At 69.8% G+C, this 57,671-nt stretch carries 46 protein-coding genes (1 of these 46 running past the window's edge); 27 read left to right on the forward strand and 19 right to left on the reverse strand.

Annotated features, from left to right (window positions below; genetic code table 11):
• Positions 1-113: 113 nt before the first annotated feature.
• Positions 114-524 (reverse strand): hypothetical protein, encoded by a 411-nt coding sequence (locus ACZ48Z_RS07560; protein ID WP_468734876.1) that lies wholly within the window; start codon positions 522-524, stop codon positions 114-116.
• A 161-nt stretch (positions 525-685) separates the two neighbouring features.
• Here ACZ48Z_RS07560 and ACZ48Z_RS07565 point away from each other — a divergent pair, with 161 nt between their 5' ends.
• On the forward strand, positions 686-2,722 hold the full coding sequence (locus ACZ48Z_RS07565) for an NAD(+) synthase (RefSeq protein ID WP_468734877.1): 2,037 nt from the start codon (positions 686-688) through the stop codon (positions 2,720-2,722).
• Positions 2,723-2,791: 69 nt separating this feature from the next.
• Here the strand turns inward: ACZ48Z_RS07565 and ACZ48Z_RS07570 are convergent, their stop codons facing one another.
• A complete protein-coding gene (locus ACZ48Z_RS07570; protein WP_468734878.1) occupies positions 2,792-3,337 on the reverse strand; it encodes a VOC family protein in 546 nt (181 codons plus the stop codon).
• A 200-nt stretch (positions 3,338-3,537) separates the two neighbouring features.
• Positions 3,538-4,404 carry a 3-methyl-2-oxobutanoate hydroxymethyltransferase gene (gene panB, locus ACZ48Z_RS07575; protein ID WP_468734879.1) on the reverse strand — a complete coding sequence of 289 codons (867 nt, stop codon included), beginning with the start codon at positions 4,402-4,404 and terminating at the stop codon, positions 3,538-3,540.
• Between the two features lie 182 nt (positions 4,405-4,586).
• Between panB and ACZ48Z_RS07580 the strand changes: the two genes are divergently transcribed.
• From ACZ48Z_RS07580 to ACZ48Z_RS07605, 6 genes are all read left to right on the forward strand, one after another.
• Positions 4,587-6,173: an MFS transporter gene (locus ACZ48Z_RS07580; RefSeq protein WP_468734880.1), complete on the forward strand. Its 1,587-nt coding sequence runs from the start codon at positions 4,587-4,589 to the stop codon at positions 6,171-6,173.
• Between the two features lie 97 nt (positions 6,174-6,270).
• Entirely contained in the window at positions 6,271-6,903 is a 633-nt protein-coding gene (locus ACZ48Z_RS07585) for a TetR/AcrR family transcriptional regulator (protein ID WP_468734881.1), read from the forward strand.
• Positions 6,904-7,152: 249 nt separating this feature from the next.
• A complete protein-coding gene (locus ACZ48Z_RS07590) occupies positions 7,153-8,202 on the forward strand; it encodes an endonuclease/exonuclease/phosphatase family protein (RefSeq protein ID WP_468734882.1) in 1,050 nt (349 codons plus the stop codon).
• A gap of 104 nt (positions 8,203-8,306) precedes the next feature.
• Positions 8,307-9,527, forward strand: a complete 1,221-nt coding sequence (locus ACZ48Z_RS07595) for an MFS transporter (RefSeq protein WP_468734883.1) — start codon at positions 8,307-8,309, stop codon at positions 9,525-9,527.
• Between the two features lie 142 nt (positions 9,528-9,669).
• Positions 9,670-10,695, forward strand: coding sequence for an ATP-binding cassette domain-containing protein (locus ACZ48Z_RS07600; protein ID WP_468734884.1), 1,026 nt, complete (start codon positions 9,670-9,672; stop codon positions 10,693-10,695).
• Positions 10,692-11,519: an ABC transporter permease gene (locus ACZ48Z_RS07605; protein WP_468734885.1), complete on the forward strand. Its 828-nt coding sequence runs from the start codon at positions 10,692-10,694 to the stop codon at positions 11,517-11,519. The genes ACZ48Z_RS07600 and ACZ48Z_RS07605 overlap by 4 nt, the downstream gene beginning before the upstream one ends.
• A 19-nt stretch (positions 11,520-11,538) precedes the next feature.
• On the opposite strand, the gene ACZ48Z_RS07610 is transcribed toward ACZ48Z_RS07605, so the two are convergent.
• Together ACZ48Z_RS07610 and ACZ48Z_RS07615 are read right to left on the reverse strand one after the other, a co-directional pair.
• Positions 11,539-14,868 carry an AfsR/SARP family transcriptional regulator gene (locus ACZ48Z_RS07610; protein WP_468734886.1) on the reverse strand — a complete coding sequence of 1,110 codons (3,330 nt, stop codon included), beginning with the start codon at positions 14,866-14,868 and terminating at the stop codon, positions 11,539-11,541.
• Between the two features lie 46 nt (positions 14,869-14,914).
• The gene (locus tag ACZ48Z_RS07615; protein ID WP_468734887.1) at positions 14,915-16,144 is read right to left on the reverse strand and encodes an RNA-guided endonuclease InsQ/TnpB family protein; all 1,230 of its coding nucleotides are present in this window, start codon (positions 16,142-16,144) and stop codon (positions 14,915-14,917) included.
• Between the two features lie 495 nt (positions 16,145-16,639).
• Between ACZ48Z_RS07615 and ACZ48Z_RS07620 the strand changes: the two genes are divergently transcribed.
• Positions 16,640-17,440 (forward strand): site-2 protease family protein, encoded by an 801-nt coding sequence (locus tag ACZ48Z_RS07620; protein ID WP_468734888.1) that lies wholly within the window; start codon positions 16,640-16,642, stop codon positions 17,438-17,440.
• Here ACZ48Z_RS07620 and ACZ48Z_RS07625 read toward each other — a convergent pair.
• Both ACZ48Z_RS07625 and npdG read right to left on the reverse strand, forming a co-directional pair.
• Entirely contained in the window at positions 17,430-17,609 is a 180-nt protein-coding gene (locus ACZ48Z_RS07625) for a hypothetical protein (RefSeq protein WP_468734889.1), read from the reverse strand. The genes ACZ48Z_RS07620 and ACZ48Z_RS07625 overlap by 11 nt on opposite strands.
• Before the next feature lie 61 nt (positions 17,610-17,670).
• Positions 17,671-18,375: an NADPH-dependent F420 reductase gene (gene npdG / locus ACZ48Z_RS07630; protein WP_389107398.1), complete on the reverse strand. Its 705-nt coding sequence runs from the start codon at positions 18,373-18,375 to the stop codon at positions 17,671-17,673.
• 202 nt (positions 18,376-18,577) lie between these two features.
• Between npdG and ACZ48Z_RS07635 the strand changes: the two genes are divergently transcribed.
• Positions 18,578-19,180 (forward strand): hypothetical protein, encoded by a 603-nt coding sequence (locus ACZ48Z_RS07635; RefSeq protein WP_468734890.1) that lies wholly within the window; start codon positions 18,578-18,580, stop codon positions 19,178-19,180.
• A 139-nt stretch (positions 19,181-19,319) separates the two neighbouring features.
• Positions 19,320-20,642 (forward strand): MFS transporter, encoded by a 1,323-nt coding sequence (locus ACZ48Z_RS07640; protein WP_468734891.1) that lies wholly within the window; start codon positions 19,320-19,322, stop codon positions 20,640-20,642.
• A 53-nt stretch (positions 20,643-20,695) separates the two neighbouring features.
• Here ACZ48Z_RS07640 and ACZ48Z_RS07645 read toward each other — a convergent pair whose 3' ends face one another.
• Complete coding sequence (locus ACZ48Z_RS07645) at positions 20,696-20,923, reverse strand: hypothetical protein (RefSeq protein ID WP_468734892.1); 228 nt, start codon at positions 20,921-20,923, stop codon at positions 20,696-20,698.
• 58 nt (positions 20,924-20,981) lie between these two features.
• Here ACZ48Z_RS07645 and map point away from each other — a divergent pair, with 58 nt between their 5' ends.
• The gene (map, locus tag ACZ48Z_RS07650; protein WP_468734893.1) at positions 20,982-21,839 is read left to right on the forward strand and encodes a type I methionyl aminopeptidase; all 858 of its coding nucleotides are present in this window, start codon (positions 20,982-20,984) and stop codon (positions 21,837-21,839) included.
• 128 nt (positions 21,840-21,967) lie between these two features.
• Positions 21,968-22,615: a biliverdin-producing heme oxygenase gene (locus ACZ48Z_RS07655; RefSeq protein WP_468735222.1), complete on the forward strand. Its 648-nt coding sequence runs from the start codon at positions 21,968-21,970 to the stop codon at positions 22,613-22,615.
• Between the two features lie 45 nt (positions 22,616-22,660).
• Here the strand turns inward: ACZ48Z_RS07655 and ACZ48Z_RS07660 are convergent, their stop codons facing one another.
• Both ACZ48Z_RS07660 and ACZ48Z_RS07665 read right to left on the reverse strand, forming a co-directional pair.
• Positions 22,661-22,861: a hypothetical protein gene (locus ACZ48Z_RS07660; RefSeq protein ID WP_468734894.1), complete on the reverse strand. Its 201-nt coding sequence runs from the start codon at positions 22,859-22,861 to the stop codon at positions 22,661-22,663.
• A gap of 112 nt (positions 22,862-22,973) precedes the next feature.
• Positions 22,974-23,618, reverse strand: coding sequence for a PhzF family phenazine biosynthesis protein (locus tag ACZ48Z_RS07665; RefSeq protein ID WP_468734895.1), 645 nt, complete (start codon positions 23,616-23,618; stop codon positions 22,974-22,976).
• A 244-nt stretch (positions 23,619-23,862) separates the two neighbouring features.
• Between ACZ48Z_RS07665 and efeO the strand changes: the two genes are divergently transcribed.
• From efeO to ACZ48Z_RS07685, 4 genes are read left to right on the forward strand one after another with little or no spacing between them, the layout of a single operon-like run.
• Positions 23,863-25,008: an iron uptake system protein EfeO gene (gene efeO, locus ACZ48Z_RS07670; RefSeq protein WP_468734896.1), complete on the forward strand. Its 1,146-nt coding sequence runs from the start codon at positions 23,863-23,865 to the stop codon at positions 25,006-25,008.
• A gap of 10 nt (positions 25,009-25,018) precedes the next feature.
• Complete coding sequence (gene efeB / locus ACZ48Z_RS07675; RefSeq protein ID WP_468734897.1) at positions 25,019-26,257, forward strand: iron uptake transporter deferrochelatase/peroxidase subunit; 1,239 nt, start codon at positions 25,019-25,021, stop codon at positions 26,255-26,257.
• A gap of 3 nt (positions 26,258-26,260) precedes the next feature.
• A complete protein-coding gene (gene efeU, locus ACZ48Z_RS07680; RefSeq protein ID WP_468734898.1) occupies positions 26,261-27,133 on the forward strand; it encodes an iron uptake transporter permease EfeU in 873 nt (290 codons plus the stop codon).
• On the forward strand, positions 27,093-28,094 hold the full coding sequence (locus ACZ48Z_RS07685) for an SCO2278 family lipoprotein (protein WP_468734899.1): 1,002 nt from the start codon (positions 27,093-27,095) through the stop codon (positions 28,092-28,094). Before efeU ends, ACZ48Z_RS07685 begins: the two co-directional genes overlap by 41 nt.
• A 40-nt stretch (positions 28,095-28,134) precedes the next feature.
• Here ACZ48Z_RS07685 and ACZ48Z_RS07690 read toward each other — a convergent pair whose 3' ends face one another.
• The 5 genes from ACZ48Z_RS07690 to ACZ48Z_RS07710 all read right to left on the reverse strand — a co-directional run bounded on the left by ACZ48Z_RS07690 (position 28,135) and on the right by ACZ48Z_RS07710 (position 33,213).
• Positions 28,135-28,869, reverse strand: coding sequence for a bifunctional DNA primase/polymerase (locus ACZ48Z_RS07690; RefSeq protein WP_468734900.1), 735 nt, complete (start codon positions 28,867-28,869; stop codon positions 28,135-28,137).
• A gap of 106 nt (positions 28,870-28,975) precedes the next feature.
• Entirely contained in the window at positions 28,976-29,593 is a 618-nt protein-coding gene (locus ACZ48Z_RS07695; protein WP_468734901.1) for a TetR/AcrR family transcriptional regulator, read from the reverse strand.
• A 63-nt stretch (positions 29,594-29,656) separates the two neighbouring features.
• Entirely contained in the window at positions 29,657-30,640 is a 984-nt protein-coding gene (locus tag ACZ48Z_RS07700; protein ID WP_468734902.1) for a small ribosomal subunit Rsm22 family protein, read from the reverse strand.
• 138 nt (positions 30,641-30,778) lie between these two features.
• Positions 30,779-31,954, reverse strand: coding sequence for a serine hydrolase domain-containing protein (locus ACZ48Z_RS07705; RefSeq protein ID WP_468734903.1), 1,176 nt, complete (start codon positions 31,952-31,954; stop codon positions 30,779-30,781).
• Entirely contained in the window at positions 31,906-33,213 is a 1,308-nt protein-coding gene (locus ACZ48Z_RS07710; RefSeq protein WP_468734904.1) for a multidrug effflux MFS transporter, read from the reverse strand. The genes ACZ48Z_RS07705 and ACZ48Z_RS07710 overlap by 49 nt, the downstream gene beginning before the upstream one ends.
• Positions 33,214-33,301: 88 nt before the next feature.
• Between ACZ48Z_RS07710 and ACZ48Z_RS07715 the strand changes: the two genes are divergently transcribed.
• A complete protein-coding gene (locus ACZ48Z_RS07715; RefSeq protein WP_468734905.1) occupies positions 33,302-34,324 on the forward strand; it encodes a Gfo/Idh/MocA family protein in 1,023 nt (340 codons plus the stop codon).
• Here ACZ48Z_RS07715 and ACZ48Z_RS07720 read toward each other — a convergent pair.
• Positions 34,311-35,954, reverse strand: a complete 1,644-nt coding sequence (locus tag ACZ48Z_RS07720; RefSeq protein WP_468734906.1) for an alkaline phosphatase D family protein — start codon at positions 35,952-35,954, stop codon at positions 34,311-34,313. The two genes, ACZ48Z_RS07715 and ACZ48Z_RS07720, sit on opposite strands and share 14 nt — an antisense overlap.
• 150 nt (positions 35,955-36,104) lie before the next feature.
• Between ACZ48Z_RS07720 and ACZ48Z_RS07725 the strand changes: the two genes are divergently transcribed.
• From ACZ48Z_RS07725 to ACZ48Z_RS07735, 3 genes are all read left to right on the forward strand, one after another.
• Positions 36,105-36,863, forward strand: coding sequence for an SDR family oxidoreductase (locus tag ACZ48Z_RS07725; RefSeq protein ID WP_468735223.1), 759 nt, complete (start codon positions 36,105-36,107; stop codon positions 36,861-36,863).
• A 360-nt stretch (positions 36,864-37,223) separates the two neighbouring features.
• Positions 37,224-38,693: an ABC transporter permease gene (locus ACZ48Z_RS07730; RefSeq protein WP_468734907.1), complete on the forward strand. Its 1,470-nt coding sequence runs from the start codon at positions 37,224-37,226 to the stop codon at positions 38,691-38,693.
• Positions 38,694-38,803: 110 nt separating this feature from the next.
• The gene (locus ACZ48Z_RS07735; protein ID WP_468734908.1) at positions 38,804-39,514 is read left to right on the forward strand and encodes an ABC transporter ATP-binding protein; all 711 of its coding nucleotides are present in this window, start codon (positions 38,804-38,806) and stop codon (positions 39,512-39,514) included.
• A gap of 184 nt (positions 39,515-39,698) precedes the next feature.
• Here ACZ48Z_RS07735 and ACZ48Z_RS07740 read toward each other — a convergent pair whose 3' ends face one another.
• On the reverse strand, positions 39,699-40,691 hold the full coding sequence (locus ACZ48Z_RS07740) for an aldo/keto reductase (RefSeq protein ID WP_468734909.1): 993 nt from the start codon (positions 40,689-40,691) through the stop codon (positions 39,699-39,701).
• 54 nt (positions 40,692-40,745) lie between these two features.
• The gene (locus ACZ48Z_RS07745) at positions 40,746-41,072 is read right to left on the reverse strand and encodes a nuclear transport factor 2 family protein (protein WP_468734910.1); all 327 of its coding nucleotides are present in this window, start codon (positions 41,070-41,072) and stop codon (positions 40,746-40,748) included.
• Between the two features lie 150 nt (positions 41,073-41,222).
• Between ACZ48Z_RS07745 and ACZ48Z_RS07750 the strand changes: the two genes are divergently transcribed.
• The 4 genes from ACZ48Z_RS07750 (at position 41,223) to ACZ48Z_RS07765 (ending at position 44,167) form a co-directional block, all read left to right on the forward strand.
• Positions 41,223-41,795, forward strand: a complete 573-nt coding sequence (locus tag ACZ48Z_RS07750; RefSeq protein WP_468734911.1) for a DoxX family protein — start codon at positions 41,223-41,225, stop codon at positions 41,793-41,795.
• Positions 41,796-41,818: 23 nt separating this feature from the next.
• The gene (locus ACZ48Z_RS07755) at positions 41,819-42,166 is read left to right on the forward strand and encodes a MazG-like family protein (protein ID WP_468734912.1); all 348 of its coding nucleotides are present in this window, start codon (positions 41,819-41,821) and stop codon (positions 42,164-42,166) included.
• 126 nt (positions 42,167-42,292) lie between these two features.
• Positions 42,293-43,369 carry an aminopeptidase P family protein gene (locus ACZ48Z_RS07760; protein WP_468735224.1) on the forward strand — a complete coding sequence of 359 codons (1,077 nt, stop codon included), beginning with the start codon at positions 42,293-42,295 and terminating at the stop codon, positions 43,367-43,369.
• Between the two features lie 396 nt (positions 43,370-43,765).
• On the forward strand, positions 43,766-44,167 hold the full coding sequence (locus tag ACZ48Z_RS07765) for a hypothetical protein (RefSeq protein WP_468734913.1): 402 nt from the start codon (positions 43,766-43,768) through the stop codon (positions 44,165-44,167).
• Between the two features lie 36 nt (positions 44,168-44,203).
• Here the strand turns inward: ACZ48Z_RS07765 and ACZ48Z_RS07770 are convergent, their stop codons facing one another.
• Positions 44,204-47,521, reverse strand: coding sequence for a type ISP restriction/modification enzyme (locus tag ACZ48Z_RS07770; RefSeq protein ID WP_468734914.1), 3,318 nt, complete (start codon positions 47,519-47,521; stop codon positions 44,204-44,206).
• A gap of 711 nt (positions 47,522-48,232) precedes the next feature.
• Here ACZ48Z_RS07770 and ACZ48Z_RS07775 point away from each other — a divergent pair.
• The 3 genes from ACZ48Z_RS07775 to ACZ48Z_RS07785 form a co-directional block, all read left to right on the forward strand.
• A complete protein-coding gene (locus tag ACZ48Z_RS07775; RefSeq protein WP_468734915.1) occupies positions 48,233-49,516 on the forward strand; it encodes a serine/threonine-protein kinase in 1,284 nt (427 codons plus the stop codon).
• A gap of 229 nt (positions 49,517-49,745) precedes the next feature.
• Positions 49,746-52,661 (forward strand): helicase-related protein, encoded by a 2,916-nt coding sequence (locus ACZ48Z_RS07780; RefSeq protein ID WP_468734916.1) that lies wholly within the window; start codon positions 49,746-49,748, stop codon positions 52,659-52,661.
• A gap of 65 nt (positions 52,662-52,726) precedes the next feature.
• On the forward strand, positions 52,727-57,671 hold the 5' portion of the coding sequence (locus ACZ48Z_RS07785; protein ID WP_468734917.1) for a class I SAM-dependent DNA methyltransferase. 305 nt of this gene lie beyond the right edge of the window; the window shows 4,945 of its 5,250 coding nt (coding positions 1-4,945); its start codon is at positions 52,727-52,729; its stop codon lies off the right edge, out of view.

Raw genomic sequence — 57,671 nt, forward strand, 5'->3', positions numbered from 1 at the left:
CCCCCCCCCCCCCCCCCCCCCCCCCCCCCCCCCCCCCCCCCCCCCCCCCCCCCCCCCCCCCCCCCCCCCCCCCCCCCCCCCCCCCCCCCGGGCCCCTGATGTGTGCCGGTCCCCTACCGTTCCGCCACGCGGTCGCCTCCCCCTACCCGGCCGGCCATCACGTGGATCACGACGCCGGCGACCAGCAGCAGGGCCCCGATGACGAGGAACGGGACCGGGGTGTACTCCTCGGTGCAGGTCTGCCCGCCCGACACCGACCGGCACACGTCTCCCGGGCCGCCCCGGTTCAGGTACGCGAGGTAGAAGAGCGGCAGAGCCACTCCTGAGACGGCTCCCACCACAGCGCGCCGGGGCCCCTTGCGGAGCAGGAACACCGCGGCCGCGGCGGCGAGTGCGAGGAAGGCCGCCCCCACCGTCAGGATCGCGGCGAGACCGATGCCGCCGCATGCGCCCACGAGGGCCCAGCCCAGGAACCAGCCCCAGCGCGCTCCACGGGCCGTCCGGCCCGCATCATCATGATTCATGCCCTTATTCAAGACAAGTTCATGACAATACGGCAATGGGTGGCGGAGGATCCTTACCCGACCTTCAAGCACTGATGACCTTGGCGGCCGTCCCGCCTCCCGTGAAGTGACCCACACATCCCACCCCCACATTGCGTCGCTCTGACGATTACACTGCCCGTGTGCCTGCCTTGAACTTCTGGTCGATCTATCAGCACGGGTTCGCACGCGTCGCCGCGTGTACGGGTCACACCGTCATCGCGGACCCGCCCGCCAACGCCGAAGCGGTACTGCGCCACGCGCGCCGGTGCGCCGAGGAGGGAGTCGCCGTCGCCGTCTTCCCGGAGCTGGGGCTGTGCGGCTACTCCATCGAGGACCTGCTGCTCCAGGACGCGCTGCTCGACGAGGTCGAGACGGCCCTCGGGGAGGTGGTCGCCGGGTCGGCCGAGCTGCTCCCGGTGCTGGTCGTCGGGGCCCCGCTGCGCCACCGCAACCGGATCTACAACTGCGCGGTGATCGTGCACCGCGGCCGGGTCCTCGGTGTCGTACCGAAGTCGTACCCGCCCAACTACCGCGAGTTCTACGAGCGTCGGCAGATCGGCGACGGCGCCGACGAGCGCGGCGGGTCGATCCGGGTCGGCGGCGAGAGCGTGCCGTTCGGCGTGGATCTGCTGTTCGAGGCGGCCGACGTCCCCGGTCTCGTCCTGCACGCGGAGATCTGCGAGGACATGTGGGTGCCGGTGCCGCCCAGCGCGGAGGCCGCCCTCGCCGGTGCGACCGTCCTGGTCAACCTGTCCGGCAGCCCGATCACGGTCGGGCGGGCCGAGGACCGCAAGCTGCTGTGCCGCTCGGCGTCCTCCCGCTGCCTCTCCGCGTACGTCTACGCGGCGGCCGGACTCGGCGAGTCGACCACCGACCTGTCCTGGGACGGACAGGCCATGGTCTACGAGAACGGCGTCCTGCTCGCCGAGACGGAGCGGTTCCCGCAGGGCGACGAGTACGCGGTGGCCGACGTGGACCTGGACCTGCTGCGGCAGGAGCGGATGCGGATGGGCACGTTCGACGAGAACCGGCGCACCCACCGGACGCGCACCGGGGACTTCCGGACGGTGTCGTTCGAGCTCGACCCGCCGTCGGGCGACCTGGGCCTCAAGCGCCGCCTCGAACGGTTCCCGTTCGTGCCGGCCGACGCCGAGCGGCTCGCCCAGGACTGCTACGAGGCCTACAACATCCAGGTCGCCGGACTGCAGCAGCGGCTGGCGGCGATCGGCGGCCCGAAGGTGGTCATCGGGGTATCAGGCGGCCTCGACTCCACGCACGCGCTGATCGTCGCCGCCCGGGCGATGGACCGCGCGGGCCGCCCCCGCAGCGACATCCTCGCCTGGACCCTGCCGGGCTTCGCCACCAGCGACCACACCAAGGACAACGCCCACAAGCTGATGGCCGCCCTCGGCGTCACCGCGGCCGAGCTGGACATCACACCGACCGCGCGGCTGATGCTCCAGGAGATGGACCACCCCTTCGCCGCCGGCGAGCCCGTGTACGACGTCACCTTCGAGAACGTCCAGGCCGGGCTGCGCACCGACTACCTGTTCCGGCTCGCCAACCAGCGCGGCGGCATCGTGCTCGGCACCGGTGACCTCTCCGAGCTGGCGCTCGGCTGGTCCACGTACGGCGTGGGCGACCAGATGAGCCACTACAACGTCAACTCGGGTGTGCCGAAGACGCTGATCCAGCATCTGATCCGCTGGGTCATCAGCAGCGGCCAGCACGACGAGGAGACCGGCGAGACGCTCGCCGCGATCCTCGACACCGAGATCAGCCCGGAGCTCGTACCGGGCGAGGAGATGCAGTCCACCGAGTCCAAGATCGGGCCGTACGCGCTGCACGACTTCACGCTCTTCCATGTGCTGCGGTACGGCTTCAGGCCGTCGAAGATCGCCTTCCTGGCCTGGCACGCCTGGCACGACGTCGATGCCGGTGCCTGGCCTCCGGGCTTCCCCGGGGCCAAGCGCGGCACGTACGACCTGCCGGAGATCCGGCGGTGGCTGGAGGTGTTCTGCCGGCGCTTCTTCGGGTTCGCTCAGTTCAAGCGCTCTGCCATGCCGAACGGGCCGAAGGTCTCCGCGGGCGGGTCGCTGTCGCCGCGCGGTGACTGGCGGGCGCCCAGCGACGGCTCTGCGCGGGCGTGGCTGCGGGACCTGGAGCGGTTCGACTAGGCCGGTCGGGGCGCGCGTCCCTGGGGGCTGCGCCCCCAGACCCCCATCGGCCCTCAAGGGGCCTCGTCCTCAAAGGCCGGACGGGCTGGAGGGGGCGACCGGCGCGCTGCTGCGCCCGCTCCCCCGTCCCGTCATCTCCGCGTCGAACGTCTCCTGCGCCACCCGCATGACCTCCGCGTACCCGGGCTCCCGAAGCCGCTTCCACATCTTCTCCTCGGAGACGTCCTCGACGTGGGCGACCACCCACCAGATGGTGCCGAACGGGTCCTTGATCCGGCCGCCGCGCTGCCCGAAGGCGTCGTTCGCAAGGGAGGTGACCACCACGGCACCGGCCTTCAGGGCCCTGGCGAACGTGGCGTCCGCGTCCTCGACGAACACCCGCAGCAGGCTCGGCATCACCGGCCAGTCGACGCCCCGGTCGAAGGCCAGGACGACCGTGTCGCCGATCCGGATCTCGCCGTGGCCGATCGCACCGGACTCGGTGGCCACCCTGCCGAGCTCCACACCCCCGAACACCTCGGTGACGAAGTCGAGGAAGGCTCCCGTGTCGTCGGTGACGACCCAGGGGGCGACAGTGGTGTACCCCTTGGGCGCTGCGCTTGTCTGCTCGGTCATGTCGGCCCCTTCGCTGACGTCGGTCGCCGACGACGCTAAGCGCGCAGTAGGTCTGTTCCTGACCTAGACGTAGTGAGTCTGTTCCTGATCTGGAAGCAGACGATCCGGAAAACGGGGCGCCCCGCCGACGGGGGAAGATCGGCGGGGCGCTTGGTGCCGCTATGGCTCTGACGGGCCGTCGGCCCAGGGGCCTGTCGGCCCTAGTGGACGGAGTGCTCCTCCAGCGGGAACGTCCCGCCGACGACGTCCTCCGCGAAGGCCTTCACCGCGCCGGTCATGACCTCGCGCAGGTTGGCGTACTGCTTGACGAACTTCGGGACCCGGCCGTCGGTGAGGCCGAGCATGTCGGTCCAGACGAGGACCTGCGCATCGGTCTCAGGACCGGCGCCGATCCCGACGGTCGGGATGTGCAGGACCCGGGTGACCTCGGCCGCGAGCTCCGCCGGGACCAGCTCCAGGACCACCGCGAACGCGCCCGCGTCCTGGACGGCCTTGGCGTCGCGCAGCAGCTGCTGGGCCGCCTCCTCGCCACGGCCCTGGACGCGGTAGCCCATGGAGTTGACGGACTGGGGGGTCAGGCCGATGTGGGCCATGACCGGGATGCCGGACTCGACCAGCAGCCGGATCTGTTCGTGCGAGCGCTCGCCGCCCTCCAGCTTCACGGCGCCGACGCCCGCCTCCTTGACCAGGCGGGTCGCCGAGCGCAGCGCCTGCACCGGGCCCTCCTGGTAGGAGCCGAAGGGCAGGTCGCCGACGATCAGGGCGCGCGAGGTGCCCCGTACGACGGCCGCCGACAGCATGGTCATCTGGTCCATCGTGACGGGCACGGTGGTCTCGTAGCCGAGATGGCAGTTGCCCGCCGAGTCGCCGACGAGCATGACCGGGATGCCGGCCTCGTCGAAGACGGACGCGGTCATCGCGTCGTAGGCGGTGAGCATGGGCCACTTCTCGCCGCGTTCCTTGGCGAGGGCGATGTCCCGGACGGTGATGCGGCGGGTGCCCTTCCCTCCGTACAGCGCCTTGCTGCCGTCGGAAGGCTTGCTGTGGACAGCCGAAAGCTGCGTCATTGCAACGGCTCCTTACGTCATCTCGAGGCACCCTCACGGCGTCCCCGGATCACCTCCATGGTGGCACCTCGTGCCAGGGAGGGCCAGAGGCGGTCGGTGTGACCGTTCAGGCACGTAAGGTCTCGGTAAAGGATTTACGATACGAGACGGTTCCGTATCGTAATAGGGCTACGCTCGCCCCTATGACTACCGCAGTCCCTGATTCCCGCGTACCGGAAGCGGTGCACCGGCGCCGCTGGGCGATTCTCGGCGTGCTGATGCTGAGCCTGTTGATCGTGGTGCTCGACAACTCGATCCTGAACGTCGCCATCAAGACGATCTCGACGCCCGCCCCGACCGGCCTCGGCGCCACCCAGAGCGAGCTGGAGTGGGCGATCAACGCCTACACCCTGGTCTTCGCGGGTCTCCTGTTCACCGCGGGCCTGCTCGGCGACCGGCTCGGCCGCAAGAAGGTCCTGCTCGGCGGGCTGGTCGTCTTCGGCGTCGGCTCCGCACTCGCGGCCTCCTCGGGTTCGCCGGGCGAGCTCATCACGTTCCGCGCGCTGATGGGCCTCGGTGCCGCCTTCGTGATGCCCGCCACCCTCGCCGTGCTCATGAACGTCTTCGAGCGCGAGGAGCAGCCCAAGGCCATCGGCATCTGGGCGGGCGGCGTCGGACTCGCCATCGCCATCGGGCCGATCACCGGCGGTGTGCTCCTCGACCACTTCTGGTGGGGCTCGGTCTTCCTCATCAACGTGCCGATCGTGGTGCTCGCCCTCGGCCTGATGCTGTGGCTGGTGCCCGACTCCCGTGACCCGAACCCCGGCCGGCTCGACCCCGTCGGGGTCGTGCTGTCGGTCATCGGACTGGTCCTGCTCGTCTACGGCATCATCAAGGGCGGCCAGCTCGCCGACTTCACGGACGCGACCGTACTGGCCACCATCGGTGCCGGTCTCGCCGTGCTCGTCGCGTTCGTGGTGTTCGAGAAGCGCAGCGACCACCCGTCGATCGATGTCACCTACTTCAAGAACAAGGTCTTCTCGGCCGCGATCGGCGCCATAGGGCTGGTGTTCTTCGCGCTGATGGGCGTGACCTTCTTCTCGGTCTTCTACACCCAGAGCGTGCGGGGCTACTCTCCGCTGCAGACCGGACTGCTGATGCTGCCGCTGGCAGTGGCGCAGCTGGTCTTCGCACCGCGGGCCCGGCTGGTCGTCGACCGCTTCGGGAACCGGGCCACGACCACCGGCGGCATGCTGCTGATCGCCGCGATGCTGATGGCGTTCGCCACGCTGGAGGCCGACACGCCGATCTGGCTCCTCGAGGTGATCTTCTTCCTCATGGGCACCGGCATGGCGCACATCATGACGCCGACCAGCGTCGTCATCATGCAGGCCCTGCCGCGCGAGAAGGCCGGCTCCGCGTCCGCGCTCAGCAACACCTTCCGCCAGGTCGGCGGCGCGCTCGGCATCGCCGTCCTCGGCTCGGTGCTCTCCACGGCCTACCGCAACGGCATCGAGGACAAGCTCGGCGTGGTTCCGGCAGGCGTACGGCACACCGCGGGCGAGTCCATCGAGGCCACCCTCGGCGTCGCCGAGAAGCTCGGTCCGCGGGGCGACGCCCTGGTCGGTTCGGCCAACGACGCCTTCCTGCACGCGATGCACGTCACCGCGCTGTGCGGAGCGGGCGTGGCAGTGGTCGGCGCCCTGGTCGTGGCGCTGTTCCTGCCCGGCCGGCCGGCGGATCCTCAGAAGGGCTCGGACGAGCAGGAGTTGGTCACCGTCACGGAGTGAGGCGTGCCCGGGGGTGGGGGCGCGGGGGGCCGCGGGGCGTCGGCGGGCTCGTACGCGGGGGAGAATCACCTCAGCGAAGTGAGAGGACGGAAGTGACGTGAGCAGCCTCGCCGGTGTTCCGCCGAGTTCCGACGTGCCGGCCGGGTCGGTCAGGGGCCGGCCCCGGAGCGAGGCGGTGGAGCGGGCCATCCTCGAAGGAGTGGTCAGGCTCCTGGAGGACGGCATGCCGCTGTCGGAGCTGTCCATCGAGCGGATCGCCCGTACCGCCGGCGTCGGCAAGGCCGCCATCTACCGTCGGTGGAGCGGCAAGGAGGAGCTTTTCGTCGACGTCGTGCGCGCGGCCGAGCCGCCGGACATCGACCTCCCCGGCACCTCCATGCGCGACGACCTCGTGGCCCTTCTCGAACAGCTGCGCCGGCGCGGGCTGTTGAGGCGCTCCTCCGCCCTCCTGCACAACGTCCACGCCCAGATGAAGAGCAGCCCGAAGGTCTGGTCCGCGTACCACGCGATCGTCGTCGCGCCCCGGCGCCGGCTCCAGATCGAGATCCTGCGGCGCGGTCAGGAGAACGGCGAGCTGCGCACGGACATCGACATCGAGCTGATGAACGACATGTTCGTCAGCCCCATGCTCTTCCGCACGATCATGCAGCCCGACGGCGACCTGCCGGAGGGCCTGTCGGAGCAGATCGTCGACACCGTGCTCGAAGGGCTACGGCCCGTCAGTTCCTAGCCCCGGAGTCGGTTCCCGGCCCGGCGCACGTCCCCGGCCCCGGCGGCCCGCGTGTGCGCGTTGCGTCACAGAGGGCGCTTTCCCCTCGGGAACCCGGAACCCGGGAAGCCGACTTGTACGTCATCGCCCCCGTACGGTCGTCATGGGACGACGAGATGAAAGCCGATCATCCCCTAGGGTCTTATGGGGTGCCTGACACCCCACGGCAACAGGGTGAACGGTGTGCACGGCAGGTAGTGAGGCGACGGTATGGCGCAGCAGGCGTACGTGAAGGAGACGGCGGACGGCGGCTCGGGACCCGAGCGCCAGAGAGACCGGCTCCGGCGCCTGCTCGGCCGTTCGGTCTCCGGCTGGCGCGGTGACCGGCGGATCTGGCGCCGCGGGCTGGTCCTGGCCGCGCTCGCGGTGGTCATCGCCCTGGTGATGCTGCTGCACGCGCAGATCCCGAACGCGGTCGGCAACCTCGGCAGCCTCACCGAGACCTTCCTGCCCTGGCTGGGCGTGTTCGTCCCGGTGCTGCTCGTGCTCGGCTTCGTCCGCAGGTCCGCCACCGCGCTGATCGCGGTGCTGCTCCCGGCGGTCGTGTGGCTGAACCTCTTCGGCGGGCTGCTCTCCGACAAGTCCGCCACCGGCGGCGATCTCACGGTGGCCACGCACAACGTCAACGCCGACAACCCCGACCCGGCCGGTACCGCCCGGGACGTGGCCGCCTCCGGTGCGGACGTGGTGGCCCTGGAGGAACTGACCACGGCGGCCGTACCCGTGTACGAGAAGGCGCTGGCGGCGACGTACAAGTACCACGCCGTCGAGGGCACCGTCGGGCTGTGGAGCAAGTACCCGGTGACCGGTGTGCAGGCCGTCGACATCAAGCTGGGCTGGACCCGGGCGATGCGCGCCACGGTGACCGCGCCGGACGGGCGGATCGCGGTGTACGTCGCCCATCTGCCGTCCGTACGGGTGAAGCTGGCGGCCGGGTTCACCGCCCGGCAGCGCGACAAGAGCGCCAACGCGCTCGGTGAGGCCATCGCGGACGAGAAGCTCCCCAGGAAGATCCTGCTGGGCGACCTCAACGGCACGATGAACGACCGCGCGCTCAACGCCGTCACCTCGCAGATGCGCTCCACCCAGGGCGCGGCGGGCAGCGGCTTCGGGTTCAGCTGGCCCGCGTCGTTCCCGATGGCGCGGATCGACCAGATCATGGTGCAGGGCGTGGAGCCGGTGAGCTCGTGGACGCTGCCGCAGACGGGGAGCGACCATCTGCCGGTGGCCGCGCGTGTGAACATCGCCACGTCCTCGTAACCTGCCGGGACCCCGTTGGAATAGCGGGCCGGGGAGTATTTGTTCCGTACTTGAACATAAACTGGTACGGAACTCCGCTCTCCCCTGAAAGGCTCGGCTCTTCTATGCCCTTGGCCCTGCTCGCACTGGCCGTCGGCGCTTTTGGTCTCGGCACCACCGAATTCGTGATGATGGGCCTGCTGCCCGACGTCGCCGACGACCTGAACATCTCGATCCCCACCGCCGGCCACCTGGTCTCCGCGTACGCGCTGGGCGTGGTGATCGGCGCCCCGCTGCTCGCCGCGGTCACCGCCCGCATGTCCCGCCGTACGGTCCTCATCGCACTGATGGGACTGTTCGTGGCCGGCAACGCGGCCTCCGCCTTCGCCCCCGGCGAGGGCTGGCTGCTGGCCGCGCGGTTCGTCAGCGGACTGCCGCACGGCGCCTTCTTCGGTGTCGGCGCGGTCGTCGCCACCGGCATGGTCGCGCCGGAACGCAAGGCCCGCTCGGTGTCCCTGATGTTCCTCGGCCTGACCCTCGCCAACATCGCGGGCGTGCCCGTCGCCACCCTCATGGGGCAGCACCTGGGCTGGCGGGCGACCTTCCTCGGCGTCAGCGCGATCGGCCTGGCGGCGATAGCGTCGCTCGCCCTGCTGATCCCGCACGACCACGCGCACGCGCCCCGGGTGGGCCTGCGCGGCGAAGTGGCCGCCCTGCGGTCCCTCCCGGTCTGGCTGGCGCTCGGCACGACGGTCGCCGGCTTCGGCGCGCTGTTCGCCGCGTACAGCTACATCACGCCGATGCTCACGGACGCCGCCGGATACGCCGGCTCCAGCGTGACGCTGCTCCTCGCCCTGTTCGGCGTGGGCGCGACGGCGGGCAACCTGCTCGGCGGACGGCTCGCCGACCACTCGCTGCGCGGCACCCTGTTCGGCGGTCTGACCTCGCTGGTCGTGGTCCTCGCCCTGTTCCCGCTGCTGATGTCCACACCGTGGAGCGCGGCGGTGGCCGTCGTCCTCCTGGGCACCGCGGCCTTCATCACCGGCTCCCCGCTCCAGCTCATGGTCATGGAGAAGGCGTCGGCCGCCCCGTCGCTGGCCTCCTCCGCCAACCAGGCCGCCTTCAACCTGGCCAACGCCGGCGGCGCCTGGATCGGCGGCCTCGCCCTGGCCGCGGGCCTCGGCGTGACGTCCCCCGCACTGACCGGCGCGGCACTGGCCGTGCTCGGCCTCGGGGTCGCGGGCGTGGCCACCGCTGTGGACCGCCGCCGCGGGGGCGTGTCCCCCGGCCGGGAGCGCCTGGTCGCGGCCCATCTGCCGGAGCAGATGGAGACCGCACGACGTTGACCGGTCGTACGACGAAGGGGGCGCCCGGTGACCACCGGGCGCCCCTTCTCGATGCCGGGCCCGTCCGGCCTGTCGGCGGCCTGCAGGCCCCTGTAGGCGACCTGTCGGTGGTTTGTCGGCGGCGGCTGGCACCGTCCTCGGTATGACGCGAATCGACAAGAACCCCAAGAGCGGGGACTCCGCCGTTTCCGTGCGGGGGCTGGTCAAGCACTACGGCGAGACCAAGGCGCTGGACGGCGTCGACCTGGACGTGCGCGAGGGCACCGTGCGAGGTGTGCTCGGGCCGAACGGCGCCGGTAAGACCACCCTCGTACGAATCCTGTCCACTCTCCTCTCCCCCGACTCCGGGGCGGCGACCGTCGCCGGCTACGACGTCGTACGGCAGCCCCGGCAGCTGCGGCGGGTGATCGGACTCACCGGGCAGTACGCCTCGGTGGACGAGAAGCTGCCCGGCTGGGAGAACCTGTACATGATCGGGCGGCTGCTCGACCTGCCCCGCAAGGAGGCCCGCACCCGGGCCGACGAGCTGCTGGAGCGGTTCTCGCTGACGGACGCCGCGAAGCGGCCGGCGAGCACCTACTCCGGCGGTATGCGGCGCCGGCTCGACCTCGCGGCCTCGATGATCGGGCGCCCCCAGGTCCTCTTCCTCGACGAGCCCACCACCGGTCTCGACCCGCGCACCCGCAACGAGGTGTGGGACGAGGTCAAGCGGATGGTCGGCGACGGCGTCACCGTCCTGCTGACCACCCAGTACATGGAGGAGGCCGAGCAGCTCGCCTCCGAACTGACCGTGGTCGACCACGGCAAGGTCATCGCCGACGGCGCCATCGAGGAGCTCAAGGCGAAGGTCGGCGGACGCTCGCTGCGGGTACGGCCCGTCGACCCGCAGCAACTGCGCCCGCTCGCCGGCTGGATCGACGAGCTCGGCATCACCGGGCTCGCCACCAGCGCCGTGGACACCGACAGCGGCACCGTCGTCGTCCCGATCCTCAGCGACGAGCAGCTGACCGCCGTGGTCGGCGCCGTCACCGCGCGCGGCATCACCCTCTCCTCCATCAGCACCGAACTGCCCAGCCTGGACGAGGTGTTCCTGTCCCTCACCGGCCACCGCGCCAGTGCCCCGCAGGACACCCTGCCCGCCGACAACCGCGAGGAGGTCGCCGTATGAGCGCCGCACCCGCCACCGCCACCCCCACTCCACTCGACACCGACGCCCGGATCCCGCTGCGCAGCCATCTGCGGCACACCGGCGCCCTCGTCCGCCGCAACCTGCTGTGGATCCGGCAGGACCCCGAGTCGATGTTCGACGCGCTGCTGATGCCGGTCGTCTTCACGCTGCTGTTCGTGTACGTCTTCGGCGGCTCGATCGGGCAGGCCCTGGGCGGCGGGCAGAGCGGATACGTGCAGTACGTCATCCCCGGCATGATCGCGATGATGAGCATGACGCTGTCCCAGGGCGTCGGCACCGGCTTCAGCCAGGACTTCAACTCCGGTGTCATGGACCGCTTCCGGTCCCTGCCGATCGGCCGCGGCTCGGTGCTGTTCGCGAAGATCTCCGTGGAACTGCTGCGGATGCTGTTCGCGACCACCGTGCTCATGATCGTCGCCGTCCTGGTCGGCTTCCACATCAACCACTGGGGCGGACTGTTCGCGGCGGTCGGTCTGGCCACCGTGTTCGCCTCGTCGATCATGTGGGTGTTCCTCACCCTGGGCGTGGTCCTGAAGAACGCGCAGTCCGTGCAGGCCATGGGCTTCCTGGTGCTGTTCCCGCTGCAGTTCGGCTCGTCGATCTTCGCTCCGACGAACTCCATGCCGGGCTGGCTGGAGCACTTCACCGACTACAACCCGCTGTCCACCCTCGCGGACGCGGCCCGCGGGCTGATGGTGGGCGGCCCGGTCGCCCACGACCTGTGGGTGACGCTCGGCTGGTCGGCCGCCATCACCGCGGTCGCGGCACCGTACGCGATCCACAAGTTCCGCACGAAGAACTGACCTTCGGGTCCGGTGCGCGTCACACCAGGGCGGCGGCCTCCCGCGGGGAGAGGCCGCCGCCCTCCGCGTACGCCGACTCGTAGGCCGCGTCACCGAGTACCGCGCGCAGCTTCTGCTCGGCCGTGCTCCGCACCGAGCGCTCGGTGCTCGTCGCGACGTGCCCGGTCGGCAGCAGCGCGTCCCCGGCGCTGAGGCAGCGGGCGCCGTCACGGGCACGGGCACCGCCGTCGGCCCCGGCGAGGGCGAGCCCCGCGGTGTGCAGGTACATCGTGCGCATGTGCGGGGCGATGGTCAGGGCCAGCGGCTCCTGGGACCTTTCCAACGCCCGGCGCGCCAGGGTCAGACACTCCTCGTAGCAGCCGTCGACGGCCTCAAGCCAGGCCTCCGAGCCGAGGATGAAGGCGTCGAAGATGACGAAGTGGGCGATGCCGAACTGCTGGCGCAGAAGCTTCAGTTGCTCGCGCGCCTCCGGAATGCGGCCGGTCAGGCCGAGCCGCCCCGCGAGGAACATCCGGGCGGCGGGCATCGCCTCGTTGCGGGCCCCGTCCTGGTCGGCGATCACCTCGCGCAGCAGGCGTTCACCGCGCTCGGCCTCACCGGTCTCCAGCAGCGTGCTGCCCAGCCGGGCGTTGAGCACCGACTTCTGGGCGCGGGCACCGAGGTGCTCGGCCCGCTCGATCGCCCGCTCGTAGTCGGCGGCGGCCTCGTGCCACTCACCCTTGCGCTCATGGGCCTCGGCGCGCGCGGAGAGCGCCTCGGCGGTGCCCCACAGGTCGCCGATGCGCTCGTAGATGTCCAGCGCCTCCTCGGCGTCCTGGATGGCGTCGCCCGCCCAGTCGGAGCGGTTGGCGAGCAGGTTGGCCCGCCACTGGAGGGCGGCGGCGAGCTCCCACTCGTAGCCCGGGGTGGCTCGGCAGGTGTCGACGGTCGCCCTGATGACGTCCCGCAGTTGGTCCATGTCCCCGGTGAGCATGATGGCGAAGAACCACAGGGAGCCCGGCATCCGGCAGGTCTGCGCCATGCCCGGCTCGTAGGTGGCGGCGATGACACGCAGTTTCGACTGCGCGTGCTGGTTCTGCCAGGCGTCCAACTCGGTGTCCATACACGCCAGATGGATGAGATGGGCGCCGCGCCGGGCCTCCTCCAGGACCTCGCCGGACCACGGCGGCGCAGTGTCCGTGCAGCGCTCCCACACCGGTGCGGCGGGGCGGACGGGCTCGGTGAACGGGTCGGGGCCGAGTGCCTGGACCTCACGGGACCAGTTGCGGGCCTCGATACGCAGGTCGCGCATCTGCCAGTACCAGGCCAGCGACAGGATCAGACACAGCCCTTCCTGCTCGTCGCGGTCGGTGACGGCCCTGCGCAGGGCCGTGCGCAGGTTCTCGTACTCGCGCTCCAGGCGCTCGATGGCGGCGAGTTGGCGGGGGCCGCGCAGCAACGGATCGGTGGTGCGGGCGAGTTCGCGGTAGTACGTCAGATGCGCGCGCTCGGCGTCGGCACGCACACCGGCCGTCTCGTCCAGACGCTCCGCCGCGTACTCGGCGACGGTCTCCAGGAGCCGGTAGCGCATCTCGCCGTCGCCCGAAGGGGCCGCCACGACAAGGGACTTGTCGACGAGCGAGCCCAGCGACTCCAGCGCGGCGGGACCACTCACGGCCTCGGCGGCGGCGAGGCCGCAGCCACCGGCGAAGACCGACAGGCGCCGCAGCACGTCCCGCTCCTCCTCGTCGAGCAGGTCCCACGACCAGTCGACGACGGCCCGCAACGTCTGCTGCCGGGGCAGCACGGTACGGCTGCCGGAGGTGAGCAGGCGGAAACGGTCGTCGAGACGGTCGGCGATCTGACGAGGCGTCAACATCCGCAGCCGGGCGGCGGCGAGCTCGATGCCGAGGGGCAGACCGTCGAGACGGCGGCAGATCTCGGCGCACGCCTCGGCGTCGTCGTCGACGCGGAAGCCCGCCCTGGCCGCGGCACCCCGGTCGGCGAACAGCCGGAGCGCGACCGGCTCCGGCAGCGGCTCCACGGGACGCAGCAACTCCCCCGGCACACCGAGGGGTTCACGGCTGGTGGCCAGCACCGTCAGGCCCGGACAGCGCTCCAGAAGCGTCTCGGCGAGACGGGCCGCCGCGTCGACGACATGCTCGCAGTTGTCCAGGATCAGCAGCATGCGGCGCCTGCCGCAGTGTTCGGCGAGCCGCTCCACGGGGTCGTCGTGCCGCTCGTTCCCGGCCGCCCGCATCGCCTCGGCACCGGCGCCGTACAGCACGGTCTCGCGGGCACCGACGGCGGTGAGCACGGCCTCCGGCACCGCGTCCGGGTCGTCGACCGGCGCGAGTTCGGCGAGCCACACCCCGTCCCGCGTCGCGTGCCCCAGGGTTTCGGCGGCCTCCTGCGACAACCGGGTCTTCCCGGCCCCGCCCGGCCCGAGCAGGGTGACGAGCCGCGCGGCCGCGAGGTCACCCCGGATCGCCTCGATGTCGGCTTCCCGGCCGACGAAGGAGGTGAGACGGGCACGGAGGTTGCCGGGAGGTGCGGGGGCGACGGAGGGGGAGGGAGTGCGGGTGGTGGCGGGGCTCGACGAGGAGGCGGGCGGTGCGGCGGCAGCGGGGGCAGTAGCCGGGGCGCGCAGCAACTCCCCGTGCAGCGACCGCAGTTCCGGCCCGGGGTCCGCACCGAGCCGGTCCGCGAGCAGCTGCCGTACGGACTCGTACGCCGCCAGCGCCTCCGCGGTGCGGCCCGCGTCGCGCAGGGCGCGCAGGCGCAGGGACTGGAGGGGCTCGTCCAGGGGGTGGGTGTCGCACAGGGCGGTGAGCTCGGGGAGCGCCTGGTCGGCGTGGCCGAGGGCGAGCGCGGCGGTGTGCCGGGCGCGGAGGGCGTCCAGGCGGCGGGCCTCGGCACGGGCCGCCTCGGCCGTACGGTCGGGCAGGTCGGCGAGCGCCGGGCCGCGCCACAGGGCGAGCGCGTCGTCCAGGACCACGGCCGCCTTCGCCGCGTCGCCGTCGGCCAGCGCCCGCGTGCCGTCACCGGCGAGCCGCTCGAAGCGGTGCAGGTCGACGTCGTCCGGCGTCGCGGTCAGCCGGTACCCGCCGCCCTCCACGGAAGCCACCGACTCCGCCCCGAGCGCCCGCCTGAGCCGCCCCACCAGCGCCTGCACCGCGCCGGTCGCGTCGGCGGGCGGGTCGCCGTCCCACACCTCGCCCACCAGAACGCTCACCGGGACGGTACGGCCGGGCCGCAGCGCGAGAACGGTCAGCAGCGCACGCAGCCGCGCCCCGCCGACCGGGACGGACGTGCCGTCGGAGCGGAGTGCCTGCGTGGTGCCGAGGATGCGATAGCGCACGGAATCCATTGTCTCTGTTGAATCCTCCCCTCCGTGAACGGAGGGGATTCCTGGCTCAGACCGCCTCCCGGAGCCGCGCCCCGGGAGGTCTTCTGCCATCAGCACCAGCCGGGTTGAGACCAGCCCGGACGAGCATCACACGGGCGGAGTTCTTGTCCCTGGGGGACACGGTTCCGCACGCGGTGCAGGTGTAGGTACGTTCTGAGAGAGGCAGTGCGTGCTTGGTTCTCGCTCCGCACCGGCCGCAGTCCATGGTGGTGTGCGCGGGGTGGACCAGGTGCACGATCCTGCCGTGCTTGCGGGCCATCTGCACCAGGGCCTGCTTCGTGGCGCCGATCGCCGCGTCGGCGGCTTTGCGGGCCATGGTCGATTTCGCGAGGAACTTCGCACGGAAGTCCTCCACCGCGATGGCGTCATGGTCTGTCACGACCTTCTTGGCCCACTTGCGGCCGGTGTCCTGTCGCTGCCGGGCCGCCTTCTTGTACGCCTTCGCCCGCCACTTTTTCGCTTCGCGGTAGCCCTTCGATCCGGGCTGTCCTTTCCCGGGCTTCCTGCGGGCCATCATCCGGTCGTACCCACTCAGCTTCACCCGGGTCTTGTTCCCGTACCCGGCGTGGGGCAGGTCGTGGGTGTCGCTGGTAGTGGTCGCGGTCTCCTTCACACCCCAGTCGATCCCGATCACCGCGCCGGTCCGAGGTAGCGGCTGCACCTCGGCGGCCACGACAAAGGAGCAGTACCAGTGGCCGACGCTGTCCCGGTACACGCGCACCGATGACGGTGCGGCGGGCAGGTCCCGCGACCACACCACGCTCAGGACGATGTGTCCGGCGAGGTGCAGGCGCCCGTCCCTGAGGCGGAACCCGCGCTTGGTGTAGTTCAGACTGGGCTCGGCCTCGCGCTTCTTCTTCCAGCGGGGCATCCCGGCCCGCTGCTGCTGGGGCAGGCGTTTTCTGATGTCCTTCTGCGCCTTCGCACGGGACCTGCCGAAGTCGCGGATGATCTGCTGCTGAGGAACCGATGAGCCCTCACGCAGCCACGGCGTCTTCGCGCGGGCTTCGGTCAGCATCGTGTCGAGCTGGGCCGGACCGCACGTCGCCTTCTCCGTGCCTTCGGGGCGGTTCTGGTTCCAGAGGTGGATCTGCCTGGACTTGGCCACGGACTCGTTCCAGATCCACCGGCACCGGTCCCACTCCGCCAGCAGCGCACGCTCGGCAGTCGACGACACGCGCAGCCGAAACGCCCACCGGGCATGCCCGGCGTCCCCGGCCTCCTTCACCACCGACACGACATCCCCCTCCCACGCCCCGCCCGATCACCCCAGGAAGAGACCGTACGTGCGACACACGCACACCCGTACCCCCACCACCGCAACGTCACCCCACCCGGCGACTGTAGGTACACCCGTTCGCTTTTTGGCTCCCTCGACGGCCTTGCGGGCGCTCCGCGCCCCAGGAGACCGGACACAGGCACGCTCCGCGTCGCCGTCACGGGATGCGAATGCTCCCCTGCACGAACGCCGAGGCATGCCCGCAAGAATCAGGTGAGGCCGGGGCCGGTCACGGAGTGTCGGGTGCGGATATCGGCGTGCGGGGTCCCGGCGATCCGGGTCACGCCGTCATCGAATGTGCCGGGGCGGCGGCCGAGGCCGGCTGTCGGGCCGATGTGGTCCGGCGGATCGTCCACTCTTCCACGGAACCCGCGCCCCACCGCGAGACGTTCTCACCTGTGCCCGGTACCGTCGGGCAGTCCCACCGCGTGCGTGTTCAGTCCAGGGAGCCCCATGACCACCGCCACCACCCGCCACAGCGAACGACGGATCAGCCCCGTCTTCCTCGGGATCGTCGCCGTGACGGCGGTGACGGGCTGGGCCACGTGGAGCGGCTTCGCCGAGAAGCCCGGCGTCGCCGTCTTCCTGTTCGTGACGGCCGCGTGGATCGTCTCGCTGTGCCTGCACGAGTACGCACACGCGCGTACGGCCCTGCACAGCGGCGACATCACGGTCGGTTCCAAGGGCTACCTGACCCTGAACCCGTTGAAGTACACCCACGCCCTGCTCAGCATCGTGCTCCCCGTCATCTTCGTGATCATGGGCGGCATCGGTCTGCCCGGCGGTGCCGTCTTCATCGAACGCAACCGGATCCAGGGCCGCTGGCGGCACAGTCTGATCTCGGCGGCGGGCCCGCTGACGAACGTCCTGTTCGCCGTCGTGTGCACGGCGCCGTTCTGGCTGGACGCCCTCGACGGGGTCCCGGGCGACTTCCGGTTCGCTCTCGCGTTCCTCGCACTGCTCCAGGTCACGGCCGCGCTGCTGAACTTCCTGCCGGTGCCGGGCCTGGACGGCTACGGCGTCATCGAGCCCTGGCTGTCGTACGGCATCAAGCGCCAGGTGGAGCCCTTCGCGCCGTTCGGCCTGCTGTTCGTGTTCGCGCTGCTGTGGGTGCCGTCGGTCAACAGCGCCTTCTTCGACGTCATCGACGCGATCCTCAAGAGCCTCGGGATCAGCGACCTCGACACGTACTGCGGTCAGAACCTGTACCGGTTCTGGGAGGACACGAGCCAGTTCTGCCAGGTCAGCCGGTGACCGACTTGCGGATCTTCTCGCGCTTCGCGTAGTACCAGCACATGTTGGACGACAGCCCCGCCAGCAGCACCCACACGATCCCCAGCCAGCTGCCCTGCACGAAGGACACGACCGCCGCGGCGACGGCGAGGAGGCAGACGGCGAGGGCGTAGAGGGCGAGGCGGGGCATTTCCACGGGCTCCTGTCAGGGGGACACTGCAGCGCTACGACGACCAGTGTCCCCCATCGGCTCACACGTCCGTGACCCGCAGCCCCGCGTGCGCCTTGTAGCGGCGGTTCACCGAGATCAGGTTGGCGACCAGCGACTCGACCTGGTGGGCGTTGCGCAGCCGGCCCGCGAACACGCCGCGCATGCCGGGAATGCGGCCGGCGAGCGCCTGCACGATCTCCACGTCCGCCCGCTCCTCCCCCAGCACCATCACGTCGGTGTCGATCTCCTCGATCTCCGGGTCCTGGAGCAGCACGGCCGACAGGTGGTGGAAGGCGGCGGCGACCCGGGAGTCCGGTAGCAGCGCGGCGGCCTGCTCGGCGGCGCTGCCCTCCTCCGGCTTCAGCGCGTAGGCGCCCTTCTTGTCGAAGCCGAGCGGGTTGACGCAGTCGACGACCAGCTTGCCCGTGAGTTCCTCGCGCAGGGACTCCAGGGTCTTGCCGTGGCCGTCCCAGGGAACGGCGACGATCACGATGTCGCTGCGGCGCGCGGTCTCGGCGTTGTCGGCGCCCTCGACTCCGTGGCCGAGTTCGTCGGCGGCGGCCTGGGCGCGGTCGGCGGCCCGCGAGCCGATGATCACCTTCTGGCCCGCGCGGGCGAGCCGGTAGGCGAGGCCCTTGCCCTGCGGGCCGGTCCCGCCGAGCACGCCGACGACGAGACCGGAGACGTCGGGGAGGTCCCACGGGTCCTTGGCGGGGGCCTTCTGTGCACTGTCGGTAGAGGTCATGGGCCGACTTTACGTGCGCCCCGCCGGACCCGACCGGTCAGGTGAGCCGCGTCACGGGGACCTCGGGGCGCGTTCCGCTCGCAGCCGGCGGGCACGGGCCGGTGCGGGGCCGCACGGGGGCGGGCCGTCTCGCTGCCCGGTTCGGGCGAATCCGGGGTGAACCACGGGTCACGAAGGGCCGTTTGCGGCAGGATGCGACGCCATGGACGCCGTACGGGTCGCGCTGCTGCGCGAAGTGCTCGCCGGGACCGAGTGGTTGGAAGCGACCCGCCGCTTCGCGGGCGTGCTGCGGGGGTCGGTGGTGTCGCACGGCGGGGGCCTGCTGCTGGTCGGCACCCCGGAGTACGAACCGTGGCACCTGGCGGCCCACCTGGTCGACGAGGCGGCCTGGTCGGGCACTCCGGAGCTGGCCCCGACGCTGGTACGGCACGACGCGCGGCCCTCCGACCCCGCGCATCTGTCGGTCGGCCCGGGCCGGCTGGCGGCGGCCCGGCGCGGGGAGACCCTGCTGGTGGTGTCCCCGGCCGGGCCGGGCGCCCCGTTGCTGGAACACGTCCACGACGCCCGGCGGGCCGGGGCGACGATCCTGTCCCTCGGGCCGGGCGAGGGCGAACTCGCCGCGATGGCCCACGAGTCGCTCGCCGTGCCGGAGGCCACCGATCTCGATCTGGACACCGTGCAGCATCTGGTGAGCGCGGCGGCCGGCGAGAACGCCGTGCCCGCACCCCGTGGCCAACGGCGTTTCCGGGACCGCCTGTCGAGGCTGGCAGACCACCTGACGGCGCCGCCGCCGGCCGGTTGGTGACACGGGGGTGGCTGAGCCGATCAGCCGGCGAGCCACAGAGCGGCTCACCCACCAATCCACCGACCAGCAGCGGCGCAAACAACATCCCCGTCCAAAAAGCGTTTGCCCGCCCCGCTCCCCTCCCCGACCATGGCCCTTCGTGACCGACGACGTCCCCGAACCCCCTTCCGGCCCCTCCGGCCTTCGCGCGATGCTGCCCGACCTCGCCCCCTGGCGGGCCTCCCGGGACTTCCGGCGGCTGTGGTACGCGGGGCTGATCTCGAACTTCGGGAGCTTCCTCACGTTCGTCGCGCTGCCGGTCCAGCTGAAGGACCTGACCGGTTCTGCCGCGGCGGTGGGCGCGATCGGGGCCGTGGAACTCGTGCCCCTCCTCGTCTTCGGGCTCTACGGCGGCGCGCTCGCCGACGCGTGGGACAAGCGGAAACTGATCCTGTGGACGGAGGCCGGACAGGGCCTGCTGAGTGTCGGCCTGCTGGTCAACGCCCTCCTCCCGCACCCCACCGTCTGGCCGCTGTACGTCGTCGCCGCATTCTCCTCCGCCCTGGTCTCGGTGCAGCGCCCCGCGCTCGACTCCCTGTGGCCCCGGATCGTGGCCCACGACCACCTCCCGGCGGCGGCCTCGCTGAACGCCTTCCGCTGGACGGTCGGCGGGGTCGCGGGCCCGGCGCTGGCGGGCGTGGTGGTGGCCTACGCGGGCCTCGGCTGGGCGTACGGCGCCGACCTGCTGACCTTCGTCGTCTCGGTCGTCCTCATGGTCCGCATCGCGGCCTCCCCCGCCTCCCACGAGGCCGCCAAGCCGTCACTCAGGGCCATCGCGCAGGGAGCGCGGTACGCCTGGGGCCGCAAGGAACTCCTCGGTACCTATGCCGTCGACCTGGCCGCGATGTTCCTCGCGATGCCGCTCGCGCTGCTGCCGTTCCTGGCGGACGAGCTGGACGCCGAGTGGTCGCTGGGGCTGATGTACGCGAGCGTGCCCCTGGGAGCTTTGCTGGTGAGCCTGACCAGCGGCTGGACCTCGCGGGTCCACCGCCATGGCCGGATGGTGGTGCTGTCGGCCGCGCTCTGGGGTCTGGCGATCGCGGCCGCCGGCAGTGTGGACGACGTATGGCTGGTGCTGCTGTTCCTGACCGTGGCCGGGGGTTGCGACATGGTGAGCGGGGTGTTCCGCGGGGCCATGTGGAACCAGACGATCCCGGACGAGCTGCGCGGGCGGCTCGCCGGGATCGAGTTGCTGTCGTACTCGGTCGGGCCGACCGTCGGCCAGGTCAGGGCCGGCGGTTTCGCCGCGTGGTGGGGTGTGCGGACGTCGGTGTGGTCGGGCGGCCTGCTGTGTGCGGGGGCCGTGGGACTGCTGGCGCTCTGTCTGCCGAAGCTGATGGCGTACGACGTCCGTACGGACGAGCACGCGGCGCGGCTGCGGAAGCAGCGTGAGGCAGCCGCGCCGGCCCCCATGGAGGCGTGAACGGAGACGTGATCAGACGCGGGGCTGCCGCGTCTGAACCCGTCGCGGCCCGCTCAGTCGTCCTCGGCGCTCGCGGTGGCGTCGTGCCACTTGGGGTCGTTCTCCCACTCCAGGTTGCGCTCGCGGGCCGTCGCCATCGCCTGCTCGGCCTCCTTGCGGCTCGTGTACGGCCCGAACCGGTCCTTGGCCGGGCACTCCGGGCCCTCCTCGACCTTCTTGTGCTGCAGGCAGTAGTACCACTCGCCCGGTTTGCCGACCGTGCGCTTCTTGAACAAGGGCATGACCTGCTCCTCTCGCCACCGACATGTTCCCCCATCGGCGCTGGATAGACTCGTCGGCATGTCTGGCCAGTCGTTGCTCGTGCCCGGGGAGCTGTCTCCCACCCGTTCCGTGCCCGGAAACATCCGTCGCCCGGAGTACGTCGGCAAGCCCGCGCCGACGCCGTACACCGGACCGGAGGTGCAGACCCCGGAGACCGTCGAGGCGATGCGGGTCGCCGGGCGCATCGCCGCGCGGGCGATGGCGGAGGCGGCGAAGATCATCGCTCCCGGGGTGACCACCGACGAACTGGACAGGGTGGCGCACGAGTACATGTGCGACCACGGCGCCTACCCGTCGACGCTGGGCTACCGGGGCTATCCGAAGTCGCTGTGCACAAGCCTCAACGAGGTGATCTGCCACGGCATTCCGGACTCGACCGTGCTCCGGGACGGCGACATCGTCAACCTGGACGTGACGGCGTACATCGGCGGGGTGCACGGCGACAACAACGCGACGTACCTGGTGGGCGAGGTCGACGAGGAGAGCCGGCTGCTGGTCGAGCGCACCCGGGAGTCCCTGACCCGTGCGATCAAGGCGGTCAGGCCGGGCCGCCAGATCAACATCATCGGCCGGGTCATCGAGTCGTACGCCAAGCGCTTCGGCTACGGCGTGGTCCGTGACTTCACCGGTCACGGCATCAACTCGTCCTTCCACTCGGGCCTGATCGTCCCGCACTACGACAGCCCGCACGCGACGACGGTCATCCAGCCCGGCATGACGTTCACGATCGAGCCGATGCTGACGCTCGGGACGCACGAGTACGACATGTGGGACGACGGCTGGACGGTCGTCACGAAGGACCGGAAGCGGACGGCACAGTTCGAGCACACGCTGGTGGTGACGGAGACCGGGGCGGAGATCCTCACGCTGCCGTAGTAGGTCAGCAGGGCCTGGACCCGCCCCCGAGGGGCGGGTCCTTTCTTGTGCGCCTTTGCCGACAACCTGTCGGCAAACCATTGACTTAGGTAAGCCTAACCAGAGAAAATCCACCCATGGATCTGCCCGTGGACTCGTTCTCATCACTCATCCGCACCGCTTCCCACGAACAGCACCTGGAGGCGGAGACCTCGACGTTCATGAGCGACCTGCTGGGCGGCCGCCTCGACGTCGGGGCGTACGCGCGCTACACCGAGCAACTGTGGTTCGTCTACGAGGCGTTGGAGGCCGGAGCCGAGAAGCTGGGATCTGACCCGGTGGCGGGCGGCTTCATCCGGCCCGAGCTGTTCCGGCTGCGGGCGCTGGAGCGGGACCTGGCGCATCTTCGGGGCCCGGGGTGGCGGGCGGAGGTGTCGGCGCTGCCCGCCACGCGGGTCTACGCGGACCGGGTGCGCGAGTGCGCGCGGTCCTGGCCCGCCGGATACATCGCGCACCACTACACGCGCTACCTGGGCGACCTCTCCGGGGGCCAGATCATCCGCGACCGGGTGGAGCGGACCTGGGGCTTCGAGAAGAAGGGCGACGGCGTGCGCTTCTACGTCTTCGAGGAGATCCCCAACCCGGCCGCCTTCAAGCGGGGTTACCGCGAACTCCTGGACGCGGTGCGCGCGGACGATTTGGAGAAGCAGCGGATCGTGGCCGAGTGCAAGCGGGCGTTCGCACTCAACACGAACGTCTTCCGGGCGCTGGGCGAGGAGTTCCCGCTGTCGGCGTGACGACCGCCGGCCGGGCCCCCTGGACGCAGGGGGCCCAGTACCGCGTCAGCGGTGGTTGTGGCAGTGCGCGCCGCCCCAGAAGATCCCGCCCGGCGCGAGGTCGATGGCGCCGCAGTACGGGCTGCAGACGATGTCGTCGTCCCCGCCGAAGTGATGGTGGCCGCTGTCGGCGACGGCGGATGACGCGTCGGCGGCGGTCAGGGCGACGCCCAGGGCGACGGCGGTCAGGGCTGCTCGGATACGCATGGTCTTCCGCTCACGTTGACTCCGTGGTCACGCCCAGAGGTCCCCGTTCGTCGCCGCGCACACCCGCGGGACCACGCGAACGGACGCCCGATCGACCACGACCCTCTGGTGGTCATTGTTCCAGGACGACCCGTCCGCCGACCTCCACCCAGCCCCCCGGCTGCGGAGCCGTGAGGAGCTGTGAGCCCGCGCCCTGAGTGATGTTCAGCGCGCGGCCCAGCCGGTCGGTCAGCAGCAGGGCCGCCGCGCCCGTCGCCTCGTCCTCGTCGATACCGTCGCCTCGGCCCGGGAAGGCGCGGGCCCGGACGCGGCCGGCCGCCTCGTCCTCCCAGGCCCACGCGTAGATCCACTCCCCGGGCGGCGGGACGGTCAGGTCGTCGACCTCCGCCGCCGTGGCGTACTGGCGCAGCGTGCGCGGCGGCACCCACTCCGCGTGCGCCTCGATCCAGCTGAACTCGCCGTCCAGCCGGGTGCCGACGACTCCGGCGGGCGTGACGAGTTCGGGCACGTCGAGCAGCCAGGCCGCCCCGACGCACGGATATCCGGCGAACGCCAGCCGCACGGAAGGGGTGTAGATGTCGATGACACCGCGCTCGGGGTCGTCCACGAACACGGTCTCGCTGAACCCGAGTTTCGCGGCGAACGCCTGCCGCTCGTCCCGGTCCGGCATCACGGACCCCTCCCGGACGACGCCCAGCTCATTGCCGTAGCCGCCGTTCGGTGCGCAGAAGACGCGCAGCACGTCGTAATCAGTCACGGGGAGATTGAAACACTGCGGCGGGGGTCCCGGTTCCGCACGTCCGCCGGGTGCGGTCGGCCGGTGATCTGCGTCACCGGGCATGACGGGGAACGGAACCTTTGAATCTCCTTTGACCTTCCCTTGGTGTCTGTTTTAGGCCATCCCGCGGTATCACTCAGGTAAGCCTCAGATAAGTTAGGCGAGCCTCACCAATATCTGTGATGACCATCACGCGATGTTTCAGCCAGCACCAGGAGCCCGCATGCGAGCCGCCAGACTGTCCGTCGTCACCGCCACCGCCGTGGCGGCCCTGACCGCCGTCACGGGATGCACGGAGAAGGGAAGCTCGGGCGGCAGCGGCCGCGTCATCGAGGTGACCGCCACCGACAGCAAGTGCGAGGTCTCCACGAAGGAGTTCCCGGCCGGTCACCTGGAACTCGCCATCGAGAACAAGGGCTCCAAGGTCACCGAGGTCTACCTCCTCTTCCCGGACGACCGGATCGTCAGCGAGCGGGAGAACATCGGGCCCGGCACCAAGCAGCGGGTCACCGCGGAGGTGAAGGCGGGCGACTACACGATCGCCTGCAAGCCCGGCATGAAGGGCGACGGCATCCGCCAGAACGTGAAGGCCACCGGCGGCACCGCGGCCAAGCGCGACCCGCGGCTCGACGCGGCCGTCGCCGCGTACCGCAAGTACGCGCAGGAGCAGGCCGACGCGACGATCCCGAAGGTGGAGACGTTCGCCGCCGCCGTCAAGGCCGGCGACCTCGACGCGGCCAAGAAGGCCTACGCCCCCTCACGCGTCGGCTGGGAGCGCACCGAGCCGATCGCCGAGTCCTTCGGGGACATCGACCCCGAGACGGACACCCGCGCCGACGGCCTGGAGAAGGGCCAGAAGTGGACCGGCTGGCACGCCCTGGAGAAGGCCCTCTGGCAGGACAAGAAGATCGGCGCCGAGCAGAAGACCCTGGCGGCCCAGCTGGTCACCGACCTCAAGGACTGGCAGCAGCGGGTCGGCAAGGCCGTCATCACTCCGACCTCGATGGCCAACGGTGCCAAGGAGCTCCTCGACGAGGTCGCCACCGGCAAGGTCACCGGCGAGGAGGACCGCTACTCGCACACCGACCTGAGCGACTTCAAGGCCAACGTCGAGGGCGCGCAGAAGGCGTACGAGCTCCTGAAGCCGGTCGCCAAGGAGAACGACGCGGCCCTGGTCACCGAGCTCGACAAGCAGTTCGCCGCGCTGAACACGCTGCTCGACAGCTACCGGACGGACAAGACGTCCGACGGCTTCGTCTCGTACGACACGGTCGGCGAGAACGATCGCAAGAAGCTGTCGGACGGTGTCAACGCGCTCGCGGAGCCGCTGTCCAAGCTCGCCGCCGCCGTCGTCACCAAGTCTTCCTGAGGCAGGGGCCATGACGGACACAACTCCCTCCCGCCGTGCGCTGATCGGCTGGGGCGGGGCCGGGCTCGCGCTCGGTGCCGCCGCTGCCGGTGGCGCGGTCGCGATGACCCGCACCGGCGACGAACTGGAGCCGACCGCCGCCGAAACCGGTGCCGCGGTCGAGTTCCACGGCACGCACCAGGCGGGCATCGCCACGCCCGTGCAGGACCGGCTGCACTTCGCCGCGTTCGACGTGACGACCGACGACCGCGCCGCGTTCGTGCAGATGCTGAAGGACTGGACGGCGGCCGCCCGGCGGATGACCGCGGGCAAGGCGGTCGGCGAAGGGGCCTACGGCGGTCTCGCCGAGGCCCCGCCGGACGACACCGGTGAGGCACTGGGGCTCAAGCCCTCACGGCTGACGCTGACGATCGGCTTCGGGCCGTCCCTCTTCGAGAGGTTCGACCTGGCGAAGGAACGGCCCGAGGCCCTCGTCGACCTCCCCCAGTTCGCCGGCGACAACCTCGACAAGAACCGCAGCGGCGGCGACCTGTGCGTCCAGGCCTGCGCGGACGACCCGCAGGTCGCCGTGCACGCGATCCGCAACCTCGCCCGGATCGGCTTCGGCAAGGTCGTCATCCGCTGGTCGCAGCTCGGCTTCGGCAAGACGTCGTCGACGACGCCCGACGCGCAGACCCCGCGCAACCTGCTGGGCTTCAAGGACGGCACCCGCAACATCGCGGGGACGGAGACGGACCGGCTGAAGAAGTTCGTGTGGGCGGACTCCACGAAGGACGCCCCGTGGATGAGCGGCGGCTCGTATCTCGTCGCCCGCCGGATCCGTATGCACATCGAGACCTGGGACCGCACCTCCCTGCAGGAGCAGGAGGACATCTTCGGCCGGGACAAGGGCGAGGGTGCCCCGGTCGGCAAGGCCAAGGAGCGCGACAAGCCGTTCCTGCCGGCGATGAAGCCCGACGCGCACGTCCGGCTCGCGCACCCCGAGTCCAACGGCGGGGCGACGATCCTGCGCCGCGGGTACTCCTTCACCGACGGCACGGACGGCCTCGGCCGGCTGGAGGCGGGCCTGTTCTTCCTGGCGTACCAGAAGGACGTCCGCGAGGGCTTCATCCGGATCCAGCGTCATCTGGCCACGGACGCCCTCAACGAGTACATCCAGCACGTGGGTTCGGCGGTCTTCGCCGTCCCGCCCGGCGTCCGCGACAAGGACGACTGGTGGGGCAGCACGCTGTTCTCGAAGGAGGCCTGACCCGTGTTCTCCAACTACCTGATCGGTCTGCGCGAGGGTCTCGAGGCCAGCCTCGTCGTCTGCATCCTCATCGCCTATCTGGTCAAGACGGACCGCAGGGACGCGCTGAAGCCCATCTGGATCGGCATCGGCGTCGCGGTCGCCCTCGCCCTCGGCTTCGGGTGCGCGCTCGAATTCGGCTCCCAGGAGCTGACGTTCGAGGCGCAGGAGGCCCTCGGCGGCTCCCTGTCGGTCCTCGCGGTCGGCCTGGTGACGTGGATGGTGTTCTGGATGCGGCGCACCGCCCGGCACCTCAAGTCCGAGCTGCACGGCAAGCTGGACGCGGCCCTCGCGATGGGCACGGGTGCCCTGGTCGCCACCGCGTTCCTCGCGGTCGGCCGGGAGGGCCTGGAGACCGCCCTGTTCGTGTGGGCGTCGGTCCGCGCGGCCGGTGACGGCACCCCGCGCCCGCTGGTCGGGGTGGCCCTGGGCATCCTGACGGCGGTCGTCCTGGGCTGGCTGTTCTACCGCGGCGCCCTGCGCATCAACCTCGCCAGGTTCTTCACGTGGACCGGCGGCATGCTGGTGATCGTGGCGGCGGGTGTGCTGGCGTACGGCTTCCATGATCTCCAGGAGGCCGACTGGCTGCCGGGGCTGAACAACAAGGCCTTCGACATCAGCGACACCATCCCCCCGGACAGCTGGTACGGCACCCTCCTCAAGGGCGTGTTCAACTTCCAGCCCGACCCGACGGTTCTTCAGGTCACGGTGTGGCTGCTGTACTTGATCCCGACGCTCGCGCTGTTCCTCGCCCCGGTAGGGTTCGCCTCCGGGAAGGGGAAGGTGAAGGCACCTGATGAGCAGGGATCGCGGCCCTCGAAGGCTCCGCAGGCTTGACCGGAGCGCACTGACAGCAGCCTCTGTGACCGCTTTGTCGTTGACGGCGAGCGGTTGCATGGTCGTGCACGGCGAGCGGGAGGTACTGCCCGCGACGACCAGGGCGGAGGCCGCCAAGGCACTTGAGCAGTTCACCACCGCGTACAACGCGGCGGACAAGGCGTACGACAGCTCGCTGGACGCCACCCATGTCACCGGCGCGCTCGCCGCCATCGACGCGGCGCGGCTGAAGGCCGGCAAGGCGAACAGCCCGAGCGGCAACGCCTCGCACACGCCGCTGAAGCTGTCGGACGTGACGTACACCATCCCGAAGAAGGCGGGCTGGCCGCGCTGGTTCGTCGCCGACGCGGCCGGCAACAAGGGCGGCACCGCGCGCTGGCTGCTCGTGTTCACCCGCAACGGCCTGAACGAGCCGTTCCAGGTGGCCTATCTGACCCTGGTGACCCAGGGCAAGGTGCCGGAGTTCAAGAAGGACGCGGACGGCTGGGCCGAGGCGGTCCCGGCGAACACGACCGATCTGGCCGCCGCGCCCGGGGACCTGAGCAAGGACTACGCGGGCTATCTGAAGAGCGGCGGGGACGTCTTCGCGGACGGCACGCACACCAGCGTGTGGCGTGCGCAGCGGGCGAAGGACGCCACCAGGCCGGGCCTCGCCACCCAGTACATCGACGAACCGGTGACCAACGGCGGCTACACGCCGCTGGCGCTGCGCACGAAGGACGGCGGGGCGCTGGTGTTCTTCGCCACGCACCACTACGAGAAGCAGACGGCCCACTCCGGTGCGGCGATCCCGACCCCCGGCCAGGCCGTGCTCGCGCTGACGGCCGGCGAGATCAAGCAGTCGCTCACCATGGAGTTCGTCTCCAACCAGGCGGCCCTCGACCCGGCGAAGGGCGCGGGCGGACAGCAGGTCGACGTGCTCGGGCGGATCCAGGGGCTGACGTCCGCAGAGGGTTCGTAGGAACCGGCGGGGTTCGTGGCGACCGGCGGGCGGCGGCTCGCTACCGGCGCAGGGGCCAGGCGGTGTTCGCGTGGTCCGGTTCCTCGCCGACATGGCGGGCGCTGCAGTCGGTGAGGACTTCCAGCAGGCTCAGCGGGTCGGGCAGCGGGTGTTCGAGGCCGCGTACCCAGTAGACGGCCTGGTCGCCGGGCAGACGGGCGGGCGGTATGAGGACGTAGGAACCGCGGCAGTGCCAGCGCAGGCCGGGGTGTTCGTCCGCCGTCTCGGGGTGGCAGTCCAGTTCGCACGGCCACCACTCGTCCTCGTCCTCGGGGGTGCCGCGGGTGAGGGTGAAGAACAGGAGCCGGCCGTCGTCGCTCTCGGCGACCGGGCCGACCTCGATGCCGTCGGCGAGCAGCCGCTGCAGTGCCTCGCGCCCGGCCTCCAGGGGGACGTCCAGGACGTCGTGGACCATGCCGGTCGCGGTGATGAAGTTGGCCTGCGGCTGGTGCCGGGCCCAGCGCTCGATCTGCGTGCGGTCGGTGGTCGACTGGGTCTGCCAGGCGAACGACACCGGGTGGCGGGCCGGAGTGGGACATCCCACGCGGTCGCAGGAGCACCGGTAGTCGAGTGTGGGATGCGCGGCGGGTGCGAGCGGCAGGCCCGCTCCGGCGGCGGCCAGCAGCAGGGCCTCACGGTCACCGGTGTTCCCGGCGGCCTCCTTCGGCCCGCGTGCGCGCAGCCAGTGGGAGATTGTGCCCCGCAGGCCGGTCCGGCCCTCCGACTCCGCGCTCATATACCACCCTCGCCTAGCTGTCGTGCGGAACAGCATGCCCTATCGTCCCATCTTCCTTTGCTCCGGGGGCCCGGAACCGACATCAGGGGGGACGTACCGGGCCGCGTCAGCGGGGTGCGAGGCCGTGGAGGGCGTAGTCGACGAGGGTGTCGGTGTAGTCGTGGGTGATCGGGCCGGTGTGCTGGAGCCAGCGCTGGGCGAGGGGGGAGACCCAGAGTTCGAGGGCGATGCGCGGGTCGATCTCGGGGCGGACCTGGCCGGCCTCCTGTGCGGAGCGGATCCGGTCGACGTACAGCTGCAGCGAGGGTGCGAGGAGCTTGGCGACGAAGACCCGGCCGAGCTGTTCGTCGACGACGCCCTCGGCCGCCAGGGCGCGGGACGGTGCTTCGTAGCGGGGGTCCTTGAGCTGGTCGACGGTGAGCCGCAGTACGGCCTTGAGGTCCGCGGCCAGGTCACCGGTGTCCGGGATGGCGTACGTGTCGTCTGGGCCTGCCTCCCGCGAGGCCTGTTCGCTCAGGTCGAGGAAGGCCTCAAGGAGCACCTCCGCCTTCGAGGACCACCAGCGGTAGATCGTCTGCTTGCCGACGCCGGCGCGGGCCGCGATGCCCTCGATCGTGGTCCTCGGGTAGCCCACTTCGCCGACGAGGGCGAGGGCGGCGTCGTAGATCGCGCGGCGGGACCTCTCGCTGCGGCGGGCGGTGTCGGGGGCGGGCTGCTTGACCATGGGGCGACGGTAGCAGGGTGGTGAGACGGGGCGTCTCGCCGTACGCCGGGAAGGACGCCGGAGCTAGGGCAGGGGCCAGGGGTCGCCCCAGGCCGCGTCCCTCGCCGCCTTGTACAGGTCGCCGTGGCGTTTGGTGACCGTACGGCGGTTCAGGTGTTCGTCGGACTCGCAGAGGTCGAGGAGGACCTGGCCCTTGCGGATCTGGGGGCGTCGGATCACCCGCGCGGGAGCGGGGGCGGCGGGGAGGCGGGTGGCCGCCACGTAGCTGAACTTCTCGTCCTCGTACGGCAGGGAGCCGCCCTTGACCTTGCGGTGGAGGGAGGAGCGGCTGACCCTCATCGCGAAGTGGCACCAGTCCTCGCCGGGGGCGATCGGACAGGCGGCGCTGTGCGGGCAGGGTGCGGCGATGCGGAAGCCGGCGGCGAGCAGGCGGTCGCGGGCCTCGATGACACGGGCGTAGCCGGCCGGTGTGCCGGCCTCGACGATCACGACCGTCTGTGCCGAGGCCGCCGCGGTGTCCACGAGGTCGGTGCGGTCGGCCGGGGTGAGTTCGTTGAGGACGTAGGAGACGGTGACCAGGTCGGTCGGGGCCAGGGTGAGGTCCTTGCCGATCCTGGCGCGCTGCCAACGGGCGTTCTTCAGGGCCGGGTTGGCGGCGGCGATCTCACGTCCGAGGGTGAGGGCCGGGTCGGACCAGTCGAGGACGGTGACCGTGCGCGCGCCCGGCCAGGTGGCGGTGACGGCCCAGGTGGCGGCGCCGGTACCGCCGCCGACGTCGGTGTGACCGGAGGGCGTCCAGTCGGGGGTGGCGTCGGCGAACGCCTCCAGCGCGGCGTGCACCGCCTCGAAGGTCGCGGGCATGCGGTAGGCGGCGTAGGCGGCCACGTCCGCGCGGTCGCGGAGGATCGGGGCGTCGGTGGGGGTGGCTCCGCGGTAGTTCGCGATCAGGCGGTCCACCGCCTGGGCCGCCTGCTTCGGGGGGAGGCCTTCGAGGAGGGTGGCGAGGGTGGTGCGGAGGGTTTCGGCCGGGGGTGCGGGGGCGGTCACCCGGTGATTCTATGGCGGGCGGTGAGGGGTTTTTCTCGCCCCCGCCGCCCCTTCCCGTCCCGTCCCTGGGGGCTGTGCCCCCAGACCCCCCTTCGGCCCCTGAGGGCTTCGTCCTCAAACGCCGGACGGGCTGGATCGTCACGCCCCTCTCACCGCTCGCGCCATTCTCGTCGCCGCCTCCGCCCTCGGGCGGTTGTCCGGGGGGCGTCTTCTGGGGTGGACCGTGTTGGCGAGGAGGACCACGAACGTGTCCGTGGCCGGGTCCAGGACCAGGGACGTCCCGGTGAAGCCCGTGTGGCCTGCAGCTCCCCGGCCCGCCAGGTCGCCCATGAACCACTTCTGGTCGATCGCGAAGCCCAGGCCCGGTGGGGTGAGGAGGAGTTCCACGAAGTCGGGGCCGAGGATGCGGGCGGGGCCGTACGCACCGCCCGACAGCAGGGTGCGGCAGAAGATCGCCAGGTCCCCGGCCGTCGAGAACAGGCCCGCGTGACCGGCCACCCCGCCCAGGGACCAGGCGTTCTCGTCGTGGACCACGCCCCGCAGCATCCCCCGGTCCGCCTTGGCCCACGGCCGGCGCTGGTCCTCCGTGGCCGCCGCCTGCGGGCAGGGTCCGAACCGGGTGGCCGTCATGCCGAGGGGGCGGGTGATGCCCTCGTGGACGAGGACGTCGAGGGAGCGGCCGGTGATGCGTTCGAGGACGTGCTGGAGGAGGAGCGGGTTGAGGTCAGAGTAGGTGTAGGTGCCGGGGACTCCGATGGGCGGCTCGGCGCGCAGGAGGCCCAGGCGTTCCTCGTCGTCGGCGCAGTCGTGGAAGGGGAGCTCGGGACGCAGACCCGAGGTGTGGGTGAGCAGTTCACGGACGGTGATGCCGTAGGTCACCGCCGCCGTGAACTCCGGCAGGTAGGCGCCCACCCGTGCGTCTATGCCCAGCGTGCCCCGCTCGATCTGCTGCACCGCCGCCACGGCCGTGAACAGTTTGGTGAGGGACGCGAGGTCGAAGGGGGTGTCCACCCGTGCCGGGACTCGTGCCTGCGGTGGCAGTTCCACGCCCGCGTCGGTCTCGGGGTCGTAGGAGGAGTAGCGGACGGCCCAGCCCGACGCCTCCTGCACGGCGAGCACCGGACCGCGCCCGGCGGCCAGGACGGCGCCCGCGGCCCAGGGGCGTTCACCGGTGGTGAGGGCGTGGAACTCCCGGACCAGCCGACGGAGTTCGCCGGGGTCGAGCCCGGCCCGTTCCGGTGTGTCGGTGCGCAGTCTCGGTGCGCTCAGCTCTCCGCCCCCTCCGTAGTCGCACGCCTGTTCCAAGGACGGCACATTGTCATGAAACAGGTGAGCGCTACCAGTGCTGCCGCCAGTTGGACGACCGCCATCGGGACGGCCGTGTCCTCTCCGGCCATCCCGACCAGCGGGGAGGCGATCGCGCCGATGAGGAAGGAGGACGTGCCGAGCAGGGCGGACGCGGAGCCCGCGGAGTGCTTGGTGCGCAGCAGGGCGAGGGTCTGGGCGTTGGGCAGGGCGACGCCCATCGCGGACATGAGGACGAACAGCGCGGCGGCGACGGGGGCCAGGCCCACCTCGCCGAACACGCCGGTCGACATCAGCAGCAGAGCGGCGGCCGCCGCGGTCACGACCAGCAGGCCCACGCCCAGGACCCGGTCCAGGCCGACCCGTCCCACCAGCACCTTGCCGTTGATCTGGCCGACCACGACGAGTCCGACCGAGTTCACGCCGAACAGCAGGCTGAACGTCTGCGGAGAGGCGCCGTAGATCTCCTGGATCACGAAGGGCGACGCCGAGATGTAGGCGAACAGCGCGGCGAAGGCGAAGCCGCCGGTGAGCAGGTAGCCGGCGAAGGGCAGGTCGGAGAGGAGTCGGCGCATCGAGTGCAGGGCCTCGCCGACGCCACCCGTGTGGCGCTCGGCCGGGGGCAGGGTCTCCGGCAGCCGCGCCCAGACGAGTGCGGCGAGGAGCGCGCCGATGGCCGTGAGGACCACGAACACGCCCCGCCAGTCCGTGACCCGCAGGATCTGCCCGCCGATCAGCGGCGCCACGATCGGCGCGACCCCGCCGATCAGCATGAGGGTGGAGAAGAAGCGGGCCATCGCCACACCGTCGTACAGGTCCCGGACCACGGCCCGGGCGATCACTATGCCCGCGGCGCCCGCGAGGCCCTGCGCAAGGCGGAAGCCGACCAGGAACTCCACCGTCGGCGCGACGGCGCACAGGGCGGTGGCGACGACGTACACCACGAGACCGGCCAGCAGTGGGCGGCGGCGGCCCCAGCGGTCGCTCATCGGGCCGACCACCAGCTGTCCGAGCGCCATGCCGAGCAGACAGGCGGTGAGGGTGAGCTGGACGGTGGCGGCGGGCGCGTGCAGGGCGCCGGTGACCTCCGGGAGCGAGGGGAGGTACATGTCCATCGCCAGCGGTGGCGTGGCGGTGAGACCGCCGAGGAGCAGGGTGACGAGCAGGCCGGTGCGGCGTACGGCGACGACGGACGCCGCCGGGCCCGGGTCCGGTCTCGCGTCCGCCTGCTGCTCCAGGTGCGGTGTCGGTGCGCCCTGCTCGGGCATGTGCCCCTCCCTCTTCGTTGGATCCGCCACCTATGCTCTCAGCTCGTACAGGGTGGCCAGGATCAGGTGAGCGAGGGTGGAGCCGGGCATGACGGAACAGAGCGTGCGCTGGGGGATTCTGGCGACGGGCGGGATCGCGGCCGCCTTCACCGCGGACCTGGTGGACCTTCCGGACGCGGAGGTGGTCGCGGTGGCCTCCCGGTCCGAGGCCTCGGCGAAGGCGTTCGCGGAGCGGTTCGGGATCGGGCGGGCGTACGGCGACTGGGGCGCCCTCGCCGAGGACGCGGACATCGATGTCGTGTACGTCGCCACCCCGCACGCGGCGCATCGCGCGGCCGCGGGGCTGTGCCTGGCCGCCGGGCGGAACGTGCTGTGCGAGAAGGCGTTCACGCTCAACGCCCGGGAGGCCGGGGAACTCGTCACGCTGGCGAAGGACCACGACCGCTTCCTCATGGAGGCCATGTGGATGTACTGCAACCCGCTGATCCGGCGGCTCAAGGCCCTCGTCGACGACGGCGCGATCGGTGAAGTACGCACCGTGCAGGCCGACTTCGGGCTCGCCGGACCCTTCCCGCCCTCGCACCGGCTGCGGGACCCGGCACAGGGCGGCGGCGCGCTCCTGGACCTCGGGGTGTACCCGGTGTCGTTCGCGCACCTGCTGCTCGGGGAGCCCTCCGACGTCACCGCGAAGGCGGTGCTGTCCGAGGAGGGCGTCGATCTGCAGACGGGCGCCCTGCTGTCCTGGGACGACGGGGCGCTCGCCTCGCTGCACTGTTCCCTGACCGGCGGCACCGCCACGATCGCCTCGGTCACCGGCTCGCTGGGCCGGATCGACATCCCGAACGGCTTCTTCCACCCGGACCGTTTCGTGCTGCACCGCGACGGGCGCGACCCCGAGGAGTTCGTCGCCGACCCGGCCGACGGGCCCCGCAACAGTCTCAGGCACGAGGCCCGCGAGGTGATGCGGGCGCTGCGGGCCGGTGAGAGGCAGTCGCCGCTGGTGCCGTTGGAGGGCACCCTCGCGGTGATGCGGACGCTGGACGCGGTGCGGGACCGGATCGGCGTCCGCTACCCGGGAGAGGCCGGCGGGGAGGCGGTCACGCGCGCGTGAGCCCCTGGTTTCCCACCTCCGTGACGAGGGAGGCGGCCGTGGTGACGGGCGCCCCGGGGGTGGTGACGTACGGCAGGGTCCTGAAGTCGGCGCGGGCCTCGGTCCGGCCGAGGGTGACCGTCGTGTAGCCGCGTCTGCCGTCGTAGAACTTCAGGTGGGGGTTGGCGGTCATGTAGGTCGTCCAGTTCGAGGGTCTCTCGCTGCCGTCCTTGCCGCTGGTGACGGACGTGGTGACGATCTCGGTGCCGAGGGTGCGCGAGAGCGGGTCGTCGAAGTCGTCCTTGATGTCGAAGGCGTACCCGCGGTGGAGGTCGCCGGTGAGCACCATCAGGTTCTCGATCCCGGCCGCCCTGACGCCGTCGAGGACGCGGCGGCGGGCGGCGGGGTAGCCGTCCCAGGCGTCCATCGAGACCTTGGCGACAGGGTTGAGGTCGAGTTTGCGGCCGGAGAAGCAGACCTGCTGGGCCAGCACGTTCCACAGGGCCGGGGAGTCGCGCCAGCCGTCCAGCAGCCACCTCTCCTGGGCGGCGCCGGTCATGGTCCGTGCCGGGTCCTCGGAGTCGGGTCCTGGGACGTGCTGTGCGCCGTCGTAGGCCTGGTCGGAGCGGTACTGGCGGGTGTCGAGGACGTCGAACCGGGCCAGCGTGCCCCACTGGAGGCGCCGGTAGAGCTGCATGTCGGGGCCGACGGGCAGCTGCGGCGGGCGCAGTGGCTGGTTCTCCCAGTAGGCGCGGTAGGCGGCGGCGCGGCGCAGCAGGAACTGTGCCGGCGGGACGGCGTTCTCGGGGATCGAGCCGGCGTAGTTGTTCTCGGTCTCGTGATCGTCGAAGGTGACCACGAAGGGGTGCCTGGCGTGCGCGGCCCGCAGGTCGGGGTCGGTCTTGTAGAGGGCGTAGCGCAGCCGGTAGTCCTCCAGCGTGCCGGTCTCGTGGTCGAACAGCTTGGGCAGGACGCGGTCGGTGTACTCGCGGGCACCGCCCACCGCGTCGACGGCGTACTCGTAGAGGTAGTCGCCGAGGTGCAGGACCAGGTCGACGTCGTCCTCGGCGAGGTGGCGGTACGCGGTGAAGTAGCCGTCGTGGTAGGCCTGGCAGGAGACGGCGGCCAGGGTCATCGAGGCGACGGGGCCGTCGGCGGCGGGCGCCGTGCGGGTGCGGCCGGTCTCGCTGAGCCAGGTGCCCGCGCGGAAGCGGTAGTAGAAGACGCGGCCGGGGTCCAGCCCCTCGGCCTCGACGTGCACGGTGTGGTGGAACTCGGGGTGCGCGACGGCGGTGCCCTTGGCGACGACCGTCGCGAACGCCTCGTCCTCGGCCACCTCCCAGTCGACATCGACGCGTTCGGCGGGCAGTCCGCCGTCGGGCTGGTAGGGGGCGGGTGCGAGCCGGGTCCACAGGAGCACCGAGCCGGGCTGCGGGTCCCCGGACGCGACGCCGAGGGTGAAGGGGAAGTCGTCGATGCGAGCCGCGTCGAGTTCGGCCGCGGCGGCCGTACCGGTCGCGGGCAGGTCGACGGCGAAGGCGAGCGCGGCGGCCGCGGCGGTGAGGCCCAGAAAGCGGCGGCGGCCGATGGAGCGAGCGGCGGCGCGCAGTTCACGGGTGTGCCCCTGCGACCAGCTTGATGTGATGGTCATTCTTTTCCTCCCGTCACAGTTGAGGGAGGAGAGGGCGGCGACCCGGCGACGACACACGCTCACCGGGGCGGCAGCACCCGGATGGCGGACAGTCGCCTGTGTGGCGCGGCGGCTCACCTACGCTGCGGGGCCATGGACATCACGAAGCCCATGGACGTCAAGAACGTGAGGACCGCCGTCGTGACCGGCGCGGGCTCCGGGATCGGCCGCGCGGTGGCCGTGGAACTGCTGCGTACGGGCTGGTCGGTGACGCTGGCCGGACGCCGGACCGAGACGCTGGAGGAGACGGCGGCCCTGATGCCCGAGGGTGCCTGTCTCGCCGTCCGCACGGACGTCTCGCGGCCCGACGAGGTGGCCGCGCTGTTCGCCGCCGCCGTGGACCGGTTCGGTCGGGTGGACCTGCTGTTCAACAACGCGGGGACGTTCGGTCCCGGCGGGGTGCCGGTGGAGGAGCTGCCGTACGACGCCTGGCGGCACGTGGTGGACACCAACCTCAACGGGGCGTTCCTGTGCGCGCAGGCGGCCTACCGGCAGATGAAGGACCAGGAGCCGCGGGGCGGCCGGATCATCAACAACGGGTCGATCTCGGCGCACACCCCCCGGCCGCACTCCGTCGCCTACACCGCGACCAAGCACGCGCTGACCGGCCTCACCAAGGCGCTGTCGCTGGACGGGCGGCCGTACGGCATCGCGGTCGGGCAGATCGACATCGGCAACGCGGCGACCGACATGACCGCGAGCATGCGGACCGGGGCGCTCCAGGCCAACGGGGAGGTCGTACCGGAGCCCGTCATGGACGTGGCCGACGTGGCGCGCACCGTGCGGCACATGGCGGAGCTGCCGTTGGAGGCGAACGTGCAGTTCGCGACGGTGCTGGCGACGGCGATGCCGTATGTGGGGCGGGGCTGAGCGGTGCGGGTCGCGGCCTGACGGTCGATTTCCACAAGCGGAATCTGTTCGTCCGGCCCCTCCGGCGCCGGTCGGCGGCCTATGCTCATCACATCTACTCCATAAGAGCTACACATATGGAGGGATCGCATTCCGCCTACCGCCCGAGGGGGGAGGCGGCGGCCGTCCATGGACCGGGTGGGGGTGGATCTCGGGTGGGACCCCGGGATGCACACCGGTCCGTGGACGGCCGCCGCACATTCTCAGCTCGCACACAACCCTTCTCAGCCGGCACACAAGCCTTACTCACGGCTCCGCAATCCTTCGTCCATACCTTGAGGGCGCGCCCACAGCGGGCGCCAAGAACCTTCGAGGAACGGGATGTTTGGCATCTATCTCAAGCGCGAGCTGGGCCGGCGCAAGAAGGCGGCCCTCGTCATCGCTCTGGGTCTGGCGCTCGGTATCGCGCTGGTCATCACCGTCAACTCGGTGTCGGCCGGTATGACACAGGCTCAGGACAAGGTCCTGAAGTCGCTCTACGGCCTCGGCACCGACATGACCGTCACCAAGACCAGGACGGCCCCGACGTCCGGCAGTTCGGGCAGACCTAACTTCCAGTTCGACGCGAACTCCAACGACAGCGACGACACACAGAGCTCCGACCGCGTGATGACCCAGGGCGGTCAGGCCCTGGCGTCCAGCGTGGTCACCAAGGTCGCCAAGCAGAGCGGCGTGGCGAGCGCGGTGGGCGCGCTGACCCTGAACGTCACCAAGGTCGACGGCTCCTTCACCCAGGGCAAGGCGCAGAGTTCCGGTGGAAACACCGGGAACAGCGGCCAGGGCGGTCCCGGCGGCAACGGCGGAAGCAGCGGCAGCACCGCCGCACCGCAGGTCCAGGGCGGTGGCGCCAACTTCGACGTGAACTCCTACTCCGTCGCCGGCGTGGACGTCAGCGACCAGACGCTCGGCCCGCTGGCCGGCTCCAAGATCACCACCGGCAAGACCTTCACGGCCACGCAGACGAACGCGAAGGTCGCGGTCGTCAGCAAGTCGTACGCCAAGGAGAACTCCCTCAAGGTCGGCAAGACCCTGACGATCTCCGGCACCAAGTACACGATCATCGGCATCGCGACACCCGACAGCAGCGAGTCCACGACCGACGTCTACCTGCCGCTGAAGCAGGCCCAGACGCTGGCCGACGCCAAGAACCAGGTCACCACGATCTACGTCAAGGCGACCGACTCCCAGCAGATCGACGCGGTCAAGGCGGCGATCCAGAAGAACATCTCCGGTACGACCGTCACGACCTCCGCCGACCTCGCGGAGACCGTGTCCGGCTCCCTGTCCACCGCCTCCAACCTGGCGACCAGCGTCGGCAAGTGGCTCTCCGTCGCCGTGCTCGTCGCCGCCTTCCTGGTGGCCGCGCTGCTGACCTCCTCGGCCGTCTCCCGCCGGGTCCGTGAGTTCGGCACCCTGAAGGCGCTCGGCTGGCCCAGCCGCCGGGTGACCCGGCAGGTCGTCGGCGAGTCGATGGTGAACGGCCTGCTCGGCGGCGCCCTCGGCATCGGCCTGGGCCTCGCGGCCGCGTACGCCGTGACCATGGTCAGCCCCAAGCTGACCGCGCAGCTCGGCAACACCGGCGGCGGCGGTGCGGGCGGCCCGGGCGGTGGCGGCCCCGGCCGGCAGTCCACCCAGAGCACGATGGAGATCGCCCTGACCGCACCGGTCTCGATGACCACCATCGCGCTCGCGGTCGGCCTCGCGGTCACCGGCGGTCTGATCGCCGGGGCGATGGGCGGCTGGCGTGCCTCCCGGATGCGGCCCGCCGACGCGCTGCGCAGCGTGTCGTAACACCCCTGTGCCGGGGCGCCGCCTCCACTCCCCCGGGACGCGGCGCCCCACTCCCTCTTCCTGTCCACGGCCTCTATACGGCCTCCATACGGCCTCTCTACGGAGCTCTCATGTACAGACTCACCGGCGTCACCAAGCGCTACACGCGCGGCAAGGAGACGGTGGAGGCACTGCGCGGTGTCGACCTCACCATCGAGGACGGCGACCAGCTCGTCATCCAGGGCCCGACCGGCGGCGGCAAGTCGACCCTCCTCCAGATGATCGGCGGACTGGACCGGCCGACCGAGGGCAGCGTCGAACTGGACGGCGTCGACCTCGCGAAGATCAGCGAGGCCAAGCTGACCCGGCTGCGCGCCGAGAAGATCGGCATCATCTTCCAGTCCTTCAACCTGATCCCGACGCTGACCGCGCAGGAGAACGTCGAGACGGCACTGGTCCCGCTGGGAGTGAAGGGGACGGAACGGCGTGAGCGAGCAGCCGAGGCCCTCCGCTCGGTCGGCCTCGGTGAACGGCTCACCCACGCGCCCTCCGAGCTGTCCGGCGGGCAGCAGCAGCGGGTGGCCATCGCGCGTGCGCTGGTCAAGAAGCCGAAGGTACTGCTCGCCGACGAGCCGACCGGCAACCTCGACGAGTCGATGCGGGACGAGATCATGGCCCTGCTGGAAGGGCTGTGGCACGAGTACGGACTGACCTTCATCCTGGTCACCCACGACTCGTCGATCGCCCGCCGGGCGCCGCGGCTCGCGACGATCAAGGCGGGGCAGATCACCTTGACCGAGCAGGAGCCGCAGCGGTCCCGGCAGCCGCTCGCGCAGGGTTAGCAGTCGCTCGTCGAGTTCGGGCCGCTCACCCGGGGCGGGCCGGCCCGGAGCGCGCCGCTCACCCAGGTCGGGCCACTCGTCCGAGTCGGACCGCTCGCCCGGGGCGGGCCACTCGCCCAGGTCAGGCCGCTCGCCCGGGGCGGGCCGCTCGCCCGGGGCGGGCCGCTCGCCCGGGGCGGGCCGCTCACCGTTCCAGAAGCACGTTGATCTCGGTCAACTGCTCGGCGGTGAGCGGCCCTTTCTCCATCGCGCCCGCGTTCTGCTCGGCCTGGGCCACGGAACGGAACCCCGGGATCGGGACCGTGCGGGGGCTGCGGGCCCACAGCCAGGCGAGCGAACCCTGGGCGAGCGTACGGCCGTTACTCGTGAGGATCTCCTTCAGCGCGTCGATCCTCGCCAGCCACTCCGGGTCGGCCTGCGAGCCGTTCCCGAAGCCCTGGAGCCAGGCCGGGGGCCTGCTGCGGATGTCGCCGGCGTCCTGCGACCCTTGGCGCTTCCCGGCCAGCAAACCCATCGCGAGCGGGCTGCGGTTGATGCTGGCGAGGTCCAGTTCCTCCGCCAGGGACAGCATGCCGGGCGCGTCCTGGAGGACGTTCAGCGCGTGCTGTACGGCCGTGCAGTGCTCCCCCTCGGCGAACACTGCGGCGCGGGCCGGGTCGTCGGTGCTCCACGCATACGCCCGGATGAGCCCCTCGTTCACCAACTCCTCGCAGGAGTCCCGGAGTTCGGCGGCGCGTGCCGGGTCCAGGTCGGACAGGTGCAGCTGGTAGAGGTCGACGTGGTCGGTGCCGAGACGGCCCAGGGACGCGGTGAGCGCACGGCGGACGTAGGCGGGGGTGTCGTCGCTGCCGGTGAGGGTGCGGGTGTCCTCGTCGAAGACGTTGCCCCACTTGGTGGCGACGACGACATCGTCCCGGCGCTTGCCCAGCGCCCGCCCCAGCACCCGCTCGCTGTGCCCGGCGCCGTAGGTGTCCGCCGTGTCGAAGAAGGTGACGCCGAGGTCGAGAGCGCGCCGGACCGCCCGTACGGACTCCTCGTCGTCGACCCGGCCCCAGCCGAGGGGCTGCCCTTCGGCGTCCTGCCATTCGCCGCCGATCGCCCAGCAGCCGAAGCCGAGCGCGCTGACCTCGATGCCGGAACGGCCGAGAGTGCGTGTGGTCTCGCGTTTGCTCTCCATGCCCATGAACGCTAGGAGTTGGAGTGCGCTCAAGGGCAAGAGCCGTACGAGAACTTATGCCTGCCCGGTCTCGAAGCGGGAGATCCTGCCGTCCTCACCGACGGTGAAGTCCCAGCGGGTGCGCATCTCGCCCCAGGCGTCGTTGCGGTAGTGGGCGAGGAGGGAACGGCCGCCGTTGGACTCGTTGTCGACGTCTAGGTGGCCGTTGGAGGAGAAGATCTCCCGGTCGGCCCACTCGTCGAGGTCGCGGTCGCTGCCGTCGTCCGCCATGGTCGCGCCGGGCGCGAGCAACGCCCCGAAGGCCTCGCGGTCATGGGCGTTGACGGCGGTGACGAAGGCGCGGACGGCAGGGTCGCGCAGTCGGGCGGTCTGAATCGTCATGCCAGTCAGACTCACACCGCCCCCGCGAGGCCGCCACCCGAACGGCGGCTCGGGTGTCCCCGGCGGGTGTGAGCGGTGCAACGGTGGAAACGCGAGGGGGGTCCCGTTCCGCTTCTTGCACTTCTCGCACTTCTCGCACTGGGAGTCATCGTGACCGCTTACGACCGACGTGATCTGGGCCTGCTGCTGCTCCGGCTGGGAGCCGGGGGTGTGCTGGCCGCCCACGGCGCGCAGAAACTGCTCGGCTGGTTCGGCGGGGGCGGCATCGAGGGGACCGGCCAGTTCATGGAGTCCGTCGGGTACGCGCCGGGCCGGGCGAGCGCGACGGCGGCGGGCCTGGCCGAGGCGGGCGGCGGCACCCTGCTCGCCCTCGGCCTCGCGACCCCGGCGGCGGGTGCGGCGGCGGCCGGCGCCATGGCCGGCGCGTCCGCGGTGCACGTGCCCAACGGCTTCTTCGCCCAGAGCGGCGGCTACGAGTACGCGGCCACGCTGGGTCTGACGGCGGCCGGCCTCGCCGTCACGGGCCCGGGCCGGCTCTCCCTGGACCACGCGCTCGGCCACACCGTCAACCGGAGCTGGATGGTGCCGGCGGCGCTCGGAGCCACGGGACTGGTGACGGCTCTGGTCGTGGGGGCGCGGAACCGGCGACTGCGGGAGAAGAAGGACGAGGACGACACGCAGACCGCCCTGTTCGAGGAGCAGGAGGCGTTGTTCGGGGAGTAGCGGCTCATGGGAAGCTGCCCCGCATGACTGACTACGGCAGCACGCCTGCCGACGACCTCTGGACATCCGTGGACGCCCTGTGGGCCTGGCTGGAGAGAGACCAGCCGGTGGGCGGCCGCGAAGGCCTCCTCCTGCGCATGCTGAAGCTCTCCGAGGAGGTCGGCGAGGTCTCCGAGGCCGTCATCGGCGCGACGGGCCAGAACCCCCGCAAGGGCGTCAGCCACACCTGGGAGGACGTACAGGGCGAACTGTGCGACGTCGTCATCACGGCCCTGGTGGCGCTGCGCACGCTGACGCCCGACAGCAGGGAGGTCTTCCACCGCCATCTGACCCGGGTGACGGAACGCTCGCTGGGCCCCGAGGCGGCCTGACCCCTCACCCGATCGGCCTACGCCCCCGGGCACCCCGCACCGCACCCCTCGGACGATGAACCGGACGACGGCAGCGGTCGGAGGAGCCCCGTGAACGACACCCCTGAGGCGGACTACGCGGCCCGTATGACCCGGGCGGTCAGGGGAGCGACCGAGGCGGGCCTGGCCGGGCTCCTCATCACCCCCGGCCCCGACATGGTGTGGCTGTGCGGCTACGGCCCCACCCCGCCGACGGCACGCCTCACCCTCCTCGTCCTCGTCCCCGGCTCCGAACCCCGCCTGCTGGTCCCGGCCCTGGAACGCCCCGACGCGGAAGCGGCGCCCAGCGCGGACAACGTCCGCATCTCCGACTGGAGCGACGGCCAGGACCCCTACGCCGCCGCCACCGGCCTCCTCCTCCCCAACGGCCGCTACGGCGTCTCCGACACGACCTGGTCCCTGCACCTCCTCGGCCTCCAGGAAGCCCTGCCGTTGACGACCTACCGCCCTCTGAACGTCGCACTCCCACTCCTGCGCGCGGTGAAGGACGACCACGAGGTGGCCCGCCTCGCGGCGGCGGGAGCGGCGGCGGACGCAGCGTACGAGGAGCTCCTGACCCTCCGTTTCACCGGCCGCCGCGAAACGGACGTGGCCGCCGACCTGACCCGCCTGCTGCACGAACACGGCCACGCCCAGGTCGACTTCCCGACAGTCGCCTCCGGCCCGAACAGCGCGAACCCGCACCACGAGACCGGCGCCCGGATCATCGACCCCGGCGACACGGTCGTCCTCGCCATCGCCGGCCTCGTAGACGGCTACGGCTCCTCCCTCACGCGCACGGTCCACGTGGGCGAGCCCACGGAGGACGAACGCACGGCCCACGACCTCGTCCGTACGGCTCAGCAGGCGGCCTTCGAGGCGGTCGCCCCCGGCGTCTCCTGCCAGGACGTCGACCGCAGAGCCCGCCGGGTGATCGAGGACGCCGATCACGGCGCGTACCTCGCCCACGGCACCGGTCACGGCGTAGGCATCACGACGAACGAACCGCCGTATCTGTCCGAGGGCGAGGAGCCCCCGCTGATGCCCGGCGTGTGCTTCTCGATCGGCCCGGGGGTGTACCTGCCGGGCCGCTTCGGCGTACGGATCGAGGACGTCGTGACGTGCACGGCGGAGGGGGCGCGACGCCTGAACTCGACGGGGCAGGGGATGGCGGTCGTGGAGTGAGCTTTTTCCCGACGCTCTATACCGTCACACCCTGCTCCACCCCATCGACCGGTCTCCCGCCGCAGCCGCTACGACCGCTGCAGCGGGAAACGGGCCAACGAATCGTCTCCGACGGAACGGCGCCTTTCTCCGGGCGGCGAGTTCCTGATGGGCTCGGAGGACAGCCAGGGGTTCCCGGCGGGCGGCGAGGGCTCGGTACACCTGCCCCCGTTTCATGGCTCTTGAGCAAGCTCATCCCCCACCCGGCGTCCAGGCGGCCACCAGGTGGAGGAGACCGAGGAAGCGGCCGCTTGGGGTCGTCTACGCGGACGTGGCTGTGGCGCTCCAGGCCGTTGCGCTGAGTCGTACAGCCATAGCCCTAACAAGGACGTTCCCAACTTCTGCTACAACTACCGTGTGGATCTGTCCATTTCCGCCTCAGAAGCCCGGTTGCTGCGCCATCTCGCACTGGCGGACATCCCTTACACCCTCAACGATGCAACCCCGCTTGCTGTGCGAGGACTCGACGAAGAGCACGTGCACGAAGACGTACTGTCGCTCACGTGGAGAGGGATGGTGGCGGCTGATGGTGGCCGCCTTTCGATCACTTCACTCGGCACAGCAGCGCACTACGCGTCCGAGGCCGAAGAACTGTCAGCACGTCTGGTTGACGTGTGCACGTTGACTGACGAGCTCGAACGTCTAGCTCCCGCCCTTGATCACCAAACACACGCTGTACGTCAAGTTGCCCAAGGAATCTGGTCGCTGGAGCAGGCGACACGGTATGTCTCGGGTATACCGACTGGCCCTTCGAAGTGACCGCATACCTACATCGCGGACCGCGCCAGCCCGACGTCATACGAGCGTGTCGGGTTCACCCGCGGCATTAAGACCAATAGTGGTGATCCCACGACGTGGCTTCCGTGTTTTCGGAACGACGGGCAACACTCCTGCCTTCGCGAGGTCGGCCTTGGTGATCACAGGGCCGGCCGCAATGCGCTCCAGGAGATCCCGCTGCCCCGGCTCCAGCTCCACCAGCCGCCGCAGCACTGAAAGAAGCTCCATGAGCTCCTCCGACCAATGGGCCAACCACGTCTCGGCATGGATATCGTCCAGGGGGCTGGTCTTCCGGCTGTTGGGGCTTGCCTTGCGGTAGCCGAACCACTTCTTGACGATCTGCATCTCGCCCACGTCGTATGCCCAAACCTCGGGTGGGACGGGACCGAACTCCCCAGAGCCCAAGTGGAGGGTGTGGGTCATCTCGGCGTACTGGATCTCAGCGGGAAGCACCTGCCCTACAGCCTGCCGATAGCGGACGCGCCGCAGGTCGCCCTGGGGATAGCACACGTCTCCCGCGGGCCTGCCCGCCTCAGGTGCCGCATAGCGTTCTCCGTAAGTCGAAGCCCACAGCACATTCGAACCCACGCTCACGGCCTCACTCCAAAGCTGCGGATCGCGGGTGATCGGCACGCGTACGCCCGGTGTGAGCAGTTCTTCGGTGAAACGTTCGGTGAACCCCCGATGCCCGGCCACTGCCGCTACGTACGCAGCCAGATCGTGCACAGTGACGTGGGCGATTCCGAGCTCGGTGGCGAGGCAGGTAAGCAGGCCGGGTGGCAGATTGGGCGTTCCGTCGGGGTGCAGGATGGGCATGGCCTTGCCGCCACGCCCATTGAAGTGGTGCGTGTCCGGCAGGAGAGCCGTGGCGACGACCGCGGGTCCCGAGTTGATCTCGTGAGAGGACTGCTGGTTGAGGAACAGCTGGTCCGCCTGGAGCGACTCCCACAGATCCGGGCGCGGAAAGTCAACGACACGGCTGTCAGAGATGAGCCACTGGCGGTCGAAGCTACGCATCCCGATCCTGATCAACTCGGGCTCCAACACGGTCTCCTGACCGATAGCCCTCGCATGTTCGGGTTGACCGGGCAGAGGTTGCGGCTTCTTATTGAGAGTCCGGTCGCGGGTCTCCTTAAGTAGTTCGGCCTTCCTTACGAGGCTCTTCTCCGAGATCAGGTGGGCCCACCGCCGCCGGAGGATGTCCCGGTCCGGGCCATTCACCCACGAGCGGTTGGCCTTGATGCCTGGACTTCCCCAGGGGAAGAGGTCGTTCAGCTCGGGATACTCCGCCCAGCCGGTCCCCGTGGTAGGCCTAAACGGCTGGGCACCATCGGTGTGCGTGTCCTGCCATCCGTCATCATCCAGACGGATTTCTTTCAACTGACGGTACTTGGCAGCCCGCTTGCCCTCGACGGTGCGGTAGTGAATCCGCGCGAGGCGCTTCGGATCGTGATCGGTGCGCCGTAGAAAGATGCAGATCGCCAGCGGCTGGGCGACACCTGGGAAAATCCGGGTGGAGACGTCGGGGCGGTGACCTTCCGGTGAGACGTCGATGATCCAACCCTCGTCGCAAGTACGTCGCAGATAGTCCCGCATGCCACGACCGCCGGGTCCACTGGCATATCCGGAAGGCGTAATGAAGCAGATCACACCGTGCTGGTCCTCATTGTGCGCGTCGAAAACCTTCCACGTCGCCCAACGCCAGAAGTAGATGTAGAGGTTCTTAAGAATGTGCTCATAGCGCCCGTTGCCCGGCTGCTTGAAATCATCGATCGGCGGCGCACCACGCCCTGTGGCACCACTCTCGATCCATCCGCCGCGCCCCTTGGCCTTGTCATCGTATGGCGGGTTCCCTATCACCACCGTCACGGGAGTCGTGGCTTTCACCTTGTTCGCCCGCTTCCGCGACTCCGATATCACCCCGTACGTTGAGGCTAGGGACTCCTCCGCCACATAAGGGTTGTCCAACGTGTCCGTGACGTACAGCTGCAGGCCTTCCCTCGGCTGCACTGCACGGTGACGCTTCAACAGGTCGGAAGTACGCAGCTCGGCCACCGCGAAGGGGCCCATTTGAAGCTCGAACCCTACTAAGCGGCGAGCGAGACTGCTGATGGCATCCGGGACGGCGCCGGGGCCAGTATTCCGCCCAGTCCACTCAGCCACGTGCTCGATGATCGCATGGAGATAAGTACCCGTCCCCATAGCCGGGTCGACGATGCGTACGTTCTGACTTGCATAACCCTGCGGCCGATCCAGACGCGAACATAAGACGTCCTCCGTCAGTCGCACCATCTCCTCCACGACCTCGCGCGGGGTGTAGTACGAGCCGCTCTTCTGCCGAAGCTTCTCGTCATACACCTCGAGGAACGACTCGTAGAGATGCAGGTAGGCGTCACGTCGGCCCTTGCGGATGGAGTCCCACTGCACCGCGTCAATCACGCGAACCAGCAGATCCAGCGTCACGTCGAAGCTCTCAGTGACGTTGTCAGTGAGCAATTGAAGGGCTTTGCCCATCAGAGCGTGCCCGGCATCAAGCTTGCGACCGATCTCGTGCAGGTTGGTGTCGGTCAGGCGCAGATCTTCAGTACGAGCGAGCAACAGCGCGAAGGTTACGGTTTGGGCGTAGCCGTCAGCGAAGGTGGCGTCATCGGCAGTCGGGAAAAGGAGCTTGCGCCAATCGCCCATCAAGCCCGTGAATCGTAGATCCTGTGGGCGCGCTCCATCAGCTGCCGCACGTCGCTCGGTCTCCAATTGCTCCAGCACTGCGGCCCGCAGTAGTCGACACAATGGTGCGATACGCCGAACCAACACTGAGACTTGCCGAATTTCCTCGGGATACCAATGCAGGAACGTCTGCAGCAGGGTGTGGAACGCGTCCGGAGAAACAATCTTCAAATCTGCGCCGGCTCGATCCAGATCGCCCTCGAAGGCCACCGGGTCACCGACTGCCGCTCCATGCCGGAACAGTCGCCATTCGGTGCCGTTCGTATAGAGCAGGTTCGGCAGGTCCCGCAGACGCTCCCACTGCTCCTTGTTGCGGCCAGTGAACTTGCTCGGGTCAACGCTCTGGCCGGGCCTCTTGATCTCGACGTACCCGATGATCGCGCCGTGGACCTCGACTGCATAGTCGGGGCGGACCCCGAGGTCGGGCAGAGGAGTCTCCGCATGCCACAGAACGTCCTGCAGTTTGTACTGAGCACCAGCGGTCTGCAGCAGCTTCTCAAGCGGCGAACGGATGGCGAACTCAGGCCATCCAGGACCGTCGAGCAGCGGCTTGCTCGACGCGCCGAAGGCCGACACGGCCTCTGTTAACCACTTCCGCTGGTTCTGCACCACGCTGCGCGCCCCCGCAACTCTCTACTCATGATCGCATTGAAAGTATGACAGGAAGTATCGGATCATGAAAGACGCGACGCCTTCAACTGAGCTTTACCCCAAGGGAGATGAGGCCAACGCATGGACCCATCGATCCATCCCCACGATCGAGTTCATCGGAGTGACGCAGCTCATGGCAGCATCCGCTGGTAGCCGCCCAGTGGATGAATGGTGCAACCGTTCAAGGACCACGTTCACAAACCTGGCCTGCCCCCGAGGCAGGAACACCAGGCTATCTGCTGATCCCGGCAGCCTCGACGGGCCGCCTGGGAAGTCGGCTCAAATCACCCCAACCTCGCGTTGAGGGATTCATCAGGCAACAAGGACTCTGGCTCTGCGCCCTGCGACACCCTGACTACCGCGGACTGGCCAAAGTCAGCCTGCAGCACGTCCTCGTCGCCGCTGCACTCGACGTCGTGCGCGCCGACCCCCAGTCGGCCGAAGCACCACTCGACATGTCAGGGACTCCCCCACCCCCAACTCCGCCCCGCACAGGCGCCCGCCTGTTTTTCTAACAGCGTCTTTCGAGAGACGTGACCTCAGTGACCACGGTGCGTTCACAGCACCAAATGGAAGTGCTGGAGGAACGCGGTGCACTGTCAACAGGATCGGCTAGCTTGTGGCACAGCCATTGCGACAGCTCCCGCCGACGGACCCGATCGAAGGACAGACGTGCAGCCGACGCCACTCAGCCCCGAGGACCCAGCTCATATCGGCGGCTTCGAGCTGCTCGGCAGGATCGGCCAGGGCGGTATGGGTCAGGTGTTCCTGGGTGAGTCTCCGGGGGGCGAACCAGCGGCAGTAAAGGTGATCAAACCGTCAGTTGTCGACTCGACCTCCCGACTGCGCTTTGCACAGGAGATCGAGATCCTGAAGACGGTCTGGGGCGCGCGGATCGCACAGCTTCTCGACGCGGACGCGGACGCTGAGCAGCCGTGGTTGGCGACGGAGTACGTAGAAGGACCAGATCTCAGCAAGCACGTGATGACGCACGGCCCACTGCCTGCGCTACTCGTCCTGTCGCTCGGCGCAACCATCGCCGAAGGCCTTGGGTACGTACACAAACAGGGGCTGCTGCACCGTGACCTGAAGCCCGCGAACATCCTGCTCGGACCGAACGGCCCTAAAATCATCGATTTCGGTCTCGCCGTCTTCGCGGAGTCGAGCGCCTCCCTCACGGCGGCCAACACCGTCGTCGGCACGCCGTCCTGTATGCCACCCGAGCAGGCCAACGGCGAGAAGCCGCTCACGAGCGCCGTAGACGTGTACGCACTCGGGACGGTGCTGCTGTTCGCCGCGACGGGCCATCTGCCGTACCACGCGAACAACATCCATGTGCTGTTCCATATGGTGACCGATCCGGCAACCACGCCCGATCTCACTGGCGCCCCGCCCGAGTTGGTCCCGCTGCTGACTTCCATGCTGTCCCATTCGGCTCATGCCCGGCCCACGGTCAGCGAGGTCGTCCAGCAGTGCCGTGCCCTGGTCGAGGCGCAGGGACTGAAACTCGCCCAGGCCCGTCGACGTCTCACCACCTACACTGCCGCGCCGCCTCAGGAATTCCTCACGCTGCTTCCGGCACCGGTGTCGGAAGACGTCGTGGCCCCAGTCCCCTCTCTGTCCCATCCGGCGGACGCGCCCCCCGCTGACGGGGCACAGTTCGCGCCCGTGGGCGAGTCCGCTTTGGAAGCTGAACCCACTCGGTTCCTCACATCACCGCATCAGACACCCGCTGCCGGGCCGCCCGCCCAACCGGAGCCGACAGTCCTGTCGCCACAGAGCGCACAGGACGAGCAGGCCAACCCGGACACGCAGGACCCGGGAATTGGGCAGGAAGTGCCACGGCGTGCTCGTGGCACCGGCCGGCCCCCCGCCCGCTCGCTGCGCCACTCCGCACAGGCCAGGCGCACAGCCCAGCAGCTACGCGAGGCCTACGCAGCGCGAGCCGCGTTCTGAACTCCACGGCGTCCACACTCGGTAGCGCTGCCCGCCTCCATAGGAACCGCGCCGCGACTTCTGCGCACTGCGAGCCATTGACCTGCGGGTCTGTCCCGGTGAGGGTGGTTCACACGCTTTGCTGCCCATACGGCACAGTAGAGCGGTACAACAGCGTGAGCGGCATGTCTGTCCGTGAGGGGCGGCGACCGCGACAACAGCACAGCACGACGGACACGGGAGGCAGCGGGTGACCGCCCAGCAGAGCAGCACCGCACCGGTGGGTTCCGGGGAGGACCAGTTTCCGGCAGGCGCGCAGGTCTTCGTGCGCGACGAGGTGTGGCTCGTGCGGAACTCCGTGCGCACCGAGCACGACGGCGCGAAGGTCGACGTCGTGGGCGTGTCCGACTTCGTACGGGACCAGGAGGCCGTGTTCTTCACCGGCCTGGACACGATTGAGCTGATCGACCCCCGCCGTACGAAGCTGGTCCGGGACGAGTCGTCGAACTTCCGCCGCTCCCGTCTCTTCCTGGAGGCGGTCCTGCGCAAGACCGCGCTGCCGCAGTCCGAGCGCCGGCTGGCCCTCGCCGACTCGTTCCTCCTCGACTCCCTCCCCTACCAGCGCCGCCCCGCCGAGCTCGCCCTGTCGGGCCGCAACCTGCGCCCGCGGCTGCTGATCGCCGACGTGGTCGGTCTGGGCAAGACCCTGGAGATCGGTCTGACGCTGGCCGAGCTGATCCGGCGGGGGCGTGGCGAGCGGATCCTGGTGGTCACCCCGCAGCACGTCCTGGAGCAGTTCCAGCACGAGCTGTGGACCCGGTTCGCGATCCCTCTAGTACGGCTGGACTCGGTCGGCATCGAGCGGATCCAGCGGGAGATCCCGGCGGGCCGGAACCCGTTCACGTACTTCAAGCGGGTCATCGTCTCGATCGACACCCTGAAGAACACCGACCAGTACAAGCATCATCTGGAGCGGATCAACTGGGACGCGGTCGTCATCGACGAGTCGCACAACCTGATCAACCGCGGCTCCCTGCGCAACCAGCTCGCGCAGATCCTCGCCCCGCGCACGGACGCCCTGATCCTGGCCTCGGCGACCCCGCACAACGGTGACGCGAAGTCGTTCGCGGAGCTGATCAGCCTCCTTGACCCGGCGGCGATCCGCGATCCGGAGCACTACCGCGCCGAGGACATCGAGCATCTCTTCATCCGCCGTACGAAGATCAGCCCCGAGGTCCGCGAGCAGATGAAGGGGCAGTGGGCGGACCGCGGCCCCTCCCAGTCTGTGCGGTGTGCGGCCACTCCCGCCGAGGAGAAGATCTTCGAGGAGCTGGCAGCGGTCTGGCTGCCCGGCGAGAACGGCACCTCGGTGAGCAGTGTGCCCCTCTTCCCGTACACGCTGCTGAAGTCGTTCCTGTCCTCGCACGCCGCTCTGAAGGCGACAGTGGCCGCGCGCATCAAGACGCTGGAGAAGAAGGACGACCCGACAGCGACACATGCCGAACTTGCCGCACTGCGCACGCTCCAGGACCTGGTGGCGCCACTGACGGAGGCGGACTCGGCGAAGTTCGCGGTGCTGGTCGAGCAGCTGAGGGCGATCGGCGTCGGCCCGAAGTCGGACGCGCGGGTGGTGGTCTTCTCCGAGCGGGTGCAGACCCTGGAGTGGCTGCGTACGGTGCTCCCAGCGGCGCTCGGTTTCCGGGGCCGGGCGGCCGAGGAGTCGACGCGGGTGATGCACGGCGGCCTGTCGGACGAGCAGCAGATGCAGTGCGTGGAGGACTTCGGCCTGGCGGACTCCCCCGTACGCGTCCTGCTGACCGGCGATGTGGCGTCCGAGGGCGTCAACCTGCACCGCCAGTGCCACCAGCTGATCCACTACGACGTGCCGTGGTCGCTGATCCGCATCGAGCAGCGCAACGGCCGTATCGACCGTTACGGGCAGGCGCACCAGCCGCAGTTCCGCGCGCTGATCCTCACCAGTGAGGTGGAGGGAGCGAAGGACGACACGGTGGTGGCGGAGCGGCTGCTAGACCGGGAGGATCAGGCGCACCGGGCGCTGGGCACGGCCGAGGCGGTGACGGGCCTGTACCGGGCGGAGGCCGAGGAGAAGTCCCTCATCCAGGATCTGCTGCGCGGCCGTACGGTGGACGAGTCGCTGGATACGCGCCGGGCGGAGGCCGAGGCGGACGCGGCCATGGACGACTTCCTTGCGGACTTCTTCGGTTCGGTGGGTGACGCCGAACCGGGCGCGGAGGACGGCGGTCAGCAGGACGCCCAGGAAAGTGGTGCCGACGCGTCGGCACCGGACGGCGCTGGAGCGGGCAACGCGGTGGTGCCCCGGCTGTTCACGTCGACCGCCGAGTTCCTCGACGAGGCGCTGCGCGAGGTGTTCCCCGACGCGACCACGAGCCTGGACCTGCACCGGGACACCGAGTCGGGTCTGCTGTCGTTCCGCCCGCCCACCGACCTGGTGCACCGCCTCAAGGCGCTCCCGCTGGACTACGTACGCGAACAACGCCTGCGTGAACGGCTGTTGGTGACCTTCAACCGCCGGCTCGCCGAGCACTCCCTGAAGCGGGCCCGCGAGTCGTCCAACTCCAGCTGGCCGGAGATCTCCCTCCTCACGGATCTGCATCCGGTGGTCGAGTGGCTGACGGACAAGGTCCTGGTACGTCTGGGCCGCCAGGAGGCCCTGATCATCACGGCCGACGTGCCCGAGCCCACGTACCTCGTCCAGGGCGTCTACTCCAACGCGTTGGGCCGTCCGACCGTCGTCAAGTGGATGGGCGTGACGCGGGGCGGCACGGTCGAGGACGACATGGTCGGCCTGCTGCACCGCTCCGGAGTCGGACCGACCATGGCCAACCCGATGCGCCACAGCGAACCGGCGACCGTACTGGAGGCCGGCATTCCCGACGCCCTGGCCGCCGCCGAGCACTTCCTCGACCGGCACCGCGACGCCTGGGACGAGCCGCTGCGCAAGCCGATCGACGACTACAAGGCCCGCCTGGGCGGCTGGGAGCAGCCCACCCTCGCCGGGGAGCGGACGAAGAAGTCGCTCGCCTCGTTCGCGGACTCGCTGCTGACCACCGGCCGCCCACTGATGCGGGTCCTCGCCGTCCTGGTCCCCGACCCGGAAGCGTCCACGCCGCCGACCACGGCCTGAGCCGGCTCTCACGGCTCCCCCATCGCCAGCCCGCTGACCTGAGATTCCCTGAGAAGAGACCGGACATGACGTACGACTCCCTGGTCAGCCGAGGAGACTACTTCTCGGCGCACTACCTCGCCGAGGTGCTGCCCAAGGACCTCAAGTCGGGCCTGCTGGCCACCTGGAAGCAGCGCGAGGACGAAGCGAAGGCGGAGGCCGAGCGGGCGGCCACGGCGGGGGCCGACGGGACGTCCGGAGCGACGCCGGGGGAACCGGACGCCGACGCTCTGCCGGTCACCCCTCGTGCGGGCCTGCGTGAGCTGCGCCGCCCCTACTTCCGGGCCCGTTCCTCCTTCGCCTTCCCCGAGGACGAGGACGGCGCGGCGGCCGCCAGGGACACCGAGGACGACTCGGCGACGTACGACTCCCCCGCCTGGTGCGAGCGGGTCCGCACCTTGAACGCCGAGGTGCTGCGCGCACTCGGCTACGACGCCAAGCCGCGCACGATGACGGTCACGCGAGCCGACCAGCCGTACGAGGTGCGGGTGGCCCACGCCGAGAAGGGCCTGGTCGCGGTCGACTGCGGCTGGGCCGCCGAACCGGACGCCGCCCTTGACTCGGACGGCCCGGGCCGCCTCCTGGAGCCGGTGCCGCTGGACGGCCGCAACACCGTACCGACGGGCTCGAAGCTCGCCTCGTTCCTCTTCGCCTGCGAGGACGCGCCCCGCTACGTGCTGCTGCTGGTCGGCGGTGTCGTCGTCCTCGCGGACCGGATGGTGTGGGGCGAGGGACGCTACCTCGCGGTCTCCCTGGACGCGGCCCTGCAGCGCAACGACACCAAGGCGGGCGGCGAACTCGACACGATCGCCGCCCTGTTCGGCGCGGACTCGCTGCGCACCCCGGAGGAGGGCGGCGAGAACCCCCTCTCCGAACTCGTCGACAAATCCACCAAGCACGCGGTGGGCGTCTCCAGCGAGCTGCGCGACGGCCTGCGCCTGAGCGTCGAACTCATCGCGGGCGAGGTCCTGGCCCGACTGCGCGAGCAGGGCGTACGCCCCGAGGACATCGGCGAACTGTCCGATCTCGGCAAGCAGTTGACCCGCGAGTCGCTCCGCTACCTCTACCGCATCCTGTTCCTCCTCTACGCGGAGGCCCGCCCCGAGCTGGGCATCCTGCCCGCCGACTATCCCGAGTACCAGCAGGGCTACGGCCTCGGCCGCCTCGGCGAACTGATCGCCGAACGCGACCTGGTCGACGAGAAGTCCCGGCAGGGCACGTACCTGTACGAGTCCCTGGACCTGCTCTTCCGCAAGGTGCAGGAGGGCTACCGTTCCCGCCGGACGCACGGCCCCTCGGCTCCGGAGGAGGACGGCGTCGAGGTGGACGTCAAGGCCAGCGAGGACGTGGGCCTGCGTTTCGAGCCGCTGCACTCCAAGCTGTTCGAACGGGAGTCGATCCGGCTGATCGGCCTGGGCGCGATCCCGCACCCCCACGACGACGCCGACGAGGACGACGACGAGCTCGGCCTTGAAAGCTCTGGCCGCCTCCTGGACACTCGGCTGCGGAACGCCACGCTCTACAAGGTGCTGCGCCTGCTGATGATCACGCGCGGCAAGAAGGGCGAGCGCGGCGGCTTCATCTCGTACGCCCAGCTCGGCATCAACCAGCTCGGGGCCGTGTACGAGGGCCTGATGTCTTACAGCGGGTTCATCGCGGGTGACGAGGAGCTGTACGAGGTCGCGAAGAACGGCGACCCGAAGGACGGTTCCTGGCTGATCCCGAAGTCGAAGATCGACGACTACCTGCCCAATGTCTTCGTGCCCCGCCGCGACGAGGAGACCGGCGAGGACGTCCGCGTCCGCTACGCCCCAGGCTCGTTCGTCTACCGCCTCTCCGGCCGCGACCGCCAGACCTCCGCCTCGTACTACACCCCCGAGTCCCTCACCAAGGTCACGGTCCAACTGGCCCTCCAGCACCGCCTGGACCAGGACGGTACGACGACCGAGGCGCGCGAACTGCTCGACTGGAAGATCTGCGAGCCGGCGCTCGGCTCGGGCGCGTTCCTCAACGAGGCGATCAACCAGGTCGCGGCGGAGTACCTGCGCCGCCGCCAGGAGGAGCTGGGCACGCCGATCGACACGGAGAAGTACGCGATCGAGCTCCAGAAGGCCAAGGCGTACGTCGCCCTGCACAACTCCTACGGCGTCGACCTCAACGAGACGGCGGTGGAGCTGGCGGAGGTGTCACTGTGGCTGAACACCATGCACCCCGGCATGGAGGCCCCGTGGTTCGGCCTGCACCTGCGGCGCGGCAACTCGCTGATCGGCGGCCGGCGTGAGGTGTACCCGCCGGAGAAGCTGAAGAAGGCGGCCTGGCTTGGGACCACGCCGGAGCGCTTCCCGCTGACGGAGGCGGCGAACGGCCTCCCGGTGACAGTGACCGAGCGCACGAACCGGAGCGGGTCGGTACAGCGGGTCACGGAGAACGCCGTCCACCACTTCCTCCTTCCCGCGAAGGAGTGGGGCGCGGTCGCCGCTGAGAAGGAGGCGAAGGCCCTCGCCCCGGAGGCGGCTCGGACGCTGGGCAACTGGCGCAAGATGATCACGCGGACGCCAACCGCCAAGCAGTCGGAACGACTTCAGGCCCTGGCCCGACGGGTCGAGTTCCTGTGGGAGCTGGTCGTACGGCGCCTGGAGATCTCCGAGCGGGACATCTCGCGGCGGATCGACGTGTGGGGTGTGGAGGACGGCTGGCTACGGTCCCCGGAGGTCGCGGTGCAGCGGGAGAAGGTCGTCGCCGACCTGACGGCTCCGGACACCCCGTACTGGCGGCTGAAGACGCTGATGGACGCGTGGTGCGCGCTGTGGTTCTGGCCTGTGCAGGAGGCTGGGCTGCTGGACGGTACGGCGGCGGTGTACCAGCGTGGGGCTGAGGAGCTTCCTTCGGGCGCTGTGGCGGAGGGGCTGCGGGCGGCGGACGAGTCCGGTGTTCTGATGTCCTGGGAGACGGAGGATCTGTTCGGCGAGATCACGGGCGGCGGTGAGCTGACGGCGGCCTCGGTGGAGCGCCGACGTACGGGGCGCCGCAAGGAGGCCATCGGGGGGGCCCGGAAGCGGGCGGTGGTGCCGCTGGCGGGGCTGGACGACTGGCTGGAGTTCGCGGAGGCGCTGATCGGCACGGAGGATGTGCCGGCGGACTCGCTGGTGGCGGAGTTCGGGTCGCTGGCGGAGTTGGAGCCTTATGAGGATGCGCTGCCGGATTTGATGGGCATGGAGCATTTTCAGCAGCTTGAGCTGCGGTTTCCCTGGGCTTCGGTGGCGGGGGATGTGGCGAGTGCGCAGGGGTTCTTCCATTGGGAACTGGACTTTGCGCAGGTGTTTGCTCGGGGTGGGTATGACTTGCAGGTGGGGAACCCGCCTTGGGTTCGGCCTACTTGGAAGGAGAACTTGGTCCTTGCTGAGTTGGATCCATGGTTCGCCCTCGAAGAAAAGCCAGAAATCGGCGAATGGAAATTCCGAAAGGCAGAGCTTCTGGGATCCCAGAAGACCACCAACGTCTACCTTGCCGAAGTTTCGGCAAGCGCGGGCATCGCAGCTACGCTCGGAAGCGCGGCTACTTATCCACTTTTGGTGGGCACCCAATCAGATTTGTACCGCGCATTTATGTGCCGGACGTGGACAAACATCAGCCCCCTCGGGATGGCCGGCCTCATCCATCCCGATACACACTTCGGCGGCGTAAGAGAAGGCCACTTGCGAGCCACAACCTATGAGCATCTCCGCTTCCATGCTCACTACTGGAACCAACGTCACCTATTCGCCGAGATCAAGGAGACAAGGCAGTTCTCTACAAACATCTATGGAAAGGCCAGGTCAAGGGTTTCCTTCCCCCACGTAAGCTGGCTATTTTCACCCGAAACCCTCAGCTCCTCACTAACTGAAGCAAAAACAACTACCACACAGCTCCCGGGCATCAAGCATAACGGAGAATGGGACCTGCGACCGCACCCTTCTCGTTTGGTTCATGTAAACCTAGAACAGCTATCCGCCTGGAACAGACTGACCTCAGAGAGCAGCACCCCAGACATTCAAGCTCCACTCCTCTATCCAGTTACACAGGATGAGCAAGGAGCAATCACCGTCCTCTCGGAAACCTCAATTCGAGCGGGCGGATTCAATACCCAAATCAGTTCTGGCTACCACGAATCAAACGGCAGGAGAGATGGATACTTTCACTGGGATTCAAGCCCGGCATCAAACCTTTCCGAGCTGATCTTGCAAGGCCCCCATGTCGGAATTGCTACGCCATTCGAGAAGCAGCCGCACATCCCTCTAAGGAACCGCAACGACTACGAAGACTTCGACCTCACCAGGATTCCTTCAGATGTAATCCCTCACACTAACTACGCGCGCGCCTGCACTACCCAGCAGTTCCTAAGTGCACAAGACACCTGGGGCAACCACCCCTACAGCACTTACTTTCGCCTTGCCTGGAGGCGAATGATTCCGTTCGATACCGAACGCAGCCTTTTCGCAGCTCTAATCCCGCCCGGCCCCGCCCATATCAATACCCTCCACTCAATGACTCTAGGCGATAACCGATTGACGACATTGAATGCAGGATTTTGGGCAGCGCTCCCCCTGGACTACTTGCTGCGAATCACGGGACGTGCCGACCTCACGCCAGCCGGCGCGAAAAAGATGCCTGCCCCCTTCCCCAACCACCCCTTGGCTAATCCTCTACTTATCCGTACGCTCCGGCTCAATGCCTTGACAGCCGCCTATTCTTCCCTTTGGGAAGAGCTTTTCCATCCCACCTGGCCCGGGTATGAGAACTGGGCATACGACAGCTGGCCGAATATCGAGCCTCTGGCGGGCAAACTCACTCCTACCTGGGAGTACCACACGCCTCTGCGAACGGAGTACGAACGCCGAGCAGCACTCGTCGAACTAGATGCACTTGTCTCCGTCTGGCTAGGCATCAGCGCCGATCAGTTGATCGCAATCTTGCACTCCCGATACCACATCC

It is taken from the genome of Streptomyces sp. NPDC031225 (assembly GCF_055570355.1).

Bases quoted from the DNA above. Each gene is read 5' to 3' on its own strand.
- ACZ48Z_RS07560 (WP_468734876.1), bottom strand. From the start codon at position 524: ATGAATCATGATGATGCGGGCCGGACGGCCCGTGGAGCGCGCTGGGGC.
- ACZ48Z_RS07570 (WP_468734878.1), bottom strand. From the start codon at position 3,337: ATGACCGAGCAGACAAGCGCAGCGCCCAAGGGGTACACCACTGTCGCC.
- panB (WP_468734879.1), bottom strand. From the start codon at position 4,404: ATGACGCAGCTTTCGGCTGTCCACAGCAAGCCTTCCGACGGCAGCAAG.
- ACZ48Z_RS07580 (WP_468734880.1), top strand. From the start codon at position 4,587: ATGACTACCGCAGTCCCTGATTCCCGCGTACCGGAAGCGGTGCACCGG.
- ACZ48Z_RS07590 (WP_468734882.1), top strand. From the start codon at position 7,153: ATGGCGCAGCAGGCGTACGTGAAGGAGACGGCGGACGGCGGCTCGGGA.
- ACZ48Z_RS07595 (WP_468734883.1), top strand. From the start codon at position 8,307: ATGCCCTTGGCCCTGCTCGCACTGGCCGTCGGCGCTTTTGGTCTCGGC.
- ACZ48Z_RS07600 (WP_468734884.1), top strand. From the start codon at position 9,670: ATGACGCGAATCGACAAGAACCCCAAGAGCGGGGACTCCGCCGTTTCC.
- ACZ48Z_RS07605 (WP_468734885.1), top strand. From the start codon at position 10,692: ATGAGCGCCGCACCCGCCACCGCCACCCCCACTCCACTCGACACCGAC.
- ACZ48Z_RS07610 (WP_468734886.1), bottom strand. From the start codon at position 14,868: ATGGATTCCGTGCGCTATCGCATCCTCGGCACCACGCAGGCACTCCGC.
- ACZ48Z_RS07620 (WP_468734888.1), top strand. From the start codon at position 16,640: ATGACCACCGCCACCACCCGCCACAGCGAACGACGGATCAGCCCCGTC.
- ACZ48Z_RS07625 (WP_468734889.1), bottom strand. From the start codon at position 17,609: ATGCCCCGCCTCGCCCTCTACGCCCTCGCCGTCTGCCTCCTCGCCGTC.
- npdG (WP_389107398.1), bottom strand. From the start codon at position 18,375: ATGACCTCTACCGACAGTGCACAGAAGGCCCCCGCCAAGGACCCGTGG.
- ACZ48Z_RS07635 (WP_468734890.1), top strand. From the start codon at position 18,578: ATGGACGCCGTACGGGTCGCGCTGCTGCGCGAAGTGCTCGCCGGGACC.
- ACZ48Z_RS07645 (WP_468734892.1), bottom strand. From the start codon at position 20,923: ATGCCCTTGTTCAAGAAGCGCACGGTCGGCAAACCGGGCGAGTGGTAC.
- map (WP_468734893.1), top strand. From the start codon at position 20,982: ATGTCTGGCCAGTCGTTGCTCGTGCCCGGGGAGCTGTCTCCCACCCGT.
- ACZ48Z_RS07660 (WP_468734894.1), bottom strand. From the start codon at position 22,861: ATGCGTATCCGAGCAGCCCTGACCGCCGTCGCCCTGGGCGTCGCCCTG.
- efeO (WP_468734896.1), top strand. From the start codon at position 23,863: ATGCGAGCCGCCAGACTGTCCGTCGTCACCGCCACCGCCGTGGCGGCC.
- efeB (WP_468734897.1), top strand. From the start codon at position 25,019: ATGACGGACACAACTCCCTCCCGCCGTGCGCTGATCGGCTGGGGCGGG.
- ACZ48Z_RS07685 (WP_468734899.1), top strand. From the start codon at position 27,093: ATGAGCAGGGATCGCGGCCCTCGAAGGCTCCGCAGGCTTGACCGGAGC.
- ACZ48Z_RS07690 (WP_468734900.1), bottom strand. From the start codon at position 28,869: ATGAGCGCGGAGTCGGAGGGCCGGACCGGCCTGCGGGGCACAATCTCC.
- ACZ48Z_RS07695 (WP_468734901.1), bottom strand. From the start codon at position 29,593: ATGGTCAAGCAGCCCGCCCCCGACACCGCCCGCCGCAGCGAGAGGTCC.
- ACZ48Z_RS07710 (WP_468734904.1), bottom strand. From the start codon at position 33,213: ATGCCCGAGCAGGGCGCACCGACACCGCACCTGGAGCAGCAGGCGGAC.
- ACZ48Z_RS07715 (WP_468734905.1), top strand. From the start codon at position 33,302: ATGACGGAACAGAGCGTGCGCTGGGGGATTCTGGCGACGGGCGGGATC.
- ACZ48Z_RS07720 (WP_468734906.1), bottom strand. From the start codon at position 35,954: ATGACCATCACATCAAGCTGGTCGCAGGGGCACACCCGTGAACTGCGC.
- ACZ48Z_RS07725 (WP_468735223.1), top strand. From the start codon at position 36,105: ATGGACGTCAAGAACGTGAGGACCGCCGTCGTGACCGGCGCGGGCTCC.
- ACZ48Z_RS07730 (WP_468734907.1), top strand. From the start codon at position 37,224: ATGTTTGGCATCTATCTCAAGCGCGAGCTGGGCCGGCGCAAGAAGGCG.
- ACZ48Z_RS07735 (WP_468734908.1), top strand. From the start codon at position 38,804: ATGTACAGACTCACCGGCGTCACCAAGCGCTACACGCGCGGCAAGGAG.
- ACZ48Z_RS07740 (WP_468734909.1), bottom strand. From the start codon at position 40,691: ATGGAGAGCAAACGCGAGACCACACGCACTCTCGGCCGTTCCGGCATC.
- ACZ48Z_RS07745 (WP_468734910.1), bottom strand. From the start codon at position 41,072: ATGACGATTCAGACCGCCCGACTGCGCGACCCTGCCGTCCGCGCCTTC.
- ACZ48Z_RS07755 (WP_468734912.1), top strand. From the start codon at position 41,819: ATGACTGACTACGGCAGCACGCCTGCCGACGACCTCTGGACATCCGTG.
- ACZ48Z_RS07760 (WP_468735224.1), top strand. From the start codon at position 42,293: ATGACCCGGGCGGTCAGGGGAGCGACCGAGGCGGGCCTGGCCGGGCTC.